Source organism: Persicobacter psychrovividus (assembly GCF_036492425.1).
Lineage (GTDB): Bacteria > Bacteroidota > Bacteroidia > Cytophagales > Cyclobacteriaceae > Persicobacter > Persicobacter psychrovividus.
Genome location: NZ_AP025292.1, coordinates 2,881,794 through 2,939,046 on the forward strand (window position 1 = coordinate 2,881,794; position 57,253 = coordinate 2,939,046).

Genomic DNA, 57,253 nt, shown 5'->3' on the forward strand with positions numbered 1-57,253 from the left:
CGGAAATGCCTACCAAAGCCAATGAAATGGAAAATACGAAGGGTAAGGTGCCTGCTTTGAGTTTTAATTTATGCATGGGCTAATATCGCAATTTGGCTGTTCTTTTTCAGTTCAATAAATGTCTACACTATTTAGCACCTTGCTAAAAGACTCCTAATCATCGGCCAAATACCATAACAGAAAGATGCTTCTAAAAATTTATAACCTTCAAATAGTACCAAGTCTAACTTAGGCAATACTTCTTAAGGGATTTTCTTTTTACAAAGGGAAATCTATAACTTTTTACCTCTATTGGCAAATTCCTAAATAACCTTTGGGGGTTTGGAACCATTATACTACTTAAAAAAATAACCCTTCCACAATTTAATTCAATTAAAGCATATTTCATATTAGACCAAGGATGTGCGTACCCCCTGTTATCTACCTCATGCTTTGGTTTATATATAAAAACGATTTTAACATCTTTGGGTGAGAATACAACCTCACTTCTATCTGAGTAAGAATAGAGCTTATTCTCATCATCAAATGCAATCACACTATCTTTATTTAAACTAAAATGATTGAAATAAATTACAAATACCGGTATATAAACATATATAAGAATAAAAGTAGAGGTTAGAAAATAGAAAACAGGATCTAACAATAGGTTATCAAATCCTTTAATATGCCCAACTATCATCGATATAATTATTAAAAACACTGTATAACTCAATAAATGTCTAATTAACCTATAGTGGGAGTGATTATCAATTTTAAATTTTTTCATATATTCATTAAAATCTGGGAACCCATCCAGAACGGATTCCATTATTAAAATCTATATACCCTCTTTGAGTTTTATAGGTGATTTCTTGCATTAAATTTTGATAACCTTCAATTGCCATAGGCGCAAGATAAAAGCCAGCGCCAACCGCTACTCCTAAAAGTGGGTGAACCATACCTGCAGCATATGCAGCCCCAACTCCAGTCGTATTGTAGATGAAATTACCTAATGTCTGATTTCCATTATACAACTGAACCGCATCATAAGCTACTGAAAATACACCAACAGCTAACCCTCCATGCTTTGCAATACCCCCTATTATCGGTATGATTTTCGGGGTAGATCGCATAACTCCCACTATTTTATCTGGTGAGACGTGACCATAAATCGGTTTGACAGATGTAAATGTTGTGCTTTGCATTAATGATTCAATACCACCAAAAATTATCCCTCCCTCTGATAAGCGCTGGTTTATTTCTCCTGCATCATAATTTCCAAGTGTTCCTAATTTGTATCTTATTTTATCTGGCCCATTTAATTTATTATAGTTACGATTTTCTTTTCCTTGTTCAATCTTTTCATCAAGTTTTGAGGCTAATGGATGCGCCGCATGATTCAAACCCGAACTAATTAAACCATTCCTAAAGCCATCTGCAAATTCTCCACCTGCTATTTCACTACTAACTCCACCTACTAAACCACCTGCAGCGATTAAACCTGCTTTTTGCCAATAAATATTCTTAGGATTTACCTTTATACCACCAATAGCACTTGAGGCCGCAGATCCCATAGCACCAGAGGCAAACCCATGGATGTATTCCCCGCCTTGGGCTAAATTCATCACTCCTCCTACATGCCCATGCATAAATGCCTGAAGAGTACCCTTACCAAATGCTGACATACTTCCTGCTCCTGTTGCAGGAATACCCACTATCATTTGACCTATTCCAAATGATGCAGCTCCACCTATTGCCCCAAAAATGGCTGCCTTTCCTGCACCGTCCCAAAAGTTATTCCCATTAAATGAATTTGAGATCCCATTGGTTGCTACACTAATTGCTACACCAATCAACATCGAAGTAATGATCGCTTCCCCACCAGGATCTACCATCATCACAGGATTATTCCCCATCCCCACATATCCGCTGGCGAATTGACGGGCAGGATCCACGGATATCCAACGCCCTATGCGGGCATCATACATTCTGGCTTGGAAAGTATGCCAATTATGGGTATTCGTATCATCTTCTGCAAATTCCCCCTGATAACCATAACGGTAGGAGATATCGGTGGTACTCATTCGATAGCCAAAGGGGTAATAAGAGGCATGCCCACCTGAATTGATTGCTTCTTTATTCCAAGCGACCAATGAACGTACATTCCCTAAATGATCACGAATTTCATATACAGGATCTTCGTTCCCAGCGTAAGCGGTCCCTAATCGACTGCTGCCGTAGATGGGGACTTCAATAAGTTGTGGTGTCCCTTGATTGCTTTGCTGATAAATGGCCAGGACGTTACCTGAGGCATCATTTACGTAGTAGGTTTTTAAATTATCATCATCGTTTGCCTGGAAGGATCGATGGCCATTGACATTATATCCATAATTGACTGCAAACAGATTAGTACCTTTTTGGACATCTACCCTCGTCATATGCCCACTTAAATTAAAAGTAGGATTTAATGTTAGTTTTTGTTCCGTAAGCTCGACATTACCATCCCACTCTTTGTAGATCGCCTGTTTTAATTGACCAATTTCATCATAGCTAAAACTACCATAATCACCTAAACCACCATGAGCTACCCTTGCTAATTGGTTACGTGATGAATAGTGATAAGTAAAATCATCCATAACGTCCCCTTTATCATCAAATCGAGAAATTTTCTGGATGTTTTTGTTCTTATCATAAGATAAGTTGTTCACCTTAAACTGATCGGTAGTAGATTTAAATGTGGCCCCTGAAGCCATGGCATAATCCGCCGACAAGAGTTGTCATTAAGATCCGCATTGGGTTAGACGTAAATAATTACGTCTCTACAGGATAGCGTAATCCAATAATCCTGAAAATAAAGGCAAAAAAAAGACAGGCACAACACCTGTCTTTTCAATATCATTAAACATAGTCTGTCGAAAATATGATTTCTACTGTCGTAGGGACGTTGCATGCAACGTCCTTACCGTGAGGTAAAAATGACACCCTACATTAATAACTAACCATTAATTCCCTCTCCAGAAGAAAGGAGTAAACAGCAGCAAAACGGTAAACAACTCCAGTCGGCCCAACAGCATCAGTGAGCTACAAATCCACTTGGCCATCGGTGGTAACCAGGCAAAATTATCGACAGGACCAACACTGCCAATTCCAGGCCCCACATTCCCTAAAGAAGTCGCGCTCGCTCCCATGGCAGTCATCAGATCCAGGCCTGTCATGGCCAGGAGCATCGCACCGATCACGAAGGTGATCAGGAAAATAATTACGAAGGCAAGGACTGTATAGGTAATTTCACCCGATACCGCTTTGCCATTCAGCCGAACAGGAATAACGGCGGAGGGATGAAGTTGGCGCTTTAAATCCAGCCAGCCATTTTTGGCCAAAATTAAATGCCGAACAGTCTTGATTCCCCCTGCGGTGGAACCTGCTGAACCTCCGACAAACAATAGGATAAAACAGAGGATCGTCAGGAAGGGTGCCCAACTGGTATAATCAGCAGAAACAAAACCAGTGGTGGTGATTAAAGATACCAACTGGAAGGCCACATCACGGAAGCCCAGTTCTATATCTCCGTATAACTGGTACCCTACATACAACCCAAAAACGGTGGACAATCCCACGATAGATAAAAAGTACGCTCGAAACTCGTCGTTATTCCACACCTTTTTCAGCTGTCCCTGAAAGCCAAAATACATCATCGAGAAATTGGTTCCAGCGAAGAACATAAAGATGATGATTGTATATTGAATCAAAGGATTTGGAAAGTGAGCGATAGAGGCATTTTTAGTGGAGAATCCTCCAGTGGCCATGGTCGTAAGGCTATGGTTGAACGCATCATACCAGGTCATGCCAAACACCCGCAGCAACACGGTTTCTGTCAGGGTTAATCCAATATAAATCACCCATAGGCGTTTGGCGGTATCGGTGATTCGTGGGCGTAATTTATCTGCTGAAATCCCTGGGGCTTCTGCAACAAACAGCTGCATGCCCCCTACGCCTATCAAAGGCAGGATTGCGACAGTCAGTACAATAATTCCCATGCCGCCGATCCACTGCGTCAGGCTTCGCCAATACAGAATCGAGGGCGCCACGGCTTCAATATCTTTCAATATAGAAGCCCCAGTGGTGGTATAACCCGATATACATTCAAAAAAGGCATCGGTGAGGTTATGAATTGCGCCACTGAATAAATAGGGCAGGGTTGCTGATAAGGCCATCAGAATCCAGCCAAAAGTTACGACAATATAAACATCTCGCTTCTTGACCACCCGTTCGGTCTGACGTGTAAAAAAAAAGGCCAGACTGCCCGCTCCCATTGTTATGGCAAAAGCTTTCAGGATCGCCCAATGTTGCATATCCTGAAAATAGATTGAAAACGGTAGGGCTGTCAGCATAAAAACACTGTTGATGATCAACAGCATGCCGAGAATATGGATAATCGATTTAAAATGAAATCTCATGGAAGGATATTACTTAAAAAATCTTTCTACCACCCGAATTGCTTCTGGCTTACACAATACAACCACGTGATCCTTCGGGTTGAACTCAAAATTACCCATAGTGGTAAAACCACGAGTATTCCGAATTACCCCACCAATAATTGCACCTTCAGGAAAATCAAGGTCACGCACTTTCTGAAAGCATATCGCTGAATTTTCGCGTACTTCAAATTCCATTACCTCAGCATCTACTCCATGCACACTCGTTACAGTGAGTACATTTCCACGGCGCAAGTAGCGGCAAATAAAGTTTGCGGCAATCAATTTTTTATTGATCATGGTATCTACACCAATCGCCTGCGAAAGGTGTATATAGTCCATATTTTCTACCAAAGCGATGGTTTTCTGTACATTGTTGTTTTTCGCCAACAGGCAGGAAATAATGTTGGTTTCAGAGTTTCCTGTAACAGCAATGAAGGCGTCCATTTCCTCCAGGCCTTCCTCTTTCAGCAAGGAAACATCATTGGAATCTCCATTAATTACCAAAACTTCAGGCAACTGATCAGCCAGTAAAAAACACTTCTCTTTGTCTTTTTCCACCAGCTTCACCCGGTATTTGTTGGTGCGCTCCGAAAGTTTCCGTGCGGCATGTAAGCCCGTACGGCTCCCGCCAAGAATCATAATATCTTTGATTCGTTTTTTCGTTCCACCCTTCAGTGAAAAGACCGCATCGACTCCTGTTGGTTCTGCAATAAAATAGACATAATCGTTTACTTCAAGGCGGGTATCCCCATCAGGAATAATCGTTTGCCCATCTCGCAAGACGGCCACAATTACAAAGTCACGGTTTTTATTCAGTGAGGCGGAATCTTTCAGGGTTACCCCTGCAAAAGGATCACCCTCTTCGATATGTATACCGATCAGGGAAAGCATTCCTCTGTCGAACTCAAAAGTGTCCGTCAGGGCGGCCTCGCGCAACAGGCGCTTAATCTCCCGAGCAGCCAAAGATTCTGGCGAAATAAGCTCATCTATCCCCAGGGAGCGTAAATCTTCGCGTTGCCTATGGCTCAGGAAATCCACATTGTTGATGCGTGCAACCGTTCGCTGTGCTCCCAGTTTTTTTCCAATCATACAGGTGGCCAGGTTGGTTTCCTCCGCAGGCGTAACAGCAATCAGCAAATCTGCCTTCGCCACTTCCGCATCCTTGAGTACATCATAATAAATGGAGTTCCCCTCGATCGTGGCAACATCCAACTGATTAGAGACATACTGCAACCTCTCCTTGTCTGTGTCAATAATGACAATATCTTTTTGCTCGTGGGCCAATTGCTTCGCTAAATGGAAGCCGACCTCCCCTGCGCCAGCGATAACTATATGCATTTTCTTCCTGCTAATTTCTAATTGCTCGAATATAGGAAATTTTAAAATCAAATTAAGGTTTAATTACAATTCCGCCTATAATAAAGCGGTTCAGATTATCGTTGCCCCCCGAATGTCCTCACTCATCAAAAAATTATAATTTTCACCAATTTAAGTCTTTAATCAATACCTAAAGCATTGAGTTACTGCCAACTACGAAACAATCCACTTTATCAACCGTATCCCTACTTAGGGCATAAGTGTTTTTCTTTTGCTTCTATTTTTATCTTAAAAAGATCACCAAATATTACCTAACCCTCCACCAACCACCTAACTAAAAAAATTTCCTACTTCAAAAAGAACGTGGATTTGAAGAACCAATACCGAACTATTACAAACTAAACTTACCAAACATGACAGCGTTAGAATTTAGCTACAATCTTGACAAGTTATCCACTTCGTTAAGACCGTTTGCTATGAGATTGACTAAGGATTCAGAGGCGGCGAATGACCTGTTACAGGAAACTGTGCTAAAAGCATATACCAATAGGGAGAAGTTTACTGAGGGGACAAATTTGAAAGCGTGGCTTTACACGATCATGAAAAACACTTTCATCACCAATTATCAAAGAATGGTGAGAAGGAATACCTTTATTGATACCACAGATAATTTACATTACATTAACTCTTCTGGCAACATTACAGAGAACATGGCGTATTCAAGTTTCGCCATGCGGGATATCAAGGAAGCGATTGGCAAATTGGATGAAAATTACCGCTTGCCATTCTTAATGCACTTTCGAGGGTTTAAGTATTATGAAATTGCCGAAAAACTGAATATTCCTATTGGAACTGTAAAAAATAGAATACATATTGCTCGTAAGGACCTTAAATCAATGCTTAAAAATTATCAAGGCAAATTATAGGTCCGATATTAAGTGTCGAGCCATAATCAACCTTATCGATGAACTCTATAAAAAAAAAGGCAGTCGTGATTGGTGCTGGATTCTCCGGAATTTCTGTCGCCAGTTCACTTGCACAAAAAGGGTATCAAGTAACTGTTATTGAAAAAAACACACAATTAGGAGGCAGAGCCCGGCAATACCATTGCTCGGGCTTTACTTTTGATATGGGACCAAGCTGGTACTGGATGCCTGACATTTTTGAAAATTATTTCAAGCAATTTGGAAAGAAGCCATCAGACTATTATGAGCTGGTCAGGCTCGACCCCTCATATACGATCGTCTTTGATGAAAAAGAGCACTGGCCCATTCCCGCTTCAACAAAAGAACTCGGTGAATTTTTAGAAAAGTTTGAAAAAGGCGCCGCAAAACAACTCGACAAATTCCTTGAGCAGGCCGCCTATAAATACAAAGTGGGAATTAATGATTTTGTGAATCGACCGTCCTTATCGGTGACTGAATTTATTGATTTCAAAATCTTAAAAGGAGCCTTGAGTCTTGACCTACTGTCGTCACTGGCAAGCCATGTACGGAAATTTTTTAAGCACGAGAAGATTATCAAGTTACTCGAATTTCCAGTGCTTTTTCTTGGCGCAACGCCGCAAAATACGCCTGCATTATACAGTCTGATGAATTATGCCGACCTATCATTAGGGACCTGGTACCCACAGGGGGGCATGTACAAGATTGTTGAGGGGATGGTGAGTTTAGCCGAAGAACTTGGTGTGGAATTTAAAACTGGCGAAACAGTTAGTCATATCGAGGTTAATGATGGCAAAGCCCGGGGTGTTACCACGGATCAGGGGCATTACCATGCTGATATAGTTGTTGGTGGTGCGGACTATGAACATATCGAGCAAAAGTTACTTCCGCCTCAGTACCGATCCTACAGCCGAAAATATTGGGAGAAGAGAACGATGGCTCCTTCAGCGCTGTTATTCTATATCGGTCTTGATAAAAAACTTGAAGGCATAAACCACCACATGCTGTTCTTTGATGAGGACTTTAATCAGCACGCTAAGGATATTTACACTGACCCAAAATGGCCCAGCAAGCCATTATTCTATATGAGTGCGGCATCGGTTACTGATCCTTCCGTTGCACCAGAAGGAAAGGAAAATTTGGTATTACTGATTCCGGTAGCCCCAGGGTTGCAGGATGATGAACAAACCCGCACCCATTATTATGACATCATCATGGCGCGCTTAGAACGTCTGATTGGACAATCAGTTAAAAAGCATGTGCTTTTCAAAAAATCATATGCAATTACTGATTTTGAAAATGACTACAACGCTTTCAGGGGAAATGCTTACGGTTTAGCCAATACCCTGAGCCAGACGGCAATATTGAAACCCAAATGCCGTTCAAAAGTAGTTGAAAATTTGTATTTTGTTGGACAACTCACTGTACCAGGGCCTGGTGTGCCCCCCTCATTAATTTCAGGGACAGTCGTTGCCAAAGAAATTGAAAAAGCCTACGCTCCCCATTAAGATACCTCATGATGATGGACCTATTTACCAAAACCACCTTTGATTGTGCCAAGCTGATCACTCAAGCTTACAGCACCTCTTTTACGCTTGGCATCAAAACCCTTGATAAATCTCTTCATGAGCCTATTTATGCAATTTATGGGTTTGTCAGGTATGCTGATGAAATTGTCGATACTTTTCACCAGTGGGATCGTGCCGCTTTGCTCAACCGCTTTGAAAAAGACACCTTTCAGTCCCTTGAAGAGGGCATCAGCCTTAACCCGGTATTGCATGCTTTTCAGAATGTCGTCAATGCCTACAAAATTGACCACGAGTACATCAAGGCTTTTTTGTACAGCATGAGGATGGACCTTACCGAGACGACTTACGATCAGCAAAAGTATGAAACCTATATTTATGGTTCTGCTGAAGTTGTTGGCTTGATGTGCCTGAAAGTTTTCTGTCAGCATTCGAATGCCGACTTCGATCATTTGAAAACCGCCGCCTGTAAATTGGGCAGTGCTTTTCAAAAAGTGAATTTTCTGCGCGATATGAAAAGTGACCATGAAGAGCGAGGGCGGGTCTATTTCCCAAAGGTTGATTATACGCAGTTCAATGACCATATCAAGAAAAGTATAGAGACGGATATACAGTCGGATTTTGACCAGGCTTATGAAGGCATTGTCAATCTTCCTGACAACGCACGGATGGGAGTTTACCTTGCTTATGTCTATTACCTTCAGCTTTTTGAGAAAATCAAAGGCGCCTCTTTTCAGGCCGTAAAGAGTGAGCGTATCAGGATCCCAAACCCTACGAAGCTCTTACTGCTGACTAAAACCTATTTTCAGTTTCGATTAAAAACCATTTGACCCATGACAAAAGTCTTTCTGAAACGGTTATATATTCAAAAGCGCTATTCCACACACCACACCATTTATCCATGAAAAAGCTACAAGTAGATATCGATCAAAATTCTGGATTTTGCTTCGGCGTCGTTTATGCGATAGAAATGGCGGAAGAAATCCTTCGGGACGATGGGCAATTATATTGTTTAGGAGATATTGTTCATAACGATGAGGAAGTCGCTCGCCTACAGGCTATGGGCCTGGAAATCATTAACCATGAGCAGCTTCAGAACATCCGGTCAGCAAAAGTGCTGATTCGCGCCCACGGTGAGCCACCATCGACTTACCGCATGGCATTGGAAAATGAGCTGGAGCTTATTGATGCCTCCTGCCCAGTAGTACTGAAACTTCAGAACCGTATAAAAAATGCTTTCGACAAGAAGGAGAAGATTTACATTTACGGCAAGCATGGGCATGCTGAAGTATTGGGCTTAATTGGGCAAACGAACAAAGAGGCGGTCGTCTTTCAGTCAATCGAAGAACTGAATATCGAGGAGCTTCCTCCCCAGATCAGCCTGTACAGCCAAACTACAAAAAGCACCGATTCATTTTATAAAATTCTCGCCACACTCCACGAGCATGGCATCTCTGTTAATGCTAATGACACCATTTGCCGACAGGTCTCCAACCGAGACAAGGAGCTGAAGAAGTTTGCCGCGCAATATGACCGTATTGTTTTTGTGTCGGGCACGAAATCATCGAATGGTAAAGTGCTATACAATATCTGTAAACAGCAAAACGAATCCACTCATTTCGTCTCGCACAAGAGTCAAATTGAGGCAGAATGGTTTTCAGAAGGGGACAGTGTCGGTATTTGTGGGGCAACATCCACCCCAATGTGGCTTATGGAGGAGGTGCAACAACACATTCAACAACTATAATTTTTTTATGCAGATTCTTATTAATATTCTGTTGGTCATTGGCGCCTTTCTTTTTATGGAAGGCGTTGCATGGTTCACCCACAAATATGTGATGCACGGTTTTCTATGGAGTTGGCATCAGGATCACCACACGGTGCATCAGAAAAATTTTGAGAAGAACGATCTTTTTGCCGTGGTCTTCAGCATTCCTGCCATTGTCATGATTGTGATTGGTTCGGAGTTCCCTGAGGTCAGATTCCTGTTATATCTCGGAATTGGGATAACCTGCTATGGGGTTTTCTACTCTATTTTCCACGACATCATTGTTCATCGGAGAATCAAGTTTAAATATCAGTTTAAATCCCGATACATGAAGCGTATTATGAAGGCGCATTACGTGCATCATGCGGTACATTCCAAAGAGGGTGCGGAAGCTTTCGGCTTTCTCTATGCGCCAAAAAAATATGAAAAACAGGGCATCACGAAAAAAGAAGTTCATCAGGCTTCCCGAACGGAGGCACATACTTCCTGATTGCCCTAAAATAGAAAAAACCTTCAGCTTGAATGCTGAAGGTTTTTTTTTATCTGAAAGTTCGCAAATGTTACTCTGCGTCCTCTACAGCTTCTGCTAACACAATAATCTTGTTTTCGAGTACTTCTACTACACCACCGTCAACTATGATAATAGATTCTTTATCATTAACGATGTACTTCAATGGACCTTTTGCCAAGGTAGAGATTAAAGGGGCGTGATTTGAAAGTACTTGAAATGCGCCATTGGTTCCTGGGAAAGTAGCCGCAGATACTTCACCTTCAAAAACCTTACGGTCTGGTGTTACGATTTCCAAGTATATCATTACCTGTTGGTTTTATGAAAAGAGCGATACCGAAGCACCGCTCTCTATATATTATCAAAAGTGATTATTCGGCAGCTTCAGCCAACAATTTCTCACCTTTCTCAATCGCTTCTTCGATTGCACCTACGAATGTAAATGCCGCCTCAGGAAGGTGATCTACTTCACCGTTCATGATCATTTTGAAACCACGAAGCGTGTCTTTGATATCTACCAGACAACCTGGGATACCCGAGAACTGCTCTGCCACGTGGAATGGCTGAGACAAGAAACGCTGAACACGACGAGCGCGGTGTACTACCTGCTTATCTTCGTCAGACAATTCATCCATACCCAAAATCGCAATGATATCCTGAAGCTCATTGTAACGTTGCAAGATGTTAATTACATCCTGAGCTACTTGGTAATGATCTTCACCTACGATATCTGGAGAAAGGATACGTGAAGTTGAATCCAATGGATCTACCGCTGGGTAGATACCCTGAGAAGCAATCTTACGAGACAATACTGTTTTTGCATCCAAGTGGGCGAAAGTTGTCGCTGGTGCAGGGTCAGTCAAGTCATCGGCTGGTACATATACTGCTTGTACAGAAGTAATGGAACCGTTTTTAGTCGATGAAATACGCTCCTGCATAGCTCCCATCTCTGTTGCCAAAGTTGGTTGGTAACCTACCGCTGATGGCATACGACCCAAAAGTGCCGATACCTCAGAACCTGCCTGCGTAAAGCGGAAGATGTTATCTACGAAGAAAAGGATATCACGTCCTTTACCAGAACCATCACCGTCACGGAAGTACTCAGCGATTGTCAAACCAGACAATGCTACACGTGCACGCGCCCCAGGAGGCTCGTTCATCTGTCCGTAAACCAGTGTTGCCTGAGAAGTTTCCAACTGTGCTCTGTCTACTTTAGACAAATCCCAGTCTCCTGCTTCCATAGACTCTTCAAACTCTTTACCGTATTTGATTACACCTGATTCGATCATCTCACGAAGCAAGTCATTACCCTCACGAGTACGCTCACCAACACCTGCAAATACAGACAAACCAGAGTATGCCTTTGCAATGTTGTTGATCAACTCCATAATCAATACTGTTTTACCTACTCCGGCACCACCGAAAAGACCAATCTTACCACCTTTAGCATAAGGCTCAATAAGGTCAATCACTTTGATACCAGTGAAAAGAATTTCAGTAGAGGTTGATAGCTCCTCATATGCTGGAGCTGAGCGGTGAATAGGAAGACCTTCTTGTGTTTTTGGAGCACCCATACCGTCGATTGCTTCACCAATCACGTTAAACATACGACCGCGGATGTCTTCACCTACGGGCATCTGAATTGGGGAACCCAAATCTTTTACTTCCAATCCTCGAAGAAGACCTTCAGTACCGTCCATAGCAATGGTACGTACACGATTCTCTCCTAAGTGCTGTTGAACTTCAAGTACCACTCTTGCGCCATCAGTCGGCTTGATTACCTCAAGACCGTTCATAATGGCAGGCAACGTCATACCTTCAGCGTCAAAAGCGACGTCTACAACTGGTCCAATAACCGTTGTGATTTTGCCAATGTTTGCCATGCTAAAATTATATTCTATTGATCGATGGTCAATAATTTATATTTCCCAGACCAGATTTTCGGAGAAAGAGGCCTGCAGAAAAATTATTGTAATGCGTAAATGTCTTGCATCCGTACGGACGTAAGAACGGCTAAATTTACACAAATTTTTATATTTTCTATTCCCGAGGCGAATTTATTCCTTAAAGTGCTTAAAAATAGCACGTTTAAACGGAATTCCTTCCTATAAGCGTGTCTGCTTCTTCGGCATCGAGGAGGTAATCCTTGCCTGGGAGCAAAATTCTGAAGGTCGTTCCATCTTCTGGGGAGGAGTGTTTGACGAAAATTTTCCCCTGATGGTAATTTTCCACAATTCGCTTAGTGAGTGTCAGTCCAAGTCCCCAGCCCCGCTTTTTGGTAGAGTAGCCAGGGATGAATATTTTATTGATTTTATCTTTAGGAATACCAGGTCCACTATCTGTAATATCCAATACGACGCCTCCTTCAGGCCCTTCCACTAAATTGATGTCAATTTGCCCTTTGGCTTTCATGGCATCTACGGCATTTTTGATCAGGTTTTCAATAACCCAGTTAAATAGTGAGCGGTTGATTGGTGCCATTACAATGGCCGAATTGGTTTCCACATTCACCTTTACCTTCGTGGAGATCCGCTTAGAAAGATATTCGACATTGGAACGGATAACTTCGTAGAGGTTTTCTTCCTCGAGGGTAGGGATGGAGCCGATACTGGAAAACCTGTTGGTAATGGTTTCGAGTCGGTGAGTATCCTTTTCAAGCTCCTCAAGTACTTCGGGATAATTGAAATCCTCATCCGCTTTCAGGTATTCGATCCAGGCAACCAAGGACGACAAGGGAGTCCCGAGCTGATGCGCTGTTTCTTTCGCCAGGCCAATCCATACGCGATTCTGCTCGTTGGTTTTCGAGTTACTGTAAACATAAAAAACCAGGAAGATAAAAAAGGCGATGACCGACAACTGCACAATGGGATAGTAAGTCAGTTGATCAAGCAAAAAAGAGTTTTTATAGAATACATAATTGTAATCATAAACCTGCCCATTTTCATCCGTGAAAACAATCTGCACAGGATCATGCTCCTCTTTCATTTCTTGCACCAACTCCCGCAATTTTTTCTGGCGTTCCTTGGGCGAGAGCTTCGGGTCGATATTAATATTTCTGAAATCCAGCGGACGTTCCACCCCGTCTGTAAGAATCACAGGAATGGAATTATTGGGAACGATGATATTCTGCGTTAAGAACAGCACCTCATCCCGATTGCCAACATTTACCGCGTACTCAATCGTTTTGGCATACAACTCCACAAGTTGCGCCTCTCTTTCTTTGAGTTTTCTTACGATATGATTGGTATATACTATTGAAGCAATTGTTATCACAATAGCCACTACCAAAACACCCCACTTCATCCGAGATTTATTTTGATACAAATCCCAACGTTTTGGTTGCTTCTGTACAGAAGACCTTCCCATAAAATTCAATTTACGTATGCACTACGAGGTACTGTGACCTCCCTAAAAAAAGTAAAAAGTACTAAATAGGCAAAAAAGTATATTGTCTGAAAATTATTCCCCGACAACCGTCGGGGCGAGTACAAATCTACACAAAAAAACTATTCATCCGAAAGCATTTCAATATCTTGAATCAAAACGCGCTTCGAGATGGCCATTCCTGTAGCCGTAGCGGCCATTCCCCCCAGCGCCGTTTCTTTGTATCGGCTTTCCATAGACTGGCCCACCTCATGCATCGCATCCAGGCACTCATCTACAGGAATGATACTGTCCATCCCCGAAAGGGCGATTTGCGCTGAAGAAAAAGCGATGGCCGACGCACTGGCATTACGCACAACGCAAGGCACCTCTACCAAACCCGCAACAGGGTCGCAAACCAGCCCAAGCATACACTGAATCGTTATACCCACGGCATTAAAAACCTGGTCAATATCTCCACCCAAAGCATGAACAATTCCTGCGGATGCCATTGCGGCCGCGGAACCCGTCTCCGCCTGGCAACCTCCCACAGCGCCGGCAAGAGATGCCTTTTGCTCGATAATCAAGGCCACCCCTGCGGCGATCAACATACTTTCGGCAATCTGCCCATCAGTCAGCTCATGTTCTTCCTGAAGCGTATAAAACACCCCTGGCAAGATCCCAGAAGCTCCTGCAGTGGGGGCAGCCACCACTCTGCCCATACAGGAGTTGACTTCCTTGGCCGCCAGCGCACGGGCAATCAATTTCTGAAAAGCGGGAGAAAGCACACTGAGTTTATTGTTGTACACTTTTTTCGCACCATTGTTGATCATCTTTGACACCGAGGTCATGTCCTCCGTCAGGCCAGTGTGAATTGCCTGACGCATCACGCTGTAAGCGGCTTCCATTCCCTGCAAAATTTCAGTTCTTGAGCGCCCCTTCTGTTGCATTTCATAAGCAATAACGGCCTCGAACAATGGCTGTTCCTGCGTTTCGCAATATGCTTTCCACCCCGTAAAATCTTTGAATAAGAAACTCATACTATTCCCTCTGCTGATACTTTATAATACTTAACCATAGGTAACCTGATTTCCTGATGCGAAAATCCATCAGGTTAATTTATCAATTAATTCACTAACCCCACCTATATATAGGTGCAAATATTTGCCATACACACAGGCCTAATGATTATTAGTTGCTGAATATTTAGTATTTTAGACAGATCGAAGAATGTGTATTGTTTTTATAAACCTATGAGCTGGAATTTATTCCCATTTTTTATCAGTGGACTTGCTGCCTTTATTGTCGTGATCAGTGAACTCGTCTTTGGAAAGTATGCCCTGCATGCAGCCCTTATCATCCGTCGGCCACTCATGCCATTTCTTTATGGCGCCTATTATGCGCTACTCGCCATTGGCCTGAGTTACTTCTTTATTGAAGGCAACTTGCAAATTCATCAGGTGCAAGCCCACCAGCACCCTACCGCAATTGGACTTATTGTTGGGCTCAGTATTCGCGCCATTGCCCGCCTGAACCTGTATCAGATTAAAGTGGCTGAAAAAACCCTGGCCATTGGCCCGAAGATGCTCAATGACATCTGGGAACAATACTTTTTCAGAAAAATTGCCGATGATATCGACGAAGCACTTACCGAGGAGGTCCTGCGACTACAACAGCAGTTGCCACAACTTCCTGATTCAACCATTGATTTAATCATCAGGGACAGTTTACCGTCTCATTTCAGCAATGAAAAACGATTGCACTATTGTAAAAAGATTGAGAAGTGCCCTAAAACATTCGATAAACTCCGCTATTTTGCTTTTCACTTTGGGCTGCAACGCCTCAAATTAATTCCGCAGTTTATACCGAATCACAGCGCATTAAAAGAACCTTAAAGCAAAAAGGTGATTTTCCTTTTGCGAAAAAACGATATTAATTCTATTTTTAAGCAAAACCTTAAACATTCAACGACTATGTTAGACGCACCAATTGCCTCAGGCGCAAATATGTTCATTTGGGGCTTTGTCTTTATTTTAGGCATCGTTCATGCACTTATCGCCTTAGATGTCATCTCTACAAAAGAAAAAGACGAAGAGCACGCCTAAAACAGGCTCCTCTGCTGATAATTTTAAAGGTCAGCGGTACTTTATATGGCCGCTGACCTTTTTTATATCATTATCTAAATCTTTAGGTTTTAAGGTTCTACCATTTTTTGTATCTTAATGTCCGAAGCGGAAAACAATCATTTTCTGCACTTTATATAATAGGAGCTGGCGAGACAAACACCGTTGCCTGTTCGCTCGTTATCTAAAGAGGTACATCTTTGTACAAATTACGATATTATGAAAAAACTCATTTTTATACTTTCCGCGGTCATTTTATCCTCCGCAGCTTTTGCCCAGACGAATGTTTCTATGGGACTGAGCTCAATTGTTCCTATGAACAGTGAAGCTCCAGGTGGTTATGGCTACAACCTCAGTGTCAATCACTGGGCAGATGCTCCTTGGAGTAAGGACAAAGATCAAAGCAATTCCTATGTCAGTGATGACATGCCATATAAACCATTACCGCAGGGTAATGCAAATCCACGTATGGGAGCAAAAATTGGCTTTACCGCCTTTTACCAGTCACAGAACGTAGGACCATATCAGTCCTCTTTAATGATGGCAGGGCCACAGATTGCCATGCCATTGAATGACAAATGGTTTTTCCAGGGGCAGTTTTTAGTTGGGCAAGCGAATTATGGCGGCGCACCTATGGCTGTTCGTCCTGAGATCAGCAATGGTCATGTGAATTATGGTGGCAACCAATCGAATATGGCTTATTCTGTAAATACGGCATTCACCTACAAACCCAATGAAAAGACCTCGATCACCTTTGGCTTCTCTGCCTCTAAAGGAGTGATGCCTGCCTACGGCTATGGTGGTGGCATGTATGGAGGAATGGGAGGTATGTATGGAGGTTTCCCTTACGGAGGTATGCGACCAGGCTACGGTTACAATCCTTATTACGGCTGGTAATTCGACCGTTTTATAAATCATCGAAAAAGGTCAGTATCTATATAGCTACTGACCTTTTTTTATGCCCTCCAGTTTACAAGCAAATAAATTTTATCAATAGAAAATGAAACAGAAACATCATTGCACTAATTAAGTATATTACTTAACAATACTCCTAAACATTACCTCTTATACCTCAAAAAAATGAATGGACTGAATGACAAAATGTCGGCTTGGTACAACCATGCGGTTGAGCTGATCCTAACCTATGGCCCAAAGATTATCTTGGCGATAATTGTTTTAGTTATCGGCTTGAAAATCATTGGAAAAATATCCCAAATGCTTCACAGCAGAATGAGCAAGCATAATGTGGATGCTACCCTGCGCCCTTTTATCACCAGTATGGCCAGTTGGGCATTGAAAGCCATGCTCTTCATCTCCGTTGCCTCGATGGTCGGGGTGGAGACCACCAGTTTTGTGGCCGTTTTAGGGGCTGCTGGTTTGGCTGTTGGCCTGGCACTTCAGGGAGCGCTCGCTAACTTTGCGGGCGGGGTTCTTATTCTCATTTTCCGTCCTTATAAGGTAGGCGACCTAATTGAGTCGCAAGGAAAAATTGGTGTGGTATCCGAAATTCAGATCTTCACCACCCTGCTCACCGATCCACAGCATAAAAGAGTGATTATGCCTAATGGGGCAATTCTCAATAATAACATCACCAACTACACAACTGAAGGTATTATCCGTGTAGACTTGACCATTGGGATTTCCTATGATTCCGACATCCGCAAAGCAAAAGAAGTCCTGCTCAATGTGATGGATAAGCATGAAAAGATATTTAACGACCCAGCTCCATTTGTTGGGGTCTCTGCCTTGGCAGACAGCAGCGTGAATTTGGCCGTTCGCCCGCACTGTCATCCTGCCCATTATTGGGATGTCTTTTTCGACATTCAAGAACAGGGAAAAATCGCCTTGGACGAAAACAACATTACCATTCCTTTCCCTCAAGTGGATGTTCACTTCGATAAAGGTCACCAACCTCCACAGGCATAAAATAAATCCCTCACACAGGAGGACATAAAAAAAGGTCTTGACGGCATCATGCGGTCAAGACCTTTTCTTTTACTAAAATTTGGGCATAAAAAAAGTGCTCTATTGAACACTTGCTTGTAGTCCGTAGGGGAATCGAACCCCTGTTACCAGGATGAAAACCTGGCGTCCTAACCCCTAGACGAACGGACCGAATAATGAAAAACCTGATTACTTTATCAGTAAAAAGTAGTCCGTAGGGGAATCGAACCCCTGTTACCAGGATGAAAACCTGGCGTCCTAACCCCTAGACGAACGGACCATCAATATTCCTCAAAAACACCGTTGTGTTTTCGCTTGTAGCGGGAGCAGGACTCGAACCTACGACCTTTGGGTTATGAGCCCAACGAGCTACCAACTGCTCCATCCCGCGATGTGTAGTCCGTAGGGGAATCGAACCCCTGTTACCAGGATGAAAACCTGGCGTCCTAACCCCTAGACGAACGGACCATTAATATTACCCAAAAACACCGTTGTGTTTTCACTTGTAGCGGGAGCAGGACTCGAACCTACGACCTTTGGGTTATGAGCCCAACGAGCTACCAACTGCTCCATCCCGCGATGTGTAGTCCGTAGGGGAATCGAACCCCTGTTACCAGGATGAAAACCTGGCGTCCTAACCCCTAGACGAACGGACCATTAATATTACCCAAAAACACCGTTGTGCTTTCACTTGTAGCGGGAGCAGGACTCGAACCTACGACCTTTGGGTTATGAGCCCAACGAGCTACCAACTGCTCCATCCCGCGATGTGTAGTCCGTAGGGGAATCGAACCCCTGTTACCAGGATGAAAACCTGGCGTCCTAACCCCTAGACGAACGGACCAAAATATCTTTTATTCCTGAAAACCACCGTTGTGATTCTCTTAGTAGCGGGAGCAGGACTCGAACCTACGACCTTTGGGTTATGAGCCCAACGAGCTACCAACTGCTCCATCCCGCGATGTGTAGTCCGTAGGGGAATCGAACCCCTGTTACCAGGATGAAAACCTGGCGTCCTAACCCCTAGACGAACGGACCAAAATATCTTTTATTCCTGAAAACCACCGTTGTGATTCTCTTAGTAGCGGGAGCAGGACTCGAACCTACGACCTTTGGGTTATGAGCCCAACGAGCTACCAACTGCTCCATCCCGCGATGTGTAGTCCGTAGGGGAATCGAACCCCTGTTACCAGGATGAAAACCTGGCGTCCTAACCCCTAGACGAACGGACCAAAATATCTTTTATTCCTGAAAATCACCGTTGTGATTCTCTTTGTAGCGGGAGCAGGACTCGAACCTACGACCTTTGGGTTATGAGCCCAACGAGCTACCAACTGCTCCATCCCGCGATGTGTAGTCCGTAGGGGAATCGAACCCCTGTTACCAGGATGAAAACCTGGCGTCCTAACCCCTAGACGAACGGACCAAAATATCTTTTATTCCTGAAAATCACCGTTGTGATTCTCTTTGTAGCGGGAGCAGGACTCGAACCTACGACCTTTGGGTTATGAGCCCAACGAGCTACCAACTGCTCCATCCCGCGATGTGTAGTCCGTAGGGGAATCGAACCCCTGTTACCAGGATGAAAACCTGGCGTCCTAACCCCTAGACGAACGGACCAAAATATCTTTTATTCCTGAAAACCACCGTTGTGATTCTCTTAGTAGCGGGAGCAGGACTCGAACCTACGACCTTTGGGTTATGAGCCCAACGAGCTACCAACTGCTCCATCCCGCGATGTGTAGTCCGTAGGGGAATCGAACCCCTGTTACCAGGATGAAAACCTGGCGTCCTAACCCCTAGACGAACGGACCGTGCTTCAAATTTGCGGATGCAAAGTAACAAAACTTACATCTACATTGTCAAGTAATAGACTGAATTTAATTTTCAACTCAAATCCACTTGACATTTCCGACTCAGAAATCAATCAGAATACTTTTTAAAAGCATTTAAAAAGCCCCTTGCTGAAATCGGAGTACAAAGGTAAGTTGAAAATCCATTAAATCAAGCTATATTTGTAAAAAAAATAATGAATGGCAACACAGAAAAAGCATAAAGCAGGCTTTGTCAGCATCATAGGCAAACCAAATGTAGGTAAATCTACATTGATGAATGCGTTGGTAGGAGAGCGTTTATCAATTATTACCTCCAAAGCGCAGACAACAAGGCACCGAATTTTCGGGATTATCAGTGGCGACGACTTTCAGGTCGTGTATTCTGACACCCCTGGAATTTTAAAACCTCAGTACGAACTGCACAACTCCATGATGGATTATGTCAATGCTTCTTTGGAAGATGCCGACCTGGTCTTGTTCGTTACTGACCTCTATGAGAAAATTGAACCTGAAGATCCTGCTTTGGCAAGGTTGAAAAAGGCCAATGTACCCGTTCTGTTTATCATGAATAAGATGGACTTGAACAAAGGCTCTCAGGCAGACGATAAAATCTCGTACTGGATGGATCATGTTGAGCCAGAGAAAGTCATCAAGGTATCTGCTTTGAAAAAGGAAAATCTTGAAGAGCTTTTCGGAGCCATTCTTGAATACCTTCCTGAGCACCCTGCCTATTTCCCGAAAGAACAACTCACAGACCGCCCTGAGCGATTCTTCGGCGCAGAAATTATTCGTGAAAAAATCTTCCTGAATTACAAGAAGGAAGTTCCTTACAGCACTGAGGTTGCGATTACCGATTTCGAAGAGGAAGAGAATATTATTCGTATCCGCGCCGAAATTTATGTGGAGCGAAAAAGCCAGCGGGCCATCCTGATTGGGCACAAAGGAGAGGCGATCAAAAAGGTAGGTATAGAGTCTCGTTTGGAGATGGAAGCCTTCTTCATGAAGAAGGTATTTCTGGAAACCTATGTGAAGGTCGCCGATGACTGGCGCAAAAAAGAACGCTCATTAAAAAACTTTGGCTATGATCGTTAATTGTTTTTTAGCAATTTTGTAGCAGAATTAAGCCACAATCGCCCAAAATATCAATTTTTGGTCTTTTAATTGTGGTGATCAGTAATTATTTATCAGGCATGAACGTATGCCGTTAATCTTAACGCCCAAGCGGGGCGATGAATTAGCAAAAAAGAAAACATGGCAAATATAGTAGCGATTGTTGGACGACCTAACGTAGGGAAATCCACCCTTTTTAACCGTCTGATTGAAAGAAAACAGGCGATTATGGATGACGAAGCGGGCGTTACCCGCGACAGACACTACGGTGTTGCTGAATGGACTGGCAAGTATTTCACCGTCATTGACACTGGTGGGTACGTTGTGGGTTCTGAGGATACTTTTGAGGAAGCCATCCGTGATCAAGTACAGATTGCCCTGAACGAAGCCTCTGTGGTATTGTTCATGGTAGATACCAAAACGGGAATGACTGATCTTGACAAAGATTTTGCAAAGATTGTTCGTCGTATGAAAAAGCCTGCCCTTGTTGTTGCCAACAAGACGGACAACACGGAACTGCAGATGATGTACCATGAGTTTTACGGCTTGGGTATCGATGATGTCTTCCCGATTTCAGCAAACAATGGTTCGGGAACGGGCGAATTGCTCGACCGCGTAGTAGAATTACTTCCTGAAGAAGGCGAAGAAAACCCTTACGAGGGCATTCCACGAATTGCAATTTTAGGCCGTCCAAATGCGGGAAAATCTTCTTTTGTGAACCTTCTTTTAGGAGAAGAACGCAATATTGTAACTGATCTTGCAGGTACTACTCGCGACAGCATCAACTCTCATTACAATGCCTATGGGCAAGAGTTTATTCTGACCGACACCGCTGGTATCCGTAAACGGACGAAAGTCAAGGAGAAAATTGAATTTTACTCTGTGATACGCTCCATACAGGCTTTACAGGACTCTGATGTGATTATCTTGATGATTGATGCCACCCGTGGATTTGAATCTCAGGACATGAACCTGGTTGCTTTGGCTTCGAGATACAAGAAAGGTTTGATGATCATGGTCAATAAGTGGGATTTGATTGAAAAAGACCACAAGACCTCTGAGCGTTTCACTAAAAATATCAAAGAAAAATTAGGGCCTTTGGGTTACGCACCAATTGTTTATACTTCAGTAATGAATAAACAGCGTGTACATAAAGCCATTGAAACAGCCATTGAGATTCACGGTAATATTGAGCGTCGTATCCCTACTTCGCAGTTGAATGATATCATGCTGGATGAGATCGGTGCTTTCCCACCACCATCATTGAAAGGAAAATATATCCGTATCAAATACGTTACACAGTTACCGACCAAAACGCCTTCATTTGCGTTCTTCTGTAACTTGCCTCAGTACATCAAAGATCCATATCGCCGATTTATTGAGAATAAATTGCGTGCACACTTCGGCTTCGAAGGGGTACCGATTCAGGTTTATTTCCGTAAGAAATAACAAAACCATAGACATTAAAAAAGGCATTGAATTTATCGTTCAATGCCTTTTTTGTTTAGAGAAGTGTTAGGGTTTACACTGGTCTTAGCGTCCCGCTAAGACCCAAAACCAAGCAAGCGTCCGCTTGCCCAAAAATCTACGAAGTCTCCTGTTTTCGCCATCGGGACACCCAAGTCAAAAATTGAATAATTCCGCCAATTTCACCTGCTCGGGCTGCAACAAAAGTACTTTGTTTATTTTGCTTCCATCTGGTAGTCGAACCTGAATTTCGTAAATGCTCCGAGCAATTTTGATTGCCTGTTCAGGACTTAGCCTTGCCTCTTTAATATTGAGCTGTCTCTCCAACTCTTTATGTACCTTATATGCAACAAAGGAAATGCAGATATGACTCTCAATTCTTTTTTGAATCCGATGGAATATAGGTCTAATTTTTAAGTCTGTCTTCGAGATACGAAAAGCTTTTTCAATTTTCCATAGTTCTCCATAATTGGCAATGATTTCATCAGAATTACCCTCTACGTTCGTTAAATAGCCTTTTAGGCCATCCCATTTACCATCTTCCTTGAACTTCTCTTCATCTAACTGCACCTTTACCTCGCCATCAAGTTTTAAATATTTGTTATAGCCTCTGTTATTGATATTGGACTTTGTAAGCTTACCTGATGCAATATTCTTCTTGAGTTTATCAAGCCCTTTTTGTCTGTTTTTACCATCCTTTTTGGCTCTTTTGTCAGAATATGTAATAATCAGCCTTAATCCATCAGGTTGAGCTATTTCAGCAGACTCTCCATTACCCAAAGTCAAGTTTAATATTTGGTCTTTGACTTCTTTGTTCATGTTCTTAATTCTTGCTCCGAGAATAAATCCATAGCCTTTATTAAGTAGTTCTTTTACATTTTTATTAGACATGAGCCCTGAATCAGCAACAACTACCAACTTGGTAATATTATATTTGTTGCAGAACTCATCCACGATAGGCAACATGGTATGCCCTTCAAACTTATTACCTTCAAATATTTCGTAAGCAAGTGGATAGCCTCCTCTACTAACCAATAAGCCCAGTACAATTTGCGGATTTTGATGTTTCCCCTCTTTTGAAAAGCCTGTTTTTCTTAAATCATCTTGATGATCTGTTTCAAAATAAAGAGTGGTTACATCATAAAATGCAATATTCACCTCGCCTTCTAAAACTTGTTTCGAGTGTTCGAAGCTAAGATGTTGTAATATCTCTTTATACTCTGAATGAACCTTATCCATTAGCCTGTAAACAGTATTGACAGAGACATTCATCCCATGATTTAACGACCAATGCTCTGTTGTCGCTAGCTTGCTTACAGGATATTCAATGCGAGAAAATACTAATCTCCGAAATAAGAGATCACCGACAAGATTAAAGCCTATTTCGTCATAAATAGAATTTAGTAGAAGGTCAATGCCAACTGATTTGACTTGATCTATTTTGTCAAGGACCTGTTCAGTTTCGGCTCTTTGATTATCGAAATTAATGGCAACCTGACCAGTCTGACCATGAATCCATTGATTTGCTTCATTTTTAAGTGCTAAAATCTCGTTTGGGTCAGCCGATGAGCCAAAAGTCTTAACAACTTTGTACTTTTTTGAGGATTTCAGTATGACTTGGACACTAATGGTACCACTTTTATTGAGTTTTTCACGCACAAACATGCCTTAAATTAGGCAAAATTTAGAAACGGGACACCCACTTTTGACCTGTTTTTATTGTAATCGATTGATTTTTAGGGTGTAGCGAAAATCAGCCAAAAAAGGTGGCGAAGACAGGAAAAAAGGCATTGAATTTATCGTTCAATGCCTTTTTTGTTTAGAGAAGTGTTAGGGTTTACACTGGTCTTAGCGTCCCGCTAAGACCCAAAACCAAGCAAGCGTCCGCTTGCCCAAAAATCTACGAAGTCTCTTCGCCCGCCAACTGTTTATTATACAAATCAAAATACGCCCCCGTTTTCTCCATCAGCTGATCGTGCGTTCCCGCTTCAGCAATCTCACCATCATTCAACACCAAAATCTTATCCGCCAATTTTGCGGAAGAAATACGGTGAGAGATAATGATCGACGTTTTATTTTCCATCACCCCTTTGAGGGCATTCAAAATCGCATTTTCCGTTTTGGTATCTACGGCCGAAAGGGAATCATCCAAAATCAAAATCTTGGGGTTACGCACAATCGCACGGGCAATCGATACCCGTTGCTTCTGACCACCCGAGAGCGTGATTCCCCTTTCTCCGAGAACAGTATCATAACCATGCTCAAAGTTGATAATATTTTCATGCAGATCCGCTTGCTTCGAAGCTTCCAGCATGGCTGTTTCAGAAACATCATCGCTACCGAAAGCAATATTATTACGAATCGAATCTGAGAACAAAAAGACATCCTGCGGCACATAACCAATCTGTCGGCGGATATATGGAATTTTATAATCCCTGATATTCTGCCCATCAATTTTTATTGCCCCTTCCGAGACATCAAACATTCGGCAAATCAAATTGGCCAATGTACTTTTACCCGAACCTGTTCCTCCAATAATCGCAACGGACTCCCCCGATTCAATATTAAAACTGATGTCCTTCAGTGCGACAATCCCCGAATCCTCATACTTAAAAGTAACACGCTCAAAAGCCAGCTGTCCTGTTACTGGCGTTTCAAGCTGCTTTTCCGAAAGAATATCATTCTTGGTAAATAAAAATTCATTGATCCGTTTTTGCGATGCCGCTGCCCGCTGAATAATACTTGTTATCCAACCCAACGAGGTTACAGGCCACGTCAGCAACTGCACATACATCACAAATTCGGCGATATTCCCAAAGGTTAATTGCCCCTTGAGCACTTCAGACCCACCAACAAAAATCGTCAGGATCGTACTTAAACCAATCAAACTTAAAATCAAGGGAAAGAACAATGCCTGAACACGCGTCAGCTTCAACGACCGGTCACGGTAAATTGTACTCTGCTTTTTCAGGTTGTTCAGTGAATCTTCCTCACGAGCAAATGACTTAATCACCCGAATACCCGAAAATGCTTCCTGCACAAAGGTCGATAAGTCGGACAAACTTTTCTGAATGCGTTCAGACCTCCGATTGATAATGTTATTCACAAAATAAATACTCAAGGAAAGTACAGGCAAGGGCAGTAGCGCATACAACGTCAGCTTGGCATTAATGCTGAACATGTACGGAATTAACATGATAAAAAGCACCAACATATTGAGCCCATACATAATCGCAGGACCGAGGTACATACGCACCTTGCTAACGTCTTCAGAAATTCGGGCCATCAGGTCCCCAGTATTATTTCTTCGATAGAATGTCGTTGGCAATGACTGATAGTGGGCATAAATTTCATTCTTGAGGTCAAATTCGATATGCCTTGACATCGCAATGATCGTCTGCCGAACCATGAACAAAAAGAAACCCCGCAAAAAGGCCATCACTAAAATACTGACACCATAGATGATCACCGAACTGTTGATCACTCCACCAAAAACTGCCGACTGATCAGGCATCCCAGCCATCATCCGATGCAGGGAAATATTATCCATTACCAAGTTAAGTGCATTCCTTACCAACTGCCCAGGAATGATCACAAAGAAGTTGGAAATCGCTACAAATAGCAATCCCAAAATGAGATAGTATTTATATTTAAAAAGGTATCTATTAAGGTATTTGAGGTCTTTCACTACGCCTGTTTTATTAATTAGCTATTTTCAGATACTTATTGAATTAACCGTAAATATACTTTAAGTTTACGGTTTGGGCATTGAAAAATCTTTAATTGCACAATTCCCTAACTACAAAGATAATTAAACTACAAATATTTGTCTTATGGCTGACGTAAAGGAAAAAAAAGCTATGACAGAATCGTCTATTTTTACCCGAGTACAAACAATGGGGCACGAGCAGATCGTCTTTTGCCATGATGAAGCAACAGGCCTGAAAGCCATCATTGGTGTTCACAACACCGTTTTGGGTCCTGCTTTGGGAGGTACCAGAATGTGGGACTATGCCTCCGAGGATGAAGCACTCGAAGATGTGTTGCGCCTTTCTCGTGGAATGACCTATAAAAATGCCCTTGCCGGCCTGAATATTGGTGGTGGGAAAGCAGTCATTATCGGCGATCCTAAGAAAGTCAAGAATGAAGCCTTGCTTCGCCGTTTCGGAAAATTTGTAAACAGCCTTGGAGGAAAATATGTAACTGCTGAAGATGTTAATATGGGAGATATTGACATGGAGTACATTTCCTATGAAACCAAACATGTTTGTGGATTGGCCCCAACGATGGGTGGCGCAGGCAACCCTTCACCTGTAACAGCCTACGGAACCTATGTTGGGATGAAGGCTGCAGCCAAACACACCTTTGGCTCTGACAGCCTCACGGGTAAGCGTGTGGCAGTACAAGGCGCTGGTAGCGTTGGCTCCACTTTAGTGGAATACCTCACCAAAGAGGGTGCGGTGGTCTATGTTTGCGACCTTTTCGAAGAGCGAGCGGCGCAGGTGGCAGCAGAAAATGGCGCACAGGTGGTTTCAATGGACGAAATCTATGACCTTGAAGTAGATATCTATTCGCCTTGTGCCTTGGGAGCAACAATTAACGATGACACCATTGATCGCCTGAAGTGTAAAGTAATCGCTGGAGCGGCGAACAATCAGCTGAAAGACGAAATCAAACACGGAAAAATCCTTGTGGACAAAGGCATTGTCTATGCCCCTGACTTCTTGATTAATGCAGGCGGGGTGATTCATGTTTGCCTGGATCACTTTACGGACTACAACCGTGACCGTGCCATGGCCATGACCGAACGTATTTATGATACCTGTCTGGAGATTTTAGAACAGGCTCAAGCGGAAAACATCACGCCTCAGGAAGCGGCGATGAAAGCTGCACAAAAAAGAATCGATCAGGTTGCGAGAATCAAAAGCACGCTATAAGAACAAAAATTCTTTCTTTTACCGCTATTTGGTGGAAAAAAGTCAAAAACTGTAAAATAAATTCGGGCATCGTCCCGAATTTTTTTTTGGAACTGTTTTTGTTTATTAGCTTTGCAATTGTGGTGAAATCACCAACCAATGCAAAGGCATGTTGAATTAGAAAACGTTCTTTATAGTAGATGCTTAATAGAAGATCTCTCCGAATAAAAACTTTGCAAGCACTATACGGCTTGCATCAGTCTAAAAGAGCCAATTTTGGCTTAGCGCAATCGTTGATTGACGAAACGTTTGCCCCTGACCTGAACTCTATGGAACCACAGGATCCTACAGAGCTGAGAGGAAAGGCTCGTACAGCAAAGAAAATCTTCCGTTCGCAGTTTGCCGCAGAAGTAATCAACGCTAAAGAGGATGTTAGTCCTGAAATTATGGACGCCATCAAAGAAGCCATTAAGCTTTTTAACTTAGAGAACTCGAAAGACCTCAAGAACTACCGTCAGGAAATGCTCGAGGAAGCTGAAAATGTTTCCCGAAATTACTTACAGATCCTCGGGGTAATCACCACGTTCGCGGATTTGGTGAAAGAAGAAGCCGACGAAATGTCTGTTAATCTTCAGCGCGCAGGCGAAACCGCAACAAAAGGGAGTTGGAATTTTTACAACAACCCGATTGTTGATATGATCCGTAACAACCCAGAGATCGCTCAGAGAACAGCCGCTACCGGTGCTGCTATCGACGATACTTTGGAGGTTCAGTGCCGCGACTGGTACAAAAAACTCATCAAGAAAGATCCTGAATACCGCGAATACATGCGCAAGCAGAATGCGACTTTCGAGGAGCATAAAGAGTGGTTGATGTATTTTGTGAAAAATATGCTGTTCAAGCACCCTGTGATGGTTTCTTATTTTGAGGAGCAAGATTTGCAGTTCAGCGAAAACCGTTCTGTATTGCGTTCTATGGTATTGAAAACCATAAAATCAGTGAACGATGTTACCGATTCGTTGGTGATCTCTGAATTATCCATGAACTGGGCTGAAGACAAGCGTTTCTTTAACGACCTTTTCAACTACGTTGTGAATAACGAAGACGAATACGTGAACCTGATCTCTGAGCGTGCTCAGAACTGGGACAAAGAACGTATTAATGTGATGGACATGCTGATTCTGAAAATGGCCTTGGCCGAGATGATCAACTTCCCATCTATTCCCGTGAAAGTAACCATCAACGAAGCGGTTGAATTGGCGAAAAACTACTCGACACTAAAGAGTAAGAAATTCGTGAACGGTATTTTGGATGTTTTAGCCATCTCCTTAGGACATGACGGCACTATCCGCAAGTCTGGCCGTGGTTTGATTGACAATAAATAAGCATGTCGGGGGCCTGCATTTAGGCAAAAAAAATCCCTTGACAAGAAACTGAAACCCCCAATAAGGGTTTTATATTAAATGTGCACAGTCAGAAAAATTTTGTTTTTCTAAAGATTGTGCACATTTTTTCTTTCTTTAGCATTTATCCATAAATTGTATTAACAATTTAACCGTTTTCAGATATGAGCAAGAGCACAAATAGTTTTTTGGCATTTATAGCAGGAGCTGCTGCTGGTAGCCTTTTAGGGGTATTATACGCACCTGACAAAGGAGAAAGTACCCGTGACAAACTGTCTTTCCAATTGGAAAAATACAAAGACAAACTGCAGGAATTCATCAACGAAATGATGGATGAAGCACAGGCGGTGCCAGATTCTGAAGCTAAAGCTGAAGGGAAGAAAGTAATTGATGACGCAAAAGAAAAAGCGGAAAAGTTACTCGATGATGTAGATGAGCTCATCAACCAAATCAAAAGTGGACAAAACTAATCTAACCTATTTAGTACCATGAAAAGAGTATTCCTTAACGCCTTTGCTCTGGCGGCATTAGCCTTGGCCGTAGTTTCCTGCGACCAAAAAACAACCACTGAGCACGCTTCATCAACGATTACTAAAGAAGCAGAAGCTGCCAATAAAGTAGCAGAAGAAAATAACCCAGCGGCCACTATCGCCAACGGAAAATTTGAGTTTACCGAAGATCAGTTTGATTTCGGCACTATTAATGAGGGAGATGTGGTAACTCACATTTTCAAATTCAAAAATGTGGGTGATGGTCCCTTACTGATCACCAATGCGCGGGCTTCCTGCGGCTGTACACTCCCTGAGTGGCCAAAGGAACCTATCGCTGTAGGACAAGAAGGGAAAATCACGGTCAAGTTCAACAGTAAAGGCAAGCCAAACAAGCAACGTAAACGTATCAGCATTTATGCCAATACAGAGCCTGAATTGAGTACTTTACACATTACTGCCAATGTTATCCCTAAAAAATTAGAGAAGGCAGGACCGATCAAGTAATCATTATATTTAAGCAATAATTAGAGATGTCGGATTTATTATTTTTCCAAGCAGGTGAACCAGCAAGCATGATTCCTCAAATTTTGATGTTCGTCGCTATTGGTTTTGTCTTTTACTTCTTCATGGTGCGTCCGCAGCAAAAGAAGCAGAAAGAGCAAAAGAGCTTTATTGATGCAATCAAAAAAGGTGACAACGTTGTTACCATCGGTGGAATTCATGGTCGTGTAGTTGATATGACTGCCAATACCGTTACTTTGGAAGTAAGCCGTGGAACTGCAATGACTTTCGAGAAGTCGGCAATTTCATTGGACAGTACAAAGCCAGCACCTGCTGCGAAGAAATAATCCTATTTCTTCCAAAAAATAAAAACCGCTTTCATCGTCATGATCAAAGCGGTTTTTTTCATGCTTAATATTTTATGTTTTTCAAAAGGGCTAAAGCGCAGTGAATACCACTAAGCGCCCCGATGTTCGATTATAGGAATCTAACATCGAAAACAATCTCCTTCGGGAAACGCTCCCAGATAATCTCCAACACCCGTGCCTTGGCCATGGTGAGCTCCTGCCGCATAGCAGAAGAATTCAGCTGCACATACAGCACAGCTTCATTGAGGTAGATTTTCGTCGTACGGCTTGCAATGGCCTGCCCCATCATCTCGCCCCAAGCGGCAGTAACCTGAGTAGCCTCGTACTTATCTTTCAGCCGAAACTCCTTCAGATAGTCCGCAAAGCTTTCATTCACCGTGCTGGTGTCCTTTTTTCGGCGTAAGCCTGGAACGTAGGGTTGTTTGTAACGCATTGCTTAATTGTCTTTTTTCTCTTTACTTTCTTTTTCCACCTCTTCAAGCTCCTTCTTCAGGATCTCCGACACCTGCTTGATATTTGCAGAAAGGTCGTTTTCAGTAGACAGATAGGCATTGATTCTCCGTCGAATCTCCTGAACAGATAAATTGTGGGAAATCTCCCCATTCCTTACCAGTGATATTTGGCCTGTTTCTTCAGAAACCACCAATACCAAAACATCAGAATTTTCCGTCATGCCGATCGCTGCGCGGTGGCGCAAACCAAACTGCGCAGAGATGTCTGAATTTTCGGAAACGGGCAAAATACACCTTGCTGCCACAATCCTGTCTTCATATACAATAACCGCTCCATCATGCAAGGGCGAATTTTTATAAAAAATAGACATCAGTAACCGCTTGGATACTTTCGCATCAATAAGGTCGCCCGTTGAGGCTATCATGCGCAATTCACTGTTTTTGGAAATCACGACCAAGGCCCCAGTACTCGAGAAACTCATCTCGCGCGAAGCCTCCACAATTGCATTGAGCAGGGGAGTATTGCCCTTGGTTGCGCTATTTTGCGAACGGTTAAAATTCCGGAAAATAGGGTTGGAGTTGCGGTGCCAGAAATCAGACATAGACTTGGCCACCATCAGCAAAAATTTACGGATTTCATTCTGAAATAAAATGACGAGCGCAAGCGTACCACCACTCATCACATAGGAGAGCACCGTCGAAAGCAGCTCCATTTTCAGGGTTTTCACCAACTGATAAAAGCCATAGAAAAAAATGAAGCCCAAAAGCACACGCATAGCCATACTGCCTTTCATCAGCTTGTAAATCTGATACAAAAGCACGGCTACAAGAGAGATGTCTACCACATCCCACAGCCTCATTTCAAGAAACCCGATTTTAAACCCTAAGAGAAATATCAATGATCTATATGTCTATTTTTTATAAAAATACATAAAAAGATTGATCATGCACCCTGCATTTTGTTAAAAAGTTCTACACATTCTTTGGCCGCTTTCACATCATGCACCCGCAGCACTTTTGCTCCCTTCATCAAAGCAATGGCATGAAGTGCCGTAGTGCCATTCAAAGCCTCTTCAGCCGTAATGCCAAGGGGTTTGTAAATCATTGATTTTCGGGAAAGGCCAACAAGCAGTGGCAATTCAAGCAGCTGAAAATGATCCAGCTGCTGCAAGAGTTCATAATTTTGATCAAGGTCTTTCGCAAAGCCAAAGCCCGGATCCAGGATAATATCATTCACCCCCAGGTCTTTCAGCATTTTTATCCGCTCCTGGAAATAAGTCACCATTTCAAGGGTCAAATTGTTGTAGTCGGTCAGGGACTGCATAGTTTCTGGCCTGCCCCGCATGTGCATCATGATGTAAGGCACCTGATATTTAGCCACCACTTCAAACATCCGCTCATCGAGCTGCCCTCCACTGATGTCGTTAATGAGTTGTGCCCCTGCCATCACGGCCTGCTCGGCCACTTCCGACCGAAAGGTATCCACAGAAATCAATGCCTCAGGCCAAACTTCCTGCACCGTTGCAATCCCAGAAAGCACCCTTTCAAGTTCCTCTTTTACACTCACCTCTTTAGCACCTGGCCGAGAGGAATACCCACCTATATCGATGATATCCGCTCCTTCATCACGAATACGTTCCACTTGCGCCTGACGATCCTGACTTGCCTGATGCTTTCCCCCATCAAAAAATGAGTCTGGTGTAACATTCAGAATCCCCATCACCCACGGGCGGTTTAAAGTATGCAGATGTCCTCCTATTGTTAGTGTGTTTTTACAGTAAAAACAATTATCTTTCCCCACAGAAATGTAATTTGAAATTTTTAACAGTTTGTCTTTTGAATAATACAACAATAAACGAATATAAAGAAGTAATAAGTACCTGTAAAGAGGTTTTCGCCAAGAAGGCGAAGGATTATGGCACTGCATGGCGTATTTTAAGGCTGAGTTCTATTACTGATCAAATCTTTATTAAAGCCAAGCGCATCCGCTCTATTCAGGAAAAGGGAACGCAAAAAGTCGGGGACGATATCTACGGCGAATTCCTCGGCATTATCAACTATTGTGTCATGGCGCTGATTCAAATGGATTATGCACAAAAAAATGACGACCGACTTGAAATTCCTTATGAGGAACTTGAGCTGATTTACGATCAGAAGGTAGAAGAAACCATGAACCTGCTGATGGACAAAAACCATGATTACGACGAGGCCTGGAGGGATATGCGGGTAAGTTCCATGACCGATATTATCCTGATGAAACTCTTCCGAGTAAAACAAATTGAAGACAACAATGGCAAAACACTGATTTCTGAAGGTATCGATGCCAACTATCAGGACATGATCAACTATTGTGTGTTCTGCATGATTCTGATGAAATCATAAACCGCATTTTTCAGTCGCCCAACCTTTTTAAACCATTTTTACCGATCATGAAGCTATTAGATCGAATTATTCAATACATCACAGGTATCATATTCATTATCTCGGGGGCGGTAAAACTCAACGACCCCGCAGGAACAGCTATTAAGCTGCATGAGTATTTTGATGTTTTCAGTTCTGATATCTCTCCCATCTTTGAGCATTTCATACCGTTCAGCCTCTTCTTTTCTATTTTGCTGAGCAGCCTTGAGATTCTGCTGGGATTAGCCCTGCTGATTGGTTGGCGAAAAAGGCTTACCCGGGGCTTGCTGGCTGCCATGATCATCTTCTTTGGCTTTCTGACTTTTTATTCCGCTTATTACAATAAGGTAACAGATTGTGGCTGTTTCGGCGATGCCATCAAATTCACCCCCTGGGAAAGCTTCACCAAAGATGTGCTCCTGGGTGTGTTTGTCTTTTACCTGATCGCCAGAAATGGCGTAAAGGACTACTTTACCGATGCAGGACGCAACCTGATGATGGCATTGTGTATGGCCGCTTGTGCTGTGATAGCCTATATGGCAATTGAACATTTGCCCTTTGTGGATTTCCGGCCATTTAAAGTTGGGGTAAACATCCCTGAAGCCATGCAGCCTTCCGCACCATTCATTTATTCCTACACCATGGAAAAAGATGGGCAACAGGTAACATTGAAAGAATACCCCACTGACACCACCTACAAGTTTGTCTCGATGAAACTCGAGAACCCAGAGGCGCAGCCCACAATTCTTGATTTCAGTATCTGGAACGATGATGGTGATTTTACCGGTTATGCCCTTCAGGGAGCCAAGCTGTTCATCATCTCCAATAATATCACTTTGGCAGATCTCGCTGCTTTCGAGAAAATCAAACACCTGACCGATGCGGTAAGCGAACAGGTAGAACCCATGTTACTGACCTCAAGTACAACCGAACAGGTGGCGCCAGTTCGTGAGCAGTACCAACTTAATTCACCCATTTATTTTGGTGATGACACGGTGCTGAAGACCATCATTCGTGCCAACCCCGGTATCGTGCTTGTGAAAGACGGTACCATTCTCGGGAAATGGCATTATAACGATTGCCCCGACCCACAGACCATCTTATCGTTGATCAAAGAATAATATGCTAAGATACCTACTCCACAGCCTGCTTTACGGATGCTCGGTACTCTTCGGAGTCATCGTTGTTGTCTTCCTTTTATTTCATGCATTGCCTGGTGACCCTGCGGCCATGCTTAGCGGACAGCGTTCCGACGTTGCGACTGTGGAGATGGTAAAAAAAGAACTTGGCCTTGATCAAAGCCTTGGGGTGCAGTTTGCCTATTACCTCAATGACCTGAGCCCTGTGAGTGTTCATCAGGACACGCCTGATCATCAGAAAAAATACGACTACCGCCCCCTGTTTCATTTTAAATCAGGAAAGGTATTGGTGGTTAAAGCACCATATTTAAGGAGGTCATTTCAGAACAATCGGCCTGTGAGCAGTATTTTAATGAGCAATATCGGCCCTACACTAACACTGGCTTTCAGTGCCTTGTTTATTGCAACCCTCATTGGTATCTCCCTCGGGCTTATCGCTGGGCTTTGGCCCCGCAGTTTTGCCGATAAATTCATCAGCGTACTCTCGGTCTTTGGGCTTTCAGTACCCACCTACGTGCTGGCCATCCTCATGGCTGTTATTTTCGGCTACTACCTTGCACCCTACACAGGACTTAATATTACTGGGCAGCTCTACGAACGCAACCCTTTAACAGGGGAGCAAGTACTGGTTCTGAAAAACCTGATTCTGCCCGCCATAACACTGAGCTTGCGCCCACTGGCTGTGATCAGTCAGATCTCCAAAACTGCCATTATCGATGTTATTCATCAGGACTTTGTGAAAACTGCACGAGCGAAAGGGCTAAGGTATTATCGTCAGATCCTGATTCGGCACATCCTGCCGAATGCCATGAACCCCATCATCTCTTCAGTGACCAACTGGCTGGCCAACCTGATTGCAGGGGCTTTCTTTGTAGAATATATTTTCGACTGGAAAGGTATCGGTTTTGCCACCCTTAATGCTGTTCAGCGACTCGACTTCCCCGTAGTGATGGGCGCCACTTTATTCATCGCCTCTTGCTTTATTTTGATCAATATTCTCACTGATTTAATCTATGCCATCCACGATTCACGAAATATAGGTTAAAGACTTCCCTTACATCTCCTTTATTTTGTGAATAAATTTCACTAATTTATATAACACGGCTGTATTTTCACCACACAGATACCGCCATTGTGATCACGCAACAAATTTATTATGCATCAGAAAATATTCCTTATTGGTATGCCAGGCGCTGGAAAAACGACCCTGGGCTTACCTTTAGCCAAATCATTAAATTTGCCATTTTTTGACCTTGACGCCATTATCGAAGCCAAAGAAGGAAAGGCGATTAAGGATATATTCACCGATCAGGGAGAAGCGTATTTCCGAGAAGTAGAGGCTCGGGCACTTCGGGATTTCTGTATGGTGCATCAAGCCTTTATTTTGGCCACTGGTGGCGGAACGGCCTGTTTCCATAAAGGAGTACAGTTTATGAATGAACAGGGCACCACGGTATTTATCAATGTTTCTGCGGCAGAACTTTTTAAGCGGTTGCATGGAAAAGGTACACAAGACCGACCATTACTTAACGGCAAAACATCAGAACAACTCGAACGTGAGCTCGAAGGAAAGGTCATGAAGCGGTTACCTTATTACAATAAGGCCACCATCAGCATTGCTGGAGATCGGATAGTTCCACAGGCCATTATCGAAAAATTAGCCTAAAAAAAAGACGGACAGCCTGTTAAGCCTGTCCGTCTTTTTTTTGATATCCTGTTTTTCCCTAAAAGAAGAAGCCTACATTAATCTGACCTCTCCACTGCGCCATTTTATCCAAAGCATAAGGCGAATCAATGGCTATACTACCATCAGACTCATACAGATCATAAGGAGTGATGACACCCTGACGTTGCGAATTCAGCAACACAAAATCCACGGAGAAAGCCTGATCTCGGTAGCCAATTCCTCCACTGACAGTATGCACGGCATAATCTGCGATATTATTCTGTAACTGGGTATAAGGGTCTTGCTGAAAGTTATATCCTCCTCGCAATCTTATTTGACCAATACGGAATTCAGCACCTGCTCTAAAATTCCATACTGCACCCAATTGATTGTCCACATTGGCATTGTCCCCTGTCATATCGAACTGATTCGAGGAGAAAGAGATACTTGAGTAATCAACATATTCGGCATCGGCAGACAAAAACCCAAACTTCCCAAGAAACACACTCGCCCCTAATGAAGATCTCCAGGGAGTTGTTACCCTGAAATCGCTATTGAATTGCAAAGGATCTGCGACCTGATTATTCAGTGTAACCGTTGAGTTACCATCGTCATACTCATAATTGTTAAAGTTGGCCGTCAAATTCAATCGGTTCATATCCGAAGCCGCATTATAGGTCGGTGTTGTTACCGACGCCCCAATATTTATCTGGGGAATTGGCTTGAAGATCAAACCAAAATTAGCATTAATACCCGTTGAGCGCATATGGTATTCATCCCCCAAACGAATGTCTGTCAATGCAGATTCATCATACTGCTCAGTATAAACCCGCTGGTAATAGTAGTTTGTGCTTACAATGCCCACACCAACACCGATGAACAAAATATCATCAAAATTCCCGCCATAAGCGAAATTCCAGGTATTCTGATTTCCCCGACGGGTAATGGCCTCTTGCTGACGCACAGGAAACTGCTCACTTGGCACGTCATTGAATAATAAACGGTCGATAAATTGATCTCCATTCTGATCAATATAACTATCCAACAGATAAACATCCGCAGCCATCCCGATCAATGATGGGTCACCGATCAAATCATTGATGTCCGTAATGCCGGCGTCATTAGCCCCCTGCACAAAGAAATCATTGATATCATTCGCAGCGTTACTACCTCGGTAGATCGTTGTCCCGCTATAATCACGCATTCGGTTAAAGGTAACCGCGAAAGAACCTCCACGCCACTTACCAGGGACCAGATCGTCTTTTTTCTGTGAGATCACCAAACCCATATTGGTAAACTGAAACTTGGAGTTATCCGCCGTAGTGTTTTCGGTGTTGAAATTTCCGGAAGAGAATGAATAGGTGTTATAATCTGCCGAAGAATGCTTTACATTCATGCCCATACCGATATTAAACTCAGACCTTCTGAAAAAGCCAAGCCCTGCAGGGTTATAATAAGCAGCACTCATATCACCTCCAAGAGAGGTCGCCGCTCCTCCAATGGCTTGAATTCTTGCTGTCCCCACCACATCGGTCTGCGTCATTTGTACCGCTCGATCCGTGTAACTCAATCCCTGAGCATACAAAGAAACAGGGGCGAAAAAGACCAAGCATAAAAGAAATTTGATCGATCTGCACATATTGAAAGGTTAATTTTGATTAAGAAAATGGATTCCCCATAGTTACATATTCCTATGAGATAAAAAAAGGAGCTTTAAAAAAAGCTCCTTTAGATTAAAAATTATTGTCTTCCGGAGCGACCTCCACCAGATCTTCCGCCACCGCCATAGCTGCGACTTCCTCCAGTACTTCGCGTTGGTGAGGAGAAGGTGCTCCTCGATGGCGTTGTACTTCTGTAACTTCTGTTCGGGGTAGAATTAAAGTTATTAGTGGATTGTCTGGTATTTGATCTGTTGTAATTGCTCGGCGTTGAAGTACTTCTATTTCGTACCCTGCTTGGCTGAGGTGCTACATAATTACCTCTCGAAGGTGTGGCCGTTGTTCTAACCCTTGAGTTGGAACGTGGCGTTGTTGTATTGACAGAACTGCGGCTTCGCTGATAAGCAGAACGATCATTTCTGACTGTTCTTGTACTGCGGTCTGCTCTTCCTCGAGAATCTGTACCTCGCATCACCCGTGCTGGGCGCGCTCTGTTGCTTCGGTCTGTTACCGCAGAATTTACTGGGCGATTAACGCCTACGCGGTTATTTGATGCTGTTGAATTTCGATATGTATTTTCAGCTCTTTTGGCCCTGTCAGAAGTACGCTTCTGACCGGAAACACCTACAGAACCATTTCTACCACTGCTGCCCCCTCGTACATAACGGGTATGATCAACTGGGCGCTCTATCCCTGGTGGTCGGTAACCTGGAGGGCAATAGCCGCCGCCCCAACCGTAACCTGGGTAACCCCAACCATAACCCGGACGGCCCCATGCATAGCCTGGATAACCGAAGCCTGGTCGGCCCCAACCAAAGGAAGGACCATAAAATGGGTCGTACCAAGGGTCATACCAGCCGTTGTATCCGGGGTAACCAAAGCCACCGCCGCCCCAGCCCATACCTACGGACCATCCGAATCCCGGACGTCCCCAGCCTGGACCATAAAAGCTGCTAAAGCCAAAACCCATCATCGGGTTCATCATCATGTTGGCACCACCATATACATTGATATTGGTAGAAGCCTGAGGAACCGCATTCAATCCATTAGAGCTGTAAGCATAATTGGATTGCTGCTGCGTTTGTGCTGGCTGACTTGACTGATAATCTGGTGTGAAATAAGATTCTGAAGAATAGGTAGGGTTACCATCATACTCGACGGTATCCGCGTATGCTTCAGGGTTTTTATAGCGATTGATCAAAGCAGGGTCCACAGTTTTTGCAGAATAGTTTGATTCATCGTAAGTATATCCTCCACTGGAATAGGAGGGATTTGAATGTACTGTGCTGTTAGTTTTTGAAGGCGATGCTTGGCTTGAAGAAAAAGTAGGCTTCGCTCGATCCTTCTTGGTGAAGTACATATCGTCTACCTCCTGCGCTTTTACAACAGATGGTAAGATCGTTGTTCCTCCCACAACTAATCCCATTGCTAATATGGCTACTAATTTTTTCATAGTCGTCAATTTACGGAATTATCCTCGTTAAACATTAGTTTAGGCTAATAAACAGCCCATAACTTTGGACCACCTACTAATTATTACGACATGCCCATTGAAATGACTGTAATAATATTATTATATTTGTCCCTTAACGAGCGTTTACGTTCATAAATATAGCAAATTTTATACCATTTTTCAATATAATTCAAAAAGATGAGTAAGGGATTACCAAAAAGAAGCGAAGATTATTCGCTATGGTACAACGAATTAGTAAAAAGAGCGGATCTCGCTGAAAATTCTGCTGTTCGTGGCTGTATGGTTATCAAGCCCTATGGCTTTGCCATCTGGGAAAAAATGCAAGCCGTATTGGACAAGATGTTCAAAGACACCGGCCACAGCAACGCTTACTTCCCCTTGCTGATCCCGAAATCTTATTTAAGCAAAGAAGCGGACCACGTTGAGGGTTTCGCTAAGGAATGTGCCGTTGTAACACATTACCGACTAAAAAATAATGATGCCGGAGACGGTGTGGTCGTTGACCCTGCTGCAAAGCTGGAAGAGGAGCTGATCATCCGCCCAACTTCAGAAACGGTGATCTGGTCCACTTACAAAAACTGGATTCAGTCTTACCGCGACCTTCCCGTGTTGGTCAATCAGTGGGCCAATGTGATGCGCTGGGAAATGCGTACCCGCTTGTTCTTGCGTACTGCTGAATTCCTGTGGCAGGAAGGGCACACGGCCCATGCTACAAAAATGGAAGCCATTGAAGAGGCAGAACAAATGCACGAAGTATATGCCCGTTTTGCGGAGGACTTCATGGCCATGCCTGTTGTAAAAGGTACAAAATCTGAAAGTGAACGTTTCGCTGGTGCTTTGGAAACCTATACCATCGAGGCATTAATGCAAGATGGCAAAGCGCTTCAGGCAGGAACTTCCCACTTCCTGGGTCAAAATTTCGCCAAAGCCTTTGATGTAAAATTCCAGTCCAAAGAAGGAAAGTTGGAGCACGTTTGGGGTACTTCATGGGGGGTTTCTACCCGTTTGATGGGCGCCCTGATTATGGCGCACTCCGATGATGAAGGATTGGTATTGCCGCCAAAACTGGCACCTATCCAGGTGGTCATTGTTCCTATTTACCGTAAGGAGGAAGAATTGGAAGCCATCAGCGATAAGGTCAAAGAAATTAAAGCAGCCTTGTTGAAAAGAGGAATCTCTGTAAAATTTGACAACCGCGATACTTTCAAGCCTGGTTTCAAATTCGCCGAGTGGGAATTGAAAGGGGTACCGGTTCGTTTGGCTATGGGACCTCGTGATCTGGCCAATGGCACCGTAGAAGTTGCCCGCCGCGACACCAAAGAGAAAAATACTTATGCCCTTGAGGGCATCGATGCGACTGTTGAACAGTTACTCGAAGAAATTCAAAATAACATCTTCACCAAAGCACTCACTTACCGTGACGAGCACATCACGGAAGTAAGCTCTTACGAAGAGTTTAAAAAAGTATTGGAAGACAAAGGCGGTTTTGTGGCCGCTTATTTCGATGGCACCAAAGCCACTGAAGATAAAATTCAGGACGAAACAAAAGCCTCTACAAGATGCTTCCCAGTAGACTGGAAAGACTCCGAAGAGGGGCCGTGTATGATTACCGGAAAGCCTGGTAAAAAATACTTGTTCGCCAAAGCTTATTAATTTATTAAGACCGATACTTCTTTTGTATCGGTCTTTTTTTTACCCATAACATCAAAAAACTGAAAGCCTGCAAGCCAATGGACATTCAATTATTATGGAGAAAAATTCCTGAATACAAAAAAAGCCACTGAAAGGCTGTTTTTGAGCATCAGCAACACTTTTTTCATTTTTTATTAATTGAATGCACAATTCAATGCTCACTTTCTTTCAATTATCAATCGAACACTTTACATTTGTTCCAATTTGGACACACATATTTTCCATAGATATTTTAATCCCTGTCAAGAATGCCAAAAGACAATAGTATTAAATCCGTTTTAATTATCGGTAGTGGACCAATCATCATTGGACAAGCTTGTGAGTTTGACTATTCAGGATCTCAGGCTTCTCGCTCATTGCGCGAAGAAGGTATTGAGGTTACACTGATTAACTCAAACCCAGCGACGATCATGACTGACTCGGTAACAGCTGACAACATTTATCTTAAGCCTTTAACAAAAAAATCTATTGTTGAGATTCTTGAGAAACATGACATCGACGCTGTTCTTCCTACAATGGGTGGGCAAACAGCCCTGAACCTTGCGATTGACTGTCAGACTGCTGGAATCTGGGAAAAATACGACGTTGATATTATCGGAGTGGATATTGACGCTATCGAAATGACGGAGGACCGCGAGAAGTTCCGTCTTTTGATGAAAGAATTAGGGGTGAATGTATGTAAGGGAGAAACTGCTACATCATTCCTTCACGGTAAAGAAATCGCTCAGAAAATTGGTTTCCCATTGGTGATTCGCCCATCATTTACCCTTGGTGGTACAGGTGGTGGTTTCGTTAATGAAGCCAAAGATTTCGACAAAGCCTTGACACGCGGTTTGCATGCCTCACCAACCCACGAGGTATTGGTAGAACAGTCGATCCTCGGATGGAAAGAGTATGAGTTGGAGTTGTTGCGCGACAACAATGGCAATGTGATCATTATCTGTTCTATCGAGAACTTTGACCCAATGGGGGTTCACACAGGTGACTCCATTACCGTTGCTCCTGCAATGACCCTCCCTGACACCGTATATCAGCACATGCGCGATTTGGCCATCAAGATGATGAACGGTATCGGTCAGTTTGCCGGTGGATGTAACGTTCAGTTCTCTGTAAACCCAGAAAACGACGAAATCATCGCCATTGAGATCAACCCTCGTGTATCTCGCTCTTCCGCTTTGGCATCGAAAGCAACAGGTTACCCTATTGCTAAAATCGCCGCTAAACTGGCGATCGGTTACAACCTTGATGAGTTGAAAAACCAGATTACCAAAACCACTTCGGCATTCTTTGAGCCAAGTTTGGATTACGTTATCGTAAAAATCCCTCGTTGGAATTTCGATAAGTTCCAAGGCTCCGACACTTCCCTTGGCCTTCAGATGAAAGCCGTTGGTGAAGTTATGGGTATTGGTATGAACTTCCAGGAAGCACTTCAAAAGGCATGTCAGTCTTTGGAGATCAAACGTAACGGTTTAGGTGCCGATGGCAAATCAAACACCAACCAGGCGGAATTGCTTCACAGTCTTGAGCACCCAAGCTGGGATCGTTTGTTCCACATCTATGATGCTTATAAATTAGGTATTCCTTATAAAACCATCCGTTCATTATCTAAAATCGACCCTTGGTTCTTGCGCCAGATCGAAGAAATGATCGCTTTGGAAAAAGAATTGGCGAAATTTGAATTGAAGTCAATTCCTAAAAAATTATTGCTTGAAGCCAAGAAAATGGGTTATGCCGATCGCCAGATCGCACACCTTGTTGGCTGTAAAGAAAGCGAAGTACACGCACACCGCCGCAGCATGGGCATTAACCGTGTGTATAAAGTAGTGGATACTTGTGCCGCAGAATTTGAAGCACAGACTCCTTATTACTACTCTACCTTCGGCGACGAAAATGAGTCGATCAGTTCTGACAAGAAAAAGATCATCGTTTTGGGTGCTGGTCCTAACCGTATCGGTCAAGGTATCGAGTTTGATTACTGTTGTGTGCATGGGGTATTGGCCGCTAAGGAAGCTGGCTATGAGACCATCATGATCAACTGTAACCCAGAAACAGTATCCACTGATTTTGATGTTGCAGATAAATTGTACTTCGAACCAGTATTCTGGGAGCACATCTACGACATCATCCTTCATGAAAAACCTGAAGGTGTGATTGTTCAGTTGGGTGGACAAACCGCACTGAAATTAGCAGACAAACTCACCAAATACGGCATTAAAATCATCGGTACTTCTTTCGATGCCCTTGATTTAGCCGAAGATCGTGGCCGTTTCTCTACTTTATTGAAAGACCTCGACATTCCTTATCCACAATTCGGAACTGCTGAAACTGCTGAAGAAGCGATTGAAGTAGCACAGGAAGTTGGCTTCCCTTCATTGGTTCGCCCTTCTTACGTATTGGGTGGTCAGGGCATGAAGATCGTTATCAACGAAGAAGAATTGATGCAACACGTTGTTAAGGTATTGCATGACATTCCTGGAAACAAAGTATTGTTGGATCATTTCTTGGATGGTGCGGTAGAGTGTGAAGCAGATGCAATCTGTGATGGTGAAAATGTACACATCATTGGTATCATGCAGCACATCGAGCCTGCTGGAATTCACTCTGGGGATTCTAATGCAGTATTGCCTCCATACAACCTGGGAGATTTGGCAATCAAGCAAATTGAAATTTACACTCGCAAGTTGGCCACTGCTTTGAAAACCGTTGGTCTGATTAACATCCAGTTTGCTGTAAAAAATGATATTGTTTACGTAATCGAGGCAAACCCTCGTGCATCAAGAACAGTTCCATTTATATGTAAAGCTTATCAGGAGCCTTATGTGAATTACGCCACTAAAGTAATGTTGGGTGCCAAAGTGACAGACTTCGAGTTTAATCCTGTCAAAAAAGGTTACGCAATTAAAGAACCTGTATTCTCTTTCAACAAATTCCCGAATGTAAACAAGGAATTAGGGCCTGAAATGAAATCTACAGGGGAATCAATCTACTTTATTGACGATTTATTAGACGATTATTTCTTGAAATTACACTCGGAACGAAATTTGTACTTGAGTAAGTAATTAACAAGTATAGAACATAAAACCTGGGCTTCGGCCCAGGCTTTTTAAATCTTTCTTTTCAATGGGTAAGTTTTTAATATTCCTTTTCATCCTGTTTTATATAGGATATAAAAGAAACTGGGGGCGCAAACTTTTGATGTTTGCTTTCTACAAATTACTTAAAAAACAAGGCTTTCAGCCGCATGGTGCTCAACAGCAATATGCGCAGCAGAATCCGCATGGTAAGCGACGAAAACCTTCCGGTGTTCATGTCGATTATGTCCCAGATAAAAAAAAGAAAGATATAGATCCTAACAACTTTAAAGGTGGCGACTATATCGATTACCAAGAGGTTGATTAAACCAAAGAAGGCTTTTCCGCAGGATGAGCCTTTTTTTATACCCAAATTTTTAATAATTGCCCAGAATTACGCTTTTTTCCGTTCGCTTACTTCTTATTTCAATAAAAATTATATTAATTATAATTTGTTTATTATGGACAAGCCCAATGAATATTTGGCGACGTGCTCCAAAATGAAATATTGACGATACCCTCAGCATTTAATCCTACCTTACCTTATATGAAAATCAACCTTAAACTGAGGGCGAAGCTGGTCCTCTTCACCGTACTTATTTTAGGGGCTGCCTCCATGTTTGCATGGCAATACATCACCTCCGACCTTACCAAAAAATCCATTTCCGACGCTAAGATAGTCGCACAAACGACCGCTCAGAAATACGCCAACGAGATTGAAGCCAACCTGAACACAAATCAGGGAATGATGCGTGCTTTAGCCAACAGTATGAATGACCTGATTACTGAAGATGGCGACCTGAAGAACGAACAACAACTCGACCTGCTGCTGAATTCATTCTACAAAAGAAATAAAAACCTCCTGGCCGCTTATTATATTCTCGAACTGGAGGCAATCCGGCCAAGCTGGCCAAAAACCCACGGACGATACATCAGCCTGGTACAGTCACAAAATGGCACACTATCGAGCCTTAAAGCCACCCTCGACACCGGCAACATCGCCAACCCAACCAGCTATTATTATCAGACCAAGCAACACCCCGAAGAAGTTTTAGCGGAACCGTATCAGGACCTGCTGAACGATCAGCTGAAAGGTTTACTGATGAGTTCTCAGGCGGCACCATTAGTGCTGCCTTCCGGAAAATTCGCTGGAATTGTAGCCTCTGACCTCGACTTGGGCAACTTTGCCAAACTCGTTAAAAATATTCAGCCATACCCTGGCGCTGAGGCGTATTTACTTTCCAATGAAGGTACTATTGTAGGCCACCCTGACGAATCAAAAATTGGTTTATCCTTGTCTGAAATTGCCGACAATCTCCCTGCCGACGTTCAGCTAATCGACAAAATATCTACCGGAGAATCTTTCAACTACTCCATAGAAGATGGCGCCACACCATATTTCATTACTTTTGTGCCCATTACCCCTGCAGGGACCCACAAATCTTGGAGCCTTGCACTGAAGATTCCCCTGTCTATTTTTGTAAGCCGTGCAGAGGCCCTGACTAAAGACGCCTCCATCATGATGATGTTTGGGTTGGTCTTTTTGATCGTCTTTATGTTCATTTTAGCACATTTTGTTACTTCCCCAATCAAGCAAACAACCCACGCTTTACAGCAATTGGCCGACGGAGAAGTGGACAGCATTGAAAAGCTGAACATCAAATCAAGAGATGAAGCACAAATGATGGGAGAGTCGCTTAATCAGCTTATTGACCGACTGAAGGAAGTTTCCTCTTTTGCCAAAGAAATCGGTAATAACAACCTCGAGGTAACAATTAACCCCAAAAGTAATAAGGACTCCATGGGCAATGCGCTGATGGGGATGAAAGACAGCCTGCAATCGGCACATATTCAGGAACAGGAAAGAAAAAAAGAAGAAAAACAACGCAGCTGGGCAAACACTGGGGTTGCCAGGTTTAGTGAAATTACCCGCGACACCTCCAAAGGCATTGAGGAAATGTCGCAAGAGGTTGTGGCCGAACTGGTGAAATATACTGAAGCCAATCAGGCGGGACTGTTTCTGCTGGAGGAGGAAAATCGCGACCACCCTGTCCTGGAACTTAAAGCCTGCCTGGCTTACGACCGCAAGAAATTTCTGGAAAAGGAAATCATGATTGGTGAAGGCGTTGCTGGCAGATGTTTTCAGGAACAGGAAACGATCTATATGACGGATTTGCCACAAAACTACCTTGAGATTACCTCAGGGCTCGGCGCCGCCACGCCTACAAACCTTTTGGTGGTACCGCTGAAAGTTAATGACAATATCTATGGGGTACTTGAAATCGCTTCTTTCACAAAATTCGAAGCCTACAAAATTGAGTTTATTGAAAGGCTATGTGAAAACTTCGCCTCAGTAATCAATACCCTTCGCATCAATCAAAAAACACAGTATTTACTCGAGGAGGCGCAAATGCAAGGAGAGCAACTCCGGGCACAGGAAGAGGAGATGAGACAAAATATGGAGGAACTCCAGGCTACGCAGGAAGATGCCGCCCGCCGCGAAGAGGACCTCGGCCAAAAAGTCAGCGAATACAAAGCGCAAGCGGAGAAAGCTGCCGCCATGGTGGAATTGCTGCGAACGGAAATGAAATCGGTTCAAAAGAATCAGTCCGCTCATCAGCAAGGATAAGATTTTAATTATCAACTCATTAAACAGGCTCGCTGTGCAATCCCGCTCAGTGGGAATGATAAAAACTATTGTTTAAACAAAATAAGTAAATATATTTGTATTCATTTAAGGGCTTAGTTTCCATTTTTTGCGATTGTTAAGCCCTTGATTATTTGCCAATTTGTATCTTACTATAAGAAAATAAAACCCACATAAATTATGTCTTGGTTTCAAAGAACGGATAAAGGGATCAAAACCTCGACCAAAGATAAAATGGATGCTCCAGAAGGTCTATGGTATAAAACCCCTTCGGGATCTATTATCCACATGAGAGAGCTCAAAGCAAACGCCTATGTTTGCCCTGAAGATGGCTACCATGTGCGTATTGGTTCAAAAGAGTATTTTGAGATCTTATTCGATAATAATGAGTTTAAAGAGCTGGACAAAAACCTGAGCTCTGGCGACCCGCTAAATTTCGTGGACAGTAAGCCTTACCCTAAGCGCATCAAAAGCGTGCAGGAGAAAACCAACCTTGTTGATGCTTGCCGTACGGGAGTAGGTAAAATGAACCAATTAGAGGTCGTGATCGCCTGCATGGATTTCAGCTTTATTGGTGGGTCTATGGGGTCTGTTGTTGGTGAAAAAATCAGCCGAGCGATCGACTACGCCCTCAAGCATAAAATCCCTTTCATCATGATCTCCAAATCTGGTGGTGCACGAATGATGGAAGCTGGTTACTCATTAATGCAGATGGCCAAAACATCGGCAAAACTGCACTTACTTGCTGAGGCGAAAGTGCCTTATGTAAGTTACCTGACGGACCCAACAACGGGTGGGGTAACGGCTTCTTATGCTATGCTCGGAGACTTCAACATTTCTGAACCAGGCGCATTGATCGGATTTGCTGGCCCACGTGTTATCCGCGAAACCATTGGCCGCGATCTGCCGGAAGGTTTCCAGAGTGCTGAATTTGTACTCGAACACGGATTTCTTGATTTTATCGTTGATCGTCGCCACGTAAAACAGCGACTTTCATCATTACTGAAAATGATTAAGTAATTGTTAAAACACTAACAATTATTACCTATATAAAAGATGAAGATTTTGACAATTGTTGAAAATCTTCATCTTTTTTCGTTTTTCAGGGAAATTAACATTCAAATTAATGTTCCCTTTTTAAAGACAATATTATATTTGTGGGGCTTGCCTGAAGGCAGGCAAATTATCATTTATCAAATCATTTAAGTACGATGACAGGTATTATTTTAGCTGGTGTTATCGCCTTTACTGTGCTGATCCTTGTATTGGTATTTGTGCTTCTTTTTGCACAATCTCAACTGGTACAATCGGGTCCGGTGAAAATCATGATCAATGGTGAAAAAGAATTGACTACCGCTGCGGGGTCAACACTTCTTTCAACCATGAGTTCTGAAAAGATTTTCTTGCCATCAGCATGTGGTGGGGGAGGAACTTGCGCAATGTGTAAGTGCCAGGTAACAGCAGGCGGTGGAGACGTTCTTCCTACAGAAGAAGGCCACCTTTCAAGAGCTGAGAAAGCAGATAACGTTCGTTTGGCTTGCCAGGTGAAGGTTAAAAACGATATGGAGATTCACATTCCTGAAGAAATCTTTGGTATTAAGAAATGGGAATGCGAGGTTATCTCTAACTATAACGTTTCAACCTTTATTAAAGAATTCAAAGTTCGCCTTCCTGAAGGAGAGCACATGGACTTTGAAGCTGGTGGGTACATTCAGATTGACGTTCCAGAAATCACCGTTGAGTTCAAGAACATGGACATCACTCCTCACCCAGAACTTGGGCACCCGAATGATGTTTACCAGTCGGATTGGGATCACTTCGGACTTTGGGACTTGAAAATGGTGAATGATGAGCCAATTTACCGTGCTTATTCTATGGCCAACCACCCAGGCGAGGGAGATATCGTGATGCTGAACATCCGTATCGCTACTCCTCCATGGGATCGCGCAAACAACACCTGGATGAAAGTTAATCCGGGAATCTGTTCTTCTTATGTGTTCTCGCGTAAGCCAGGAGACAAAGTGATGGTATCAGGACCTTACGGTGAGTTTGCCATTAATTACACGGACCGCGAGATGGTTTACATCGGTGGTGGTGCAGGTATGGCGCCATTGCGTGCACAGATCTTCCACCTTTTCCACACGGAAAAAACCAACCGTAAAGTTTCTTACTGGTATGGTGGACGTTCTAAAAAGGAATTGTTCTACCTGGATCACTTTGAAAAAATTGAGCAGGAGTTTCCAAATTTCAAAATGAACATCGCCCTTTCTGAGCCATTACCAGAAGATAACTGGAAAGTGAAGAAAGATATGGAAGATGAAGGTGACGGCTTTACAGGCTTCATTCACCAGGCATTGTTGGACAACTACCTCAGCAAGCACGACGAGCCAGAAGATATCGAATATTACCTATGTGGACCTCCAATGATGAACGCAGCGGTATTGAAGATGTTGGATGACATGGGTGTACCTGAAGAGAACATCCGCTTTGACGACTTCGGAGGATAATACTTCGCTTTAAGATCATATTAAGGGCTATTGCTGATTTCAGCAATGGCCCTTTTTTTATGGGCTCAGCCCAGCTGCGCTCCAAAATTTTCCGCTTCAGCTTATGCATCTAAAAAGCATTATTTGTACCTTCCCCCTTGCACTATACCCCGTTCGTCATGTTGAATTTTGAGCTTTTCCTCTCGCCCATCAGTGAGTTGTTTTTTAAAGAAATCTCCTGGCCAAAAAATGGCACCATCAGCCAGTCGCAAATTTTCAGGACACACCTGCCAAGCCTTGAAAATGTGGATATGGCCATTGTTGGCCTCAAGGATAATGGCGGCAACGACGAAAATGACGGCGTTAAGCAGGCCGCCATGGAAATCCGCAAGAAACTCTATCAGCTGCACTGTGGCACCCCGCCATATCGTATCGCTGACCTCGGTAACATCCGTAATGGTATTGATGCTGAAGAAACCCGTGGCCGCCTTCGGGAAGTCTGCACCATGCTGATCCAGCACCAGATCATCCCAATTATTATCGGTGGCTCACATGATTTCACCATCGGCCAATACCAGGGCTACAAGAACCTCCAGCAGCCGGTAAATTTGCTCAACATAGATGCCTACCTCGATTTGCTCACCGACGAGGAGCAGCCATTTAACAGGCGATTTCTCAAAAATTTACTGCTTCAGGACCCCAGTACCCTGCAGCATTATATCCACCTCGGTTTCCAGTCTTACCTGTGCGATCCCGACGACCTTTCAAAACTACACCACCTGAATTTCGACACCATTCGGCTTGGACAAGTACGCGCCGATATCAAAGAAATGGAACCCTATATCCGAAGCGCAGAAGCCTACAGCTTCGACTGTGCGGCCATCAGGTCTGCTGACGCCCCCGGAAGCTCCCTCGCTCAGCCCTTTGGCCTTACAGGGGAAGAAGCCTGCCAACTTAGCTGGTATGCAGGAATGAACTGCAACGCCTCCTCCATTGGCTTTTATGAATACAACCCTTTTGATGATGACGACCAGCTCAAAACAGCCTCTACCATCGCCACCATGATCTGGTATTTTATTGAAGGATTCTATAACCGCAGGGTAGAAGGGGAGTTCGAAAGCGACGACTTCATGCAATACCTTGTGCGGGTCAGTGGCCTCGATGAACCCATTAAATTTTTCCGCAGCAGACAAACAGGTAAATGGTGGGTGGAGATCATTGCAAAAGATCACCCAACAACTCCTTTTTGGCGTGTTCCTTGCAGTGGAACCGATTACGAACAAGCACTCAGAGGCGAAGTACCTGACAGGTGGTTCGTTACCCTAAACAGAATTGGCTAAAATTTGATGAATTTTCAGAAAAATCGCATGGTTTTTCCCATATCATTCGTATATTTGCGCCCCGTAAACCACTATTAAGTGCGTTTATTCTTCGGTAAACTTTTGCTAATTCGCAGAATTTCAGCGACCTAATTGTTTACTGAAATTTTAATTGTATATTTGCAGCCTTAAAAAATAGATAGTAATGAAAAGAACTTTCCAACCATCGCAGAGAAAACGTAAGAACAAACACGGATTCAAAGCTCGCATGGCTTCTGTTAGTGGTCGTGCCGTTTTAGCTCGTCGTCGTGCTAAAGGAAGAAAAAAATTGACCGTTTCAGATCAAAAGACTCACAAATAATTCTTAATTTATTAAGATTATTCAGTGCCATTTTATGGGAAACTTTACAAAGCGAGCCGGAACATTTACTTTATGTAAATCCGAACGTTTATGTAAGAAAAGATTAATACAGGAACTTTTTCACGAAGGTTCCTCTTTTTTTATACATCCGTTCAAGATCATCTTCCTTCCTTATAAAGACGAAGAACAGATTGATCACCACCAGGTGTTGTTTAGTGTTCCGAAGAAAAAACATAAGCATGCTGTTACTCGAAACCTGCTCAAGCGCCGATTACGAGAAGCTTATCGCCTGAACAAAACAGCTATTTTGCCTACCGACAACCACCCACCGTTGTTAATTGGCTTCATTTACACCTCCCCAAAGGTCATCCCTTACCAGCAACTTGAAAAACAGGTTCGCAAGGCGATGAGCAGAATCCACCAACAATTGGCGGATAAATAACCCATATCAACCTATTTATTTTCTCAAAACCGTTTTGTTACTGAATTGCTTGCTGATTTTGGCGAAATAATTGTTATTTAACATTATTCCCTGTTATTTTTAGCGCCTGTTGTCCTACTTTTCCTTCGGCTTATCGTTAACTACAGGACAAGTAAGCTTGTGTATCAAATTACAAAACAAATGAAAATAAACTTCAAGAAACTATTCTTGCCTGCTGTGTTAGGAATCAGCCTTATTGGTCTATTCTCCTTCACCAAGAATGATCAAGCTGATCGTTACTTCCAAATCGCGAAAAACCTTGATATTTTCGCCACCACCTTCAAAGAAATTAATACTTATTATGTAGATCAGGTCAATCCAAGCGACCTGGTAAAAACAGCCATTGATGCCATGCTGGCTTCTCTGGACCCATACACAAACTACATCCCCGAAAACGAAATTGAAGATTATCGTACCATGACCACTGGGCAGTACGGGGGTATAGGTGCCATTATCGGAAGACAACACGAGAAGAATGTCATCATCATGCCTTACTTGGGTTTTCCTGCACAAAAAAGCGGATTACGCACTGCTGATGAACTTTTATCTATTGATGGCATCGACGTCAAAGAAAAAAATGTTGCAGACATCTCTAAATTGCTCAAAGGGCAGGCCAATACCAAGCTGATTGTAAAAGTAAAACGCCATGGCGCTGAGGAGCCAATTGACATTCCAATTATGCGTGAGAAAATCACCCTTAAGAATGTACCCTGGCATGGCATGATCTCCGATGGTATCGGTTACATCAAACTTTCTGATTTCACGACTGACGCTGGAAAAGAGGTAAAGGATGCACTTAAAGAGCTGGAAGCTAAAGGCGCTAAAAAGGTTGTTCTTGACCTTAGAGATAACCCTGGAGGGCTTTTGAATGAGGCCGTGAACGTTGCCAGTGTATTTATTCCTCGTGGCAGCGAAGTGGTGAATACAAAAGGAAAGATGACCGACTGGAACAAAACTTACAATACTTCCAACAACCCTGTAGATACAGACATTCCATTGGCAGTATTAACATCAAGCCGTTCGGCTTCTGCTGCGGAGATTGTTTCTGGTGTAATGCAAGATTATGACCGCGGTGTATTGATCGGTGATCGTACCTTTGGTAAAGGCCTCGTTCAGGCAACTCGTCCATTGGCTTACAATTCCCAGCTGAAAGTAACCACTGCCAAATACTACATTCCTTCGGGCCGTTGTATTCAGGCAATTGATTACTCACACCGCAATGAAGACGGTTCAGTAGGTAAAGTACCAGACTCCCTGAAAGTAGAATTTAACACCGCAAATGGCCGACCAGTATATGACGGAGGAGGTATTACTCCTGACATTAAAACAGAACGCCAATATATTGCGCCAATCACCATCAGCCTGATTGCCCGCGGTTGGGTGTTTGATTATGCAACGGAGTATTTCTATAAGCATGACAAAATCAGCGAGCCAGCAAACTTTGAAATCTCTGATGAAGATTTTGCAGACTTTGTAAGCTGGTTGGATGATAAAGATTATGACTACACCACAAAAGTGGAGAAGACTTTAGATGACCTGAAGGAATACGCCAAAAAAGAAAAATATTACGATGATATTGAGGCGGAAATCAAAGACCTTGAGCAAAGCGTAAAGCATGACAAGAAAAAGGATCTTCAGAAATTCAAAAAGGAAATCAAAACCGTATTATCTGAAGAGATTGTTTCGAGATATTACTACCGTGAAGGTTTAATTGAGGCTTCATTCAAAACGGACAACACCGTTCAGAAAGCCATTGAAGTCCTTAATAACACGGCAGAATACAACAAGCTATTGACAGATAAAACTGACAAAAGCAAAAAAGAAGACTAAGGCATAAAAGCCAGACGATAAAAAAAGCCCTGAATACTGAAATTCAGGGCTTTTTCTATGCCATAAAATTATTGAAATGCATGATTCACTTTCAGAAGAAGCCACTTACTGCTCGCGATATTCCTCTGAAAAGGAAATCAACTCTATCGGTGCTCCATTATCCAAAATCATCGCAACCATAATTCCCTCCACAGGTGCATTAGGAGCTGTCAGGATTTCAAAATCAGCCCGCCTCAAGGCCTCATGTACATCCTCGACCTCAAATGCAAGGTGAGGTATTCGCTGAATAATTTCAGGCATTTCACAATCCGAATCAAACCGCATCCATTCCACACCAAAAGGAGAGGTCTCAAATCCTGATACATAGAACTTCAAATGCGGAATATACCGTTCCTCAGGCCGCTTCTCTGTCGTCGGAACCCCCATGTGATGATACTTCCAACCCCATTCTTCCACCGCAAGCGCAAGCTCAAATTCTTTACGTTGCTTATTCATCAAACCATTCCTATTAGTCCAAACAATAGCAAACCAACAACTCCTGCGATGCCGATCATCAAAATAGAGTTAACCTTATATTTATAAAGTACCACAAAACAGATTACCGTCAGCAGTATTTTTAGGTAGTCGAAACTCAGCCAGTCTTTCGGGTCGAGCAAAAAAGTGTTCTGACCAATCATTATCCCTGCATAAGCAATCAGACCGATGGTTACAGGCTTGATCCCGAAGAAAAAAGCCCGCTTCATTGGGTGCTCCTTGATCTTTGCCAAAATGCTTGTCAGTGCCAAAATAACCAGCACAGATGGGGTTGCCAAGCCTGCCGTTGCGATAATCCCGCCAGGAACACCCCCAACTTTCAGCCCGATATAAGTGGCGCAATTCACCGCAATGGCCCCTGGTGTCATCTGCGAAATAGCGACAATATTCATGAACTCCGCATGCGTCATCCATTGGTGAATCATCATTTCATGCTCAATCAGGGGCAACATCGCCAGGCCTCCACCAAAACTGAACAGGCCGATTTTAAAATAGGTGATAAACAATTCGAAGTAAATCATTTTTTAGCTGTTTTTTGAGAAAACCATTGAGGCAAAAACCACTGTGTCAGCATGGCAATAACTGCCCCAGCGACAATCAGCAGAATGGGGCTGATCGGCGTGAAAGTCATCAGCAGTAAACTCAGTAAAAAAGAAATACGTCCCCAGTTTTCCTTCACAGAGTCTTTAAACATCCTAACAACCGCCACCAGGATCAATGCCACCACACAGCAGCGGATCCCACTAAAAGCCGCCTGAACATAAGGATTGGAAAGCTGGGCACCAAAAAACAGCACAATCACGGACACGATAATGATCGACGGTAAAACCAAGCCTATAGAAGCCACCAGCGCCCCTTTTGTTTTCAGGTGTTTATACCCCACAAATGTTGCCGCGTTGATCGCAATCGTTCCGGGCGTCATTTGTGCAATGGCAATAATGTCGAGCAATTCCTCCTTCGCCAACCATTTTTTTTGGGTGCAGATGATATCTTCGAGAATCGCTATCATCGCATAGCCCCCTCCGAAGGTTACGGCCCCAAGTTTAAAGAAGGTCCAAAACAAATCCAGTAAGAACTTCATTTTATTATTTTATATTAATGTTCATCTCAAGCAGAGATTTCAAAATTACACCTTTAATTTTCGATAAGACCAATTACCATAAAAAATTAGGAAATTGAGAAATTTAAAAGGCTTAATGCGAATGATTTGGTAATTTTGCAGGCTACCTGAGCACAACCTCATTTGGCATCATATCATAATCAAGAATTTATGGCAACCATTTTAAATATAGAAACCGCCACTCCTGTTTGTTCAGTGGCTATTTTCAAGGACGGCGAACGTCAGGGATTTCAGGAACTATTCATCGAAAGAAGTCATTCTTCTTTATTGACCGTCGTGATTGACCAACTGATGAAGAACATCGGCCTGAGCATGAAATCACTGGATGCCGTTGCGGTATCGGCAGGACCTGGCTCTTATACAGGTTTACGCATTGGGGTCTCCACAGCAAAAGGCATCTGCCATGCACTGAATATCCCCCTCATTGCCATTGATACACTCTCTGCAATGGTACGCCATATCTCTTACACCCAAAATCAGGAGGACGCCCTGTACTGCCCAATGCTTGATGCCCGACGGATGGAAGTTTACTGCCAGCTGGCCAAGGCAAATGGTGAAATGCTATTGCCTACTCAGCCAAAAATTCTTGAAGACCAACAAAACCCTTTCGAGCAGGAATTATCGACACAAAAAATCATCTTCTTTGGAAATGGCATGCCGAAGTGCAAAGAAATCCTTCGTCATGAGAACGCTATCTTTCTTGAAAACATCACCCCTTCATCAATAGGTGTAGGAATGATCGCTGAAGAGAAATTCAAAGCGGAACAGTTCGAAGACCTGGCTTATTTCGAGCCTTTCTATCTAAAGGCCTTTCAAGGAACAAAACCTAAAAAACGACTATGAGTGCCAACGACCAAATCATTAACCGAGTAGAAAGCAGCGGACTGCTACAAATTGACCTTGAAGAATTCAGACCTGCGGGCGAGCGCGTTGCCATTGACATCGCCGATCAGCTTTTTCAGGGACTGGTATTACGCGAAAAAGATTTCAGAACCTACATTAAAGAAACCGACTGGAGTACCTTTCAGGACAAGCACGTCGCATTGTTTTGTTCCGCTGATGCCATTATTCCCAATTGGGCATTTATGCTGCTGGCCTCAAAATTACAGGCCGTAGCTACAACTGTGGAGTTTGGTGACCTGGAACAGCTCGAAACGGCGCTTTATAAAAAAGCACTCGCACATATCGATTACAGTAAATTTCAGGACGAACGTGTCGTGATTAAAGGCTGTAGCGATGAAGCCGTACCCACTTCGGCCTATGTTTTACTCACCAACCGCCTGACGCCCTATGTAAAAAGCATCATGTTCGGCGAGCCATGCAGTACCGTGCCTGTTTACAAAAAACCAAGAGTGAAGAAATAAACCGTACATAATAATGTTGGGGGAATGATATAGACCATGATTACCTTGATTTTAAGGATTACCATGATTTATTCATTTTCCTAAAATGCTGACTTGTGGGGGCAAATAGAATAGATCTAATCAAAAAATCTGTGGACAAATAAATACCCTTTGTATTTCTTATTTTGTGTTTAAAGAAAATCTACGCTCGAATAATATTGAACGCTGATCCTTTGGGTCGGCGTTTTTTGTTTCCCACTGATCTAAGCATCCGCTTAAACAATAAGAATAATGGTGCTACAAAAACATCATGGTCAAAAAAAATAGACGTTAGGAATAACGTCTCTAAAAATCAGGGCATAAAAAAAGACCGCGAGTGGAAGCTTGCGGTCTTTTAAATGTTGTAACAGAACGAGGCGCTAAACCTCACTCGTGGTGCTTAGTGGACTCGAACCACCGACTCACGGATTTTCAGTCCGATGCTCTACCAACTGAGCTAAAGCACCATGTGCTATTGGTGTGCAAACATACGGCATTTTCTTTTGAAAACAAATCGAAAAGCGCAATTCGTAAGCAATATCCCTGAATTTTAGCCTTCCTGGAAAAAGGAAGAAAAAGACCGCAAGTGGAAGCTAACGGTCTTTTAAGTGTTGTAACAGAGCGAGGCGCTAAACCTCACTCGTGGTGCTTAGTGGACTCGAACCACCGACTCACGGATTTTCAGTCCGATGCTCTACCAACTGAGCTAAAGCACCATATGGTGTTTTTTATCGAAAGAGGCTGGTGGTGCTTAGTGGACTCGAACCACCGACTCACGGATTTTCAGTCCGATGCTCTACCAACTGAGCTAAAGCACCCAATAACTATGCCGCTTTCTATAAATAGATAATAATAATGTGGTGCTTAGTGGACTCGAACCACCGACTCACGGATTTTCAGTCCGATGCTCTACCAACTGAGCTAAAGCACCAATTATATTATTTTAATTTTTTCAAGGACTTGTGGTGCTTAGTGGACTCGAACCACCGACTCACGGATTTTCAGTCCGATGCTCTACCAACTGAGCTAAAGCACCATTGTACTGTCCTTAAAAAAAATTTGTGGTGCTTAGTGGACTCGAACCACCGACTCACGGATTTTCAGTCCGATGCTCTACCAACTGAGCTAAAGCACCAACAAAGATTCTTTTTGAAATAGAGATAAAACAAAATGGTGGTGCTTAGTGGACTCGAACCACCGACTCACGGATTTTCAGTCCGATGCTCTACCAACTGAGCTAAAGCACCGTCATTTTGCTTCTCCTGAAACGGATTCCCACATAGGGCTTTAAAGCCTGCTGAGGAAACATTTGTGGTGCTTAGTGGACTCGAACCACCGACTCACGGATTTTCAGTCCGATGCTCTACCAACTGAGCTAAAGCACCTCGTCGTTTCGGATTGCAAACATACGGCATTTTCACCGAAACACAAGTCCATTTTCCGAAAAAATCTGAACATTTAAGCAAACAAATTGATAATCAAGCCCATTAATCTTCCCTC

General features: G+C 43.1%; 51 protein-coding genes and 26 tRNA genes (1 of these 77 running past the window's edge). 32 read left to right on the forward strand and 45 right to left on the reverse strand.

Translation table 11 applies throughout. The features are described 5' to 3' along the window. The 5 genes from AABK40_RS12335 to trkA form a co-directional block, all read right to left on the reverse strand. A protein-coding gene (locus AABK40_RS12335; RefSeq protein ID WP_338397182.1) for a hypothetical protein crosses the window boundary here: on the reverse strand, nucleotides 1-76 show its 5' portion. The gene continues 422 nt to the left of window position 1, outside the view; 76 of the gene's 498 nt are visible here — the first part of the coding sequence; its start codon is at nucleotides 74-76; its stop codon lies off the left edge, out of view. A 147-nt stretch (nucleotides 77-223) separates the two neighbouring features. Next, nucleotides 224-808 carry a PH domain-containing protein gene (locus tag AABK40_RS23940; protein WP_479681201.1) on the reverse strand — a complete coding sequence of 195 codons (585 nt, stop codon included), beginning with the start codon at nucleotides 806-808 and terminating at the stop codon, nucleotides 224-226. After that, complete coding sequence (locus AABK40_RS12340) at nucleotides 774-2,750, reverse strand: RHS repeat domain-containing protein (RefSeq protein WP_338397183.1); 1,977 nt, start codon at nucleotides 2,748-2,750, stop codon at nucleotides 774-776. Before AABK40_RS12340 ends, AABK40_RS23940 begins: the two co-directional genes overlap by 35 nt. 231 nt (nucleotides 2,751-2,981) lie before the next feature. Then, nucleotides 2,982-4,436 (reverse strand): TrkH family potassium uptake protein, encoded by a 1,455-nt coding sequence (locus AABK40_RS12345; protein WP_332922850.1) that lies wholly within the window; start codon nucleotides 4,434-4,436, stop codon nucleotides 2,982-2,984. A gap of 9 nt (nucleotides 4,437-4,445) precedes the next feature. After that, complete coding sequence (trkA, locus tag AABK40_RS12350; RefSeq protein ID WP_332922849.1) at nucleotides 4,446-5,795, reverse strand: Trk system potassium transporter TrkA; 1,350 nt, start codon at nucleotides 5,793-5,795, stop codon at nucleotides 4,446-4,448. A gap of 392 nt (nucleotides 5,796-6,187) precedes the next feature. Here trkA and AABK40_RS12355 point away from each other — a divergent pair, with 392 nt between their 5' ends. The 5 genes from AABK40_RS12355 (at nucleotide 6,188) to AABK40_RS12375 (ending at nucleotide 10,502) form a co-directional block, all read left to right on the forward strand. Beyond that, nucleotides 6,188-6,700: an RNA polymerase sigma factor gene (locus AABK40_RS12355; protein ID WP_332922848.1), complete on the forward strand. Its 513-nt coding sequence runs from the start codon at nucleotides 6,188-6,190 to the stop codon at nucleotides 6,698-6,700. A 38-nt stretch (nucleotides 6,701-6,738) separates the two neighbouring features. After that, complete coding sequence (locus AABK40_RS12360) at nucleotides 6,739-8,226, forward strand: phytoene desaturase family protein (RefSeq protein ID WP_332922847.1); 1,488 nt, start codon at nucleotides 6,739-6,741, stop codon at nucleotides 8,224-8,226. An 11-nt stretch (nucleotides 8,227-8,237) separates the two neighbouring features. Then, nucleotides 8,238-9,074 (forward strand): phytoene/squalene synthase family protein, encoded by an 837-nt coding sequence (locus AABK40_RS12365; RefSeq protein WP_338398066.1) that lies wholly within the window; start codon nucleotides 8,238-8,240, stop codon nucleotides 9,072-9,074. A 71-nt stretch (nucleotides 9,075-9,145) separates the two neighbouring features. Further along, complete coding sequence (locus AABK40_RS12370; protein ID WP_338397184.1) at nucleotides 9,146-9,991, forward strand: 4-hydroxy-3-methylbut-2-enyl diphosphate reductase; 846 nt, start codon at nucleotides 9,146-9,148, stop codon at nucleotides 9,989-9,991. 7 nt (nucleotides 9,992-9,998) lie between these two features. Beyond that, nucleotides 9,999-10,502, forward strand: coding sequence for a sterol desaturase family protein (locus AABK40_RS12375; RefSeq protein WP_338397185.1), 504 nt, complete (start codon nucleotides 9,999-10,001; stop codon nucleotides 10,500-10,502). A 70-nt stretch (nucleotides 10,503-10,572) separates the two neighbouring features. On the opposite strand, the gene atpC is transcribed toward AABK40_RS12375, so the two are convergent. The 4 genes from atpC to sdaAA all read right to left on the reverse strand — a co-directional run bounded on the left by atpC (nucleotide 10,573) and on the right by sdaAA (nucleotide 14,923). Then, nucleotides 10,573-10,824 carry an ATP synthase F1 subunit epsilon gene (atpC, locus tag AABK40_RS12380; RefSeq protein ID WP_332922857.1) on the reverse strand — a complete coding sequence of 84 codons (252 nt, stop codon included), beginning with the start codon at nucleotides 10,822-10,824 and terminating at the stop codon, nucleotides 10,573-10,575. Between the two features lie 67 nt (nucleotides 10,825-10,891). Continuing rightward, complete coding sequence (atpD, locus tag AABK40_RS12385; protein WP_332922844.1) at nucleotides 10,892-12,403, reverse strand: F0F1 ATP synthase subunit beta; 1,512 nt, start codon at nucleotides 12,401-12,403, stop codon at nucleotides 10,892-10,894. A gap of 205 nt (nucleotides 12,404-12,608) precedes the next feature. After that, the gene (locus tag AABK40_RS12390) at nucleotides 12,609-13,886 is read right to left on the reverse strand and encodes a sensor histidine kinase (protein ID WP_338397186.1); all 1,278 of its coding nucleotides are present in this window, start codon (nucleotides 13,884-13,886) and stop codon (nucleotides 12,609-12,611) included. Between the two features lie 140 nt (nucleotides 13,887-14,026). Beyond that, nucleotides 14,027-14,923 carry an L-serine ammonia-lyase, iron-sulfur-dependent, subunit alpha gene (gene sdaAA, locus AABK40_RS12395; protein WP_332922842.1) on the reverse strand — a complete coding sequence of 299 codons (897 nt, stop codon included), beginning with the start codon at nucleotides 14,921-14,923 and terminating at the stop codon, nucleotides 14,027-14,029. A gap of 213 nt (nucleotides 14,924-15,136) precedes the next feature. On the opposite strand from sdaAA, the gene AABK40_RS12400 reads away from it, so the two are divergent. From AABK40_RS12400 to AABK40_RS12415, 4 genes are all read left to right on the forward strand, one after another. Beyond that, entirely contained in the window at nucleotides 15,137-15,778 is a 642-nt protein-coding gene (locus AABK40_RS12400) for a hypothetical protein (protein WP_338397187.1), read from the forward strand. 78 nt (nucleotides 15,779-15,856) lie between these two features. Beyond that, complete coding sequence (locus AABK40_RS12405; RefSeq protein ID WP_332922840.1) at nucleotides 15,857-15,988, forward strand: hypothetical protein; 132 nt, start codon at nucleotides 15,857-15,859, stop codon at nucleotides 15,986-15,988. Between the two features lie 237 nt (nucleotides 15,989-16,225). After that, nucleotides 16,226-16,903: a hypothetical protein gene (locus AABK40_RS12410; protein ID WP_332922839.1), complete on the forward strand. Its 678-nt coding sequence runs from the start codon at nucleotides 16,226-16,228 to the stop codon at nucleotides 16,901-16,903. Between the two features lie 183 nt (nucleotides 16,904-17,086). Then, nucleotides 17,087-17,932 carry a mechanosensitive ion channel family protein gene (locus tag AABK40_RS12415; protein WP_332922838.1) on the forward strand — a complete coding sequence of 282 codons (846 nt, stop codon included), beginning with the start codon at nucleotides 17,087-17,089 and terminating at the stop codon, nucleotides 17,930-17,932. 117 nt (nucleotides 17,933-18,049) lie between these two features. On the opposite strand, the gene AABK40_RS12420 is transcribed toward AABK40_RS12415, so the two are convergent. The 18 genes from AABK40_RS12420 to AABK40_RS12505 form a co-directional block, all read right to left on the reverse strand. Beyond that, nucleotides 18,050-18,121, reverse strand: a tRNA-Glu gene (locus AABK40_RS12420). Nucleotides 18,122-18,158: 37 nt separating this feature from the next. Then, a tRNA-Glu gene (locus AABK40_RS12425) sits at nucleotides 18,159-18,230 on the reverse strand. A 38-nt stretch (nucleotides 18,231-18,268) separates the two neighbouring features. Beyond that, nucleotides 18,269-18,341: transfer RNA gene (locus AABK40_RS12430), tRNA-Met, on the reverse strand. 5 nt (nucleotides 18,342-18,346) lie between these two features. Beyond that, nucleotides 18,347-18,418, reverse strand: a tRNA-Glu gene (locus AABK40_RS12435). Between the two features lie 38 nt (nucleotides 18,419-18,456). After that, nucleotides 18,457-18,529: transfer RNA gene (locus AABK40_RS12440), tRNA-Met, on the reverse strand. 5 nt (nucleotides 18,530-18,534) lie between these two features. Next, a tRNA-Glu gene (locus AABK40_RS12445) sits at nucleotides 18,535-18,606 on the reverse strand. Between the two features lie 38 nt (nucleotides 18,607-18,644). Continuing rightward, nucleotides 18,645-18,717 (reverse strand) — tRNA-Met (locus tag AABK40_RS12450). A 5-nt stretch (nucleotides 18,718-18,722) separates the two neighbouring features. After that, nucleotides 18,723-18,794, reverse strand: a tRNA-Glu gene (locus AABK40_RS12455). A gap of 44 nt (nucleotides 18,795-18,838) precedes the next feature. Beyond that, a tRNA-Met gene (locus AABK40_RS12460) sits at nucleotides 18,839-18,911 on the reverse strand. A gap of 5 nt (nucleotides 18,912-18,916) precedes the next feature. Then, nucleotides 18,917-18,988: transfer RNA gene (locus AABK40_RS12465), tRNA-Glu, on the reverse strand. 44 nt (nucleotides 18,989-19,032) lie between these two features. Further along, nucleotides 19,033-19,105: transfer RNA gene (locus AABK40_RS12470), tRNA-Met, on the reverse strand. Between the two features lie 5 nt (nucleotides 19,106-19,110). Beyond that, nucleotides 19,111-19,182, reverse strand: a tRNA-Glu gene (locus AABK40_RS12475). Between the two features lie 44 nt (nucleotides 19,183-19,226). Further along, nucleotides 19,227-19,299 (reverse strand) — tRNA-Met (locus tag AABK40_RS12480). 5 nt (nucleotides 19,300-19,304) lie between these two features. After that, nucleotides 19,305-19,376 (reverse strand) — tRNA-Glu (locus AABK40_RS12485). Nucleotides 19,377-19,420: 44 nt separating this feature from the next. After that, nucleotides 19,421-19,493 (reverse strand) — tRNA-Met (locus AABK40_RS12490). 5 nt (nucleotides 19,494-19,498) lie between these two features. Beyond that, a tRNA-Glu gene (locus tag AABK40_RS12495) sits at nucleotides 19,499-19,570 on the reverse strand. A 44-nt stretch (nucleotides 19,571-19,614) separates the two neighbouring features. Further along, nucleotides 19,615-19,687: transfer RNA gene (locus AABK40_RS12500), tRNA-Met, on the reverse strand. A gap of 5 nt (nucleotides 19,688-19,692) precedes the next feature. Beyond that, nucleotides 19,693-19,764, reverse strand: a tRNA-Glu gene (locus tag AABK40_RS12505). Nucleotides 19,765-19,983: 219 nt separating this feature from the next. On the opposite strand from AABK40_RS12505, the gene era reads away from it, so the two are divergent. Continuing rightward, the gene (gene era / locus AABK40_RS12510; RefSeq protein WP_332922785.1) at nucleotides 19,984-20,877 is read left to right on the forward strand and encodes a GTPase Era; all 894 of its coding nucleotides are present in this window, start codon (nucleotides 19,984-19,986) and stop codon (nucleotides 20,875-20,877) included. 159 nt (nucleotides 20,878-21,036) lie between these two features. Beyond that, nucleotides 21,037-22,344, forward strand: coding sequence for a ribosome biogenesis GTPase Der (gene der / locus AABK40_RS12515; protein ID WP_338397188.1), 1,308 nt, complete (start codon nucleotides 21,037-21,039; stop codon nucleotides 22,342-22,344). A 174-nt stretch (nucleotides 22,345-22,518) separates the two neighbouring features. Here der and AABK40_RS12520 read toward each other — a convergent pair whose 3' ends face one another. Both AABK40_RS12520 and AABK40_RS12525 read right to left on the reverse strand, forming a co-directional pair. Further along, nucleotides 22,519-24,027, reverse strand: a complete 1,509-nt coding sequence (locus AABK40_RS12520; RefSeq protein ID WP_338396942.1) for an IS1634 family transposase — start codon at nucleotides 24,025-24,027, stop codon at nucleotides 22,519-22,521. A gap of 235 nt (nucleotides 24,028-24,262) precedes the next feature. Beyond that, on the reverse strand, nucleotides 24,263-26,050 hold the full coding sequence (locus AABK40_RS12525) for an ABC transporter ATP-binding protein (RefSeq protein WP_338397189.1): 1,788 nt from the start codon (nucleotides 26,048-26,050) through the stop codon (nucleotides 24,263-24,265). Nucleotides 26,051-26,195: 145 nt separating this feature from the next. Between AABK40_RS12525 and AABK40_RS12530 the strand changes: the two genes are divergently transcribed. The 5 genes from AABK40_RS12530 (at nucleotide 26,196) to yajC (ending at nucleotide 30,020) form a co-directional block, all read left to right on the forward strand. Then, entirely contained in the window at nucleotides 26,196-27,299 is a 1,104-nt protein-coding gene (locus AABK40_RS12530) for a Glu/Leu/Phe/Val dehydrogenase dimerization domain-containing protein (RefSeq protein ID WP_332922782.1), read from the forward strand. A 212-nt stretch (nucleotides 27,300-27,511) separates the two neighbouring features. Further along, nucleotides 27,512-28,663: a transcription antitermination factor NusB gene (gene nusB, locus AABK40_RS12535; protein WP_332922781.1), complete on the forward strand. Its 1,152-nt coding sequence runs from the start codon at nucleotides 27,512-27,514 to the stop codon at nucleotides 28,661-28,663. Nucleotides 28,664-28,845: 182 nt separating this feature from the next. Further along, nucleotides 28,846-29,151, forward strand: coding sequence for a YtxH domain-containing protein (locus AABK40_RS12540; RefSeq protein WP_332922780.1), 306 nt, complete (start codon nucleotides 28,846-28,848; stop codon nucleotides 29,149-29,151). Nucleotides 29,152-29,169: 18 nt separating this feature from the next. Further along, nucleotides 29,170-29,676, forward strand: coding sequence for a DUF1573 domain-containing protein (locus tag AABK40_RS12545; protein WP_332922779.1), 507 nt, complete (start codon nucleotides 29,170-29,172; stop codon nucleotides 29,674-29,676). 26 nt (nucleotides 29,677-29,702) lie between these two features. Continuing rightward, entirely contained in the window at nucleotides 29,703-30,020 is a 318-nt protein-coding gene (gene yajC / locus AABK40_RS12550) for a preprotein translocase subunit YajC (protein WP_332922778.1), read from the forward strand. 130 nt (nucleotides 30,021-30,150) lie between these two features. On the opposite strand, the gene AABK40_RS12555 is transcribed toward yajC, so the two are convergent. The 3 genes from AABK40_RS12555 to folP form a co-directional block, all read right to left on the reverse strand. Beyond that, nucleotides 30,151-30,474, reverse strand: a complete 324-nt coding sequence (locus AABK40_RS12555) for a DciA family protein (protein ID WP_332922777.1) — start codon at nucleotides 30,472-30,474, stop codon at nucleotides 30,151-30,153. A 3-nt stretch (nucleotides 30,475-30,477) separates the two neighbouring features. Further along, complete coding sequence (gene cdaA, locus AABK40_RS12560) at nucleotides 30,478-31,353, reverse strand: diadenylate cyclase CdaA (RefSeq protein ID WP_332922776.1); 876 nt, start codon at nucleotides 31,351-31,353, stop codon at nucleotides 30,478-30,480. Between the two features lie 83 nt (nucleotides 31,354-31,436). Continuing rightward, nucleotides 31,437-32,213 (reverse strand): dihydropteroate synthase, encoded by a 777-nt coding sequence (gene folP / locus AABK40_RS12565; protein ID WP_338397190.1) that lies wholly within the window; start codon nucleotides 32,211-32,213, stop codon nucleotides 31,437-31,439. A 116-nt stretch (nucleotides 32,214-32,329) separates the two neighbouring features. Here folP and AABK40_RS12570 point away from each other — a divergent pair, with 116 nt between their 5' ends. The 4 genes from AABK40_RS12570 (at nucleotide 32,330) to AABK40_RS12585 (ending at nucleotide 35,698) form a co-directional block, all read left to right on the forward strand. Further along, on the forward strand, nucleotides 32,330-32,875 hold the full coding sequence (locus tag AABK40_RS12570) for a DUF1599 domain-containing protein (RefSeq protein WP_332922774.1): 546 nt from the start codon (nucleotides 32,330-32,332) through the stop codon (nucleotides 32,873-32,875). A 47-nt stretch (nucleotides 32,876-32,922) separates the two neighbouring features. Further along, nucleotides 32,923-34,014: a BT_3928 family protein gene (locus AABK40_RS12575; protein WP_338397191.1), complete on the forward strand. Its 1,092-nt coding sequence runs from the start codon at nucleotides 32,923-32,925 to the stop codon at nucleotides 34,012-34,014. A gap of 1 nt (nucleotide 34,015) precedes the next feature. Next, nucleotides 34,016-35,077, forward strand: a complete 1,062-nt coding sequence (locus AABK40_RS12580; RefSeq protein WP_332922772.1) for an ABC transporter permease — start codon at nucleotides 34,016-34,018, stop codon at nucleotides 35,075-35,077. A 111-nt stretch (nucleotides 35,078-35,188) separates the two neighbouring features. After that, nucleotides 35,189-35,698, forward strand: coding sequence for a shikimate kinase (locus tag AABK40_RS12585; protein WP_332922771.1), 510 nt, complete (start codon nucleotides 35,189-35,191; stop codon nucleotides 35,696-35,698). A gap of 58 nt (nucleotides 35,699-35,756) precedes the next feature. On the opposite strand, the gene AABK40_RS12590 is transcribed toward AABK40_RS12585, so the two are convergent. Next, on the reverse strand, nucleotides 35,757-37,337 hold the full coding sequence (locus tag AABK40_RS12590; protein ID WP_338397192.1) for an OmpP1/FadL family transporter: 1,581 nt from the start codon (nucleotides 37,335-37,337) through the stop codon (nucleotides 35,757-35,759). A 101-nt stretch (nucleotides 37,338-37,438) separates the two neighbouring features. Further along, nucleotides 37,439-38,809, reverse strand: a complete 1,371-nt coding sequence (locus AABK40_RS12595; protein WP_338397193.1) for a hypothetical protein — start codon at nucleotides 38,807-38,809, stop codon at nucleotides 37,439-37,441. Between the two features lie 198 nt (nucleotides 38,810-39,007). Between AABK40_RS12595 and proS the strand changes: the two genes are divergently transcribed. The 10 genes from proS to AABK40_RS12645 all read left to right on the forward strand — a co-directional run bounded on the left by proS (nucleotide 39,008) and on the right by AABK40_RS12645 (nucleotide 52,717). Further along, complete coding sequence (proS, locus tag AABK40_RS12600) at nucleotides 39,008-40,483, forward strand: proline--tRNA ligase (protein WP_332922768.1); 1,476 nt, start codon at nucleotides 39,008-39,010, stop codon at nucleotides 40,481-40,483. Nucleotides 40,484-40,770: 287 nt separating this feature from the next. Further along, nucleotides 40,771-43,581: a carbamoyl-phosphate synthase large subunit gene (gene carB / locus AABK40_RS12605; protein WP_332922767.1), complete on the forward strand. Its 2,811-nt coding sequence runs from the start codon at nucleotides 40,771-40,773 to the stop codon at nucleotides 43,579-43,581. A 61-nt stretch (nucleotides 43,582-43,642) separates the two neighbouring features. Next, a complete protein-coding gene (locus AABK40_RS12610) occupies nucleotides 43,643-43,921 on the forward strand; it encodes a hypothetical protein (RefSeq protein WP_332922766.1) in 279 nt (92 codons plus the stop codon). Between the two features lie 219 nt (nucleotides 43,922-44,140). Continuing rightward, nucleotides 44,141-46,222, forward strand: coding sequence for a GAF domain-containing protein (locus AABK40_RS12615; protein WP_338397194.1), 2,082 nt, complete (start codon nucleotides 44,141-44,143; stop codon nucleotides 46,220-46,222). A gap of 198 nt (nucleotides 46,223-46,420) precedes the next feature. Beyond that, nucleotides 46,421-47,260, forward strand: a complete 840-nt coding sequence (gene accD / locus AABK40_RS12620; protein WP_332922764.1) for an acetyl-CoA carboxylase, carboxyltransferase subunit beta — start codon at nucleotides 46,421-46,423, stop codon at nucleotides 47,258-47,260. A 191-nt stretch (nucleotides 47,261-47,451) separates the two neighbouring features. Further along, complete coding sequence (gene nqrF / locus AABK40_RS12625; protein WP_332922763.1) at nucleotides 47,452-48,747, forward strand: NADH:ubiquinone reductase (Na(+)-transporting) subunit F; 1,296 nt, start codon at nucleotides 47,452-47,454, stop codon at nucleotides 48,745-48,747. A gap of 158 nt (nucleotides 48,748-48,905) precedes the next feature. Next, a complete protein-coding gene (locus AABK40_RS12630; protein ID WP_338397195.1) occupies nucleotides 48,906-50,066 on the forward strand; it encodes a formimidoylglutamase in 1,161 nt (386 codons plus the stop codon). 184 nt (nucleotides 50,067-50,250) lie between these two features. Next, nucleotides 50,251-50,406 (forward strand): 50S ribosomal protein L34, encoded by a 156-nt coding sequence (gene rpmH / locus AABK40_RS12635; protein WP_332922761.1) that lies wholly within the window; start codon nucleotides 50,251-50,253, stop codon nucleotides 50,404-50,406. A gap of 34 nt (nucleotides 50,407-50,440) precedes the next feature. Next, nucleotides 50,441-50,848, forward strand: coding sequence for a ribonuclease P protein component (gene rnpA / locus AABK40_RS12640; RefSeq protein ID WP_332922760.1), 408 nt, complete (start codon nucleotides 50,441-50,443; stop codon nucleotides 50,846-50,848). 180 nt (nucleotides 50,849-51,028) lie between these two features. Beyond that, nucleotides 51,029-52,717 (forward strand): S41 family peptidase, encoded by a 1,689-nt coding sequence (locus AABK40_RS12645; RefSeq protein ID WP_338397196.1) that lies wholly within the window; start codon nucleotides 51,029-51,031, stop codon nucleotides 52,715-52,717. 105 nt (nucleotides 52,718-52,822) lie between these two features. Here AABK40_RS12645 and AABK40_RS12650 read toward each other — a convergent pair whose 3' ends face one another. From AABK40_RS12650 to AABK40_RS12660, 3 genes are read right to left on the reverse strand one after another with little or no spacing between them, the layout of a single operon-like run. Continuing rightward, nucleotides 52,823-53,212: a VOC family protein gene (locus tag AABK40_RS12650; RefSeq protein ID WP_338397197.1), complete on the reverse strand. Its 390-nt coding sequence runs from the start codon at nucleotides 53,210-53,212 to the stop codon at nucleotides 52,823-52,825. Further along, the gene (locus AABK40_RS12655; protein WP_338397198.1) at nucleotides 53,212-53,772 is read right to left on the reverse strand and encodes a chromate transporter; all 561 of its coding nucleotides are present in this window, start codon (nucleotides 53,770-53,772) and stop codon (nucleotides 53,212-53,214) included. Before AABK40_RS12655 ends, AABK40_RS12650 begins: the two co-directional genes overlap by 1 nt. Then, nucleotides 53,769-54,332 (reverse strand): chromate transporter, encoded by a 564-nt coding sequence (locus AABK40_RS12660; protein ID WP_332922756.1) that lies wholly within the window; start codon nucleotides 54,330-54,332, stop codon nucleotides 53,769-53,771. Before AABK40_RS12660 ends, AABK40_RS12655 begins: the two co-directional genes overlap by 4 nt. A gap of 189 nt (nucleotides 54,333-54,521) precedes the next feature. Here AABK40_RS12660 and tsaB point away from each other — a divergent pair, with 189 nt between their 5' ends. Together tsaB and AABK40_RS12670 are read left to right on the forward strand one after the other, a co-directional pair. After that, the gene (gene tsaB / locus AABK40_RS12665) at nucleotides 54,522-55,214 is read left to right on the forward strand and encodes a tRNA (adenosine(37)-N6)-threonylcarbamoyltransferase complex dimerization subunit type 1 TsaB (RefSeq protein ID WP_332922755.1); all 693 of its coding nucleotides are present in this window, start codon (nucleotides 54,522-54,524) and stop codon (nucleotides 55,212-55,214) included. After that, entirely contained in the window at nucleotides 55,211-55,735 is a 525-nt protein-coding gene (locus AABK40_RS12670) for a DUF2480 family protein (protein ID WP_338397199.1), read from the forward strand. Before tsaB ends, AABK40_RS12670 begins: the two co-directional genes overlap by 4 nt. Nucleotides 55,736-56,147: 412 nt before the next feature. On the opposite strand, the gene AABK40_RS12675 is transcribed toward AABK40_RS12670, so the two are convergent. The 8 genes from AABK40_RS12675 to AABK40_RS12710 form a co-directional block, all read right to left on the reverse strand. After that, nucleotides 56,148-56,220 (reverse strand) — tRNA-Phe (locus tag AABK40_RS12675). 176 nt (nucleotides 56,221-56,396) lie between these two features. Continuing rightward, nucleotides 56,397-56,469, reverse strand: a tRNA-Phe gene (locus AABK40_RS12680). Between the two features lie 26 nt (nucleotides 56,470-56,495). After that, a tRNA-Phe gene (locus AABK40_RS12685) sits at nucleotides 56,496-56,571 on the reverse strand. A gap of 40 nt (nucleotides 56,572-56,611) precedes the next feature. Then, nucleotides 56,612-56,684: transfer RNA gene (locus AABK40_RS12690), tRNA-Phe, on the reverse strand. A gap of 32 nt (nucleotides 56,685-56,716) precedes the next feature. Further along, nucleotides 56,717-56,789: transfer RNA gene (locus AABK40_RS12695), tRNA-Phe, on the reverse strand. Between the two features lie 26 nt (nucleotides 56,790-56,815). Next, a tRNA-Phe gene (locus AABK40_RS12700) sits at nucleotides 56,816-56,888 on the reverse strand. 36 nt (nucleotides 56,889-56,924) lie between these two features. Further along, nucleotides 56,925-57,000: transfer RNA gene (locus tag AABK40_RS12705), tRNA-Phe, on the reverse strand. 65 nt (nucleotides 57,001-57,065) lie between these two features. Beyond that, nucleotides 57,066-57,138 (reverse strand) — tRNA-Phe (locus AABK40_RS12710). Between the last annotated feature and the right edge of the window lie 115 nt (nucleotides 57,139-57,253).

Excerpts from the sequence above, each read along its gene's own strand:
- AABK40_RS23940 (WP_479681201.1), bottom strand. The coding sequence starts at position 808 with ATGGAATCCGTTCTGGATGGGTTCCCAGATTTTAATGAATATATGAAA.
- AABK40_RS12345 (WP_332922850.1), bottom strand. The coding sequence starts at position 4,436 with ATGAGATTTCATTTTAAATCGATTATCCATATTCTCGGCATGCTGTTG.
- trkA (WP_332922849.1), bottom strand. The coding sequence starts at position 5,795 with ATGCATATAGTTATCGCTGGCGCAGGGGAGGTCGGCTTCCATTTAGCG.
- AABK40_RS12355 (WP_332922848.1), top strand. The coding sequence starts at position 6,188 with ATGACAGCGTTAGAATTTAGCTACAATCTTGACAAGTTATCCACTTCG.
- AABK40_RS12360 (WP_332922847.1), top strand. The coding sequence starts at position 6,739 with ATGAACTCTATAAAAAAAAAGGCAGTCGTGATTGGTGCTGGATTCTCC.
- AABK40_RS12365 (WP_338398066.1), top strand. The coding sequence starts at position 8,238 with ATGATGGACCTATTTACCAAAACCACCTTTGATTGTGCCAAGCTGATC.
- AABK40_RS12370 (WP_338397184.1), top strand. The coding sequence starts at position 9,146 with ATGAAAAAGCTACAAGTAGATATCGATCAAAATTCTGGATTTTGCTTC.
- AABK40_RS12375 (WP_338397185.1), top strand. The coding sequence starts at position 9,999 with ATGCAGATTCTTATTAATATTCTGTTGGTCATTGGCGCCTTTCTTTTT.
- atpD (WP_332922844.1), bottom strand. The coding sequence starts at position 12,403 with ATGGCAAACATTGGCAAAATCACAACGGTTATTGGACCAGTTGTAGAC.
- AABK40_RS12390 (WP_338397186.1), bottom strand. The coding sequence starts at position 13,886 with ATGGGAAGGTCTTCTGTACAGAAGCAACCAAAACGTTGGGATTTGTAT.
- sdaAA (WP_332922842.1), bottom strand. The coding sequence starts at position 14,923 with ATGAGTTTCTTATTCAAAGATTTTACGGGGTGGAAAGCATATTGCGAA.
- AABK40_RS12400 (WP_338397187.1), top strand. The coding sequence starts at position 15,137 with ATGAGCTGGAATTTATTCCCATTTTTTATCAGTGGACTTGCTGCCTTT.
- AABK40_RS12405 (WP_332922840.1), top strand. The coding sequence starts at position 15,857 with ATGTTAGACGCACCAATTGCCTCAGGCGCAAATATGTTCATTTGGGGC.
- AABK40_RS12410 (WP_332922839.1), top strand. The coding sequence starts at position 16,226 with ATGAAAAAACTCATTTTTATACTTTCCGCGGTCATTTTATCCTCCGCA.
- AABK40_RS12415 (WP_332922838.1), top strand. The coding sequence starts at position 17,087 with ATGAATGGACTGAATGACAAAATGTCGGCTTGGTACAACCATGCGGTT.
- era (WP_332922785.1), top strand. The coding sequence starts at position 19,984 with ATGGCAACACAGAAAAAGCATAAAGCAGGCTTTGTCAGCATCATAGGC.
- der (WP_338397188.1), top strand. The coding sequence starts at position 21,037 with ATGGCAAATATAGTAGCGATTGTTGGACGACCTAACGTAGGGAAATCC.
- AABK40_RS12520 (WP_338396942.1), bottom strand. The coding sequence starts at position 24,027 with ATGTTTGTGCGTGAAAAACTCAATAAAAGTGGTACCATTAGTGTCCAA.
- AABK40_RS12530 (WP_332922782.1), top strand. The coding sequence starts at position 26,196 with ATGGCTGACGTAAAGGAAAAAAAAGCTATGACAGAATCGTCTATTTTT.
- AABK40_RS12540 (WP_332922780.1), top strand. The coding sequence starts at position 28,846 with ATGAGCAAGAGCACAAATAGTTTTTTGGCATTTATAGCAGGAGCTGCT.
- AABK40_RS12545 (WP_332922779.1), top strand. The coding sequence starts at position 29,170 with ATGAAAAGAGTATTCCTTAACGCCTTTGCTCTGGCGGCATTAGCCTTG.
- yajC (WP_332922778.1), top strand. The coding sequence starts at position 29,703 with ATGTCGGATTTATTATTTTTCCAAGCAGGTGAACCAGCAAGCATGATT.
- AABK40_RS12555 (WP_332922777.1), bottom strand. The coding sequence starts at position 30,474 with ATGCGTTACAAACAACCCTACGTTCCAGGCTTACGCCGAAAAAAGGAC.
- cdaA (WP_332922776.1), bottom strand. The coding sequence starts at position 31,353 with ATGAGGCTGTGGGATGTGGTAGACATCTCTCTTGTAGCCGTGCTTTTG.
- folP (WP_338397190.1), bottom strand. The coding sequence starts at position 32,213 with ATGGGGATTCTGAATGTTACACCAGACTCATTTTTTGATGGGGGAAAG.
- AABK40_RS12575 (WP_338397191.1), top strand. The coding sequence starts at position 32,923 with ATGAAGCTATTAGATCGAATTATTCAATACATCACAGGTATCATATTC.
- AABK40_RS12580 (WP_332922772.1), top strand. The coding sequence starts at position 34,016 with ATGCTAAGATACCTACTCCACAGCCTGCTTTACGGATGCTCGGTACTC.
- AABK40_RS12585 (WP_332922771.1), top strand. The coding sequence starts at position 35,189 with ATGCATCAGAAAATATTCCTTATTGGTATGCCAGGCGCTGGAAAAACG.
- AABK40_RS12590 (WP_338397192.1), bottom strand. The coding sequence starts at position 37,337 with ATGTGCAGATCGATCAAATTTCTTTTATGCTTGGTCTTTTTCGCCCCT.
- AABK40_RS12595 (WP_338397193.1), bottom strand. The coding sequence starts at position 38,809 with ATGAAAAAATTAGTAGCCATATTAGCAATGGGATTAGTTGTGGGAGGA.
- proS (WP_332922768.1), top strand. The coding sequence starts at position 39,008 with ATGAGTAAGGGATTACCAAAAAGAAGCGAAGATTATTCGCTATGGTAC.
- carB (WP_332922767.1), top strand. The coding sequence starts at position 40,771 with ATGCCAAAAGACAATAGTATTAAATCCGTTTTAATTATCGGTAGTGGA.
- AABK40_RS12610 (WP_332922766.1), top strand. The coding sequence starts at position 43,643 with ATGGGTAAGTTTTTAATATTCCTTTTCATCCTGTTTTATATAGGATAT.
- AABK40_RS12615 (WP_338397194.1), top strand. The coding sequence starts at position 44,141 with ATGAAAATCAACCTTAAACTGAGGGCGAAGCTGGTCCTCTTCACCGTA.
- accD (WP_332922764.1), top strand. The coding sequence starts at position 46,421 with ATGTCTTGGTTTCAAAGAACGGATAAAGGGATCAAAACCTCGACCAAA.
- nqrF (WP_332922763.1), top strand. The coding sequence starts at position 47,452 with ATGACAGGTATTATTTTAGCTGGTGTTATCGCCTTTACTGTGCTGATC.
- AABK40_RS12630 (WP_338397195.1), top strand. The coding sequence starts at position 48,906 with ATGTTGAATTTTGAGCTTTTCCTCTCGCCCATCAGTGAGTTGTTTTTT.
- rpmH (WP_332922761.1), top strand. The coding sequence starts at position 50,251 with ATGAAAAGAACTTTCCAACCATCGCAGAGAAAACGTAAGAACAAACAC.
- rnpA (WP_332922760.1), top strand. The coding sequence starts at position 50,441 with ATGGGAAACTTTACAAAGCGAGCCGGAACATTTACTTTATGTAAATCC.
- AABK40_RS12645 (WP_338397196.1), top strand. The coding sequence starts at position 51,029 with ATGAAAATAAACTTCAAGAAACTATTCTTGCCTGCTGTGTTAGGAATC.
- AABK40_RS12650 (WP_338397197.1), bottom strand. The coding sequence starts at position 53,212 with ATGAATAAGCAACGTAAAGAATTTGAGCTTGCGCTTGCGGTGGAAGAA.
- AABK40_RS12655 (WP_338397198.1), bottom strand. The coding sequence starts at position 53,772 with ATGATTTACTTCGAATTGTTTATCACCTATTTTAAAATCGGCCTGTTC.
- AABK40_RS12660 (WP_332922756.1), bottom strand. The coding sequence starts at position 54,332 with ATGAAGTTCTTACTGGATTTGTTTTGGACCTTCTTTAAACTTGGGGCC.
- tsaB (WP_332922755.1), top strand. The coding sequence starts at position 54,522 with ATGGCAACCATTTTAAATATAGAAACCGCCACTCCTGTTTGTTCAGTG.
- AABK40_RS12670 (WP_338397199.1), top strand. The coding sequence starts at position 55,211 with ATGAGTGCCAACGACCAAATCATTAACCGAGTAGAAAGCAGCGGACTG.